Here is a 57671-nt window from a genome sequence, read left to right on the forward strand (position 1 = left end):
AATCGCGTCAAACCGGAGATGTGCTGCGTGCAGGGTTCGAAACCGATCTTGCCGGGACGGTCGCCATCGTCATGCCCAGTGACGTGACCTCTGCAGACGCGGTGGGTCGATATGCCAGCCAATTGTCTGAAGTCCCTGACGTGGTGTCGGTGGCAGGCCCGGATGGCACCTATGTGCGGGGAGCGAGGATCGCGCCGTTGTCGGTCGACTCGCAGATCAAAGAAGGTGCGGCCTACCTGACGGTCTCGACTATTCACGATCCGTATTCCCATGAGGGGAAAACGCAATTGGCGGCACTGCGGGCTATACCGGCACCAGCGCCCACGCTGTTCGGGGGTATCGCCCAGCGTGACCACGACAACGTCGCCGGCATTGTGAACAAGGTGCCGTTGGTCGTTGGACTAGTGGCTGTGATCACGCTGGTGTTGATGTTCATGATGACCGGCAGCGTGGTCCTGCCAGTCAAGGCCCTGATCACCAACGCGCTGTCGCTGACCGTCGCCTTCGGTGTCATGGTGTGGGTGTTTCAGGATGGGCATCTCGGCGGACTTGGGAGCACCGCGACAGGCAACATCACGGCATTCATTCCGCCGTCGCTAGCCGTGATCGCCTACGCACTGTCCATGGATTACGAAGTGTTCGTCCTTTCACGAATCAGAGAGGAGTGGCTGCGGTCCGACAAGACATCAGCAGGCAACGTGCGCTCAGTTGGTTTGGGGTTGGCCCGCACCGGACGAATCGTCACTGCGGCCGCCGTCATCATGGCTGTCGTCTTCGTCGCCATCGCTGCCGGCCAGGTGTCTTTTATGCGCGGTCTCGGGGTCGGACTTGCGGTCAGCGTGCTCGTCGACGCCTTCGTCGTCCGCACCATCTTGGTGCCGGCCGCGATGGGAGTCATGGGTCGATGGAACTGGTGGGCGCCAACTGGGCTCGCTCTCTGGCACAGCAAGCGAGGGTTCGTGGAAAGTGAGCCTGATTCGCTTTCCACTGCACCGGCCAGCCAGGAACAACCCACCTAGAGTCCGACTCGGCGACGCTCTGCGGGCGCAGGGACCTGCGCCCGCATCGTGTTGCACGGAGGACAGTGTGCGCCGGCCCGCCGTTGGGAACTGGCCGATTGCATTGCGGGACGTCACTTCTTGAGAAACCCGACGGTTTGGTCAGGGCTGCCAGCGTGGGCGTGCTGGCCCGCGTAGTCGGTATCCCACGGTGGCCCTAGTTCTTTTTTGGAGACAGTGCCAGCGTCACTTGCGTACCTGAATCGGAAGTAAACTGTTTGCTATTGAAAGACGTCCCGCTGCTCTCGGCAACGCTTTTAAACAGCTTTCGTAGTAGCGTGTAAAACGGATGCGCGAGAGGTAAATATCTCGCGCAAGTGCGCGATGAACCATCGTATTGATGCGTTGCGTGGCATTAAGTATCCGGCGTTGGAATGATGCTCCAATTCGGCCACGTCAAGGTGGCGGAGCGTCATCGTCTGCGCGCGTGAAGGACGTCCCCGAAAGAAACGTCAATTGGAACGGAGAGGCACGAAACGTGGATAGCCTGAACCGCTTTGAGACGAGAACCACGCATCTGATCTCGCGTGCTGAATGGCTGGTTGGCCTAGGCGGATCAGTGACTCTGGCCCTACTTCACTGGGGTGAGATCAATTGGTTGGCTTTCGCTGGGTTTTTCGCTGTAATTGACGTATTGGGGTACCTTCCGGGTGCGATCGCGTTTCGTCGAAGCCAAACAGGGAAGATTGGCCGAGGTTATTACGTCGCCTACAATGTGATGCACAGCCTTTTAACTGCCGCATTGATCGCCGGCGTATGGTCGATCGTGTTTCAACCCGAGTGGGCGCTGCTTGCACTACCTATCCACCTTTTCGGTGATCGTGCCCTGTTTGGCAATACGACAAAGCCATTCGGTGTGCCGTTCGAGCCCGCCATCCTGCAGGAATTCGTGCAGTTCGAGCGTGAATACAAGGAAATTGAGGTCTAAACAATGCCTTCGGAACCCGATCGCGCGGTGAGATTCCTTGAGCGGGAACGTGCGGCACTGAATCGCTTGCTACCCGGACTCGATGAGGCGCTGACAGCCCAGGGTCTGGCAGTTCTTGAACGGGCTGACGCACCTGGGGCCGGGTTGTTCCGAGCTGCTGGCGGGCCGGGGTTACTGATACCAACGGAATACCAGGGCAAGGGCGCTACAGCGCTGGAAGCGGTGCGTGTGCAACGTGCGATCGGCTCACGCTCGCCATCGCTCGCTGTGGCGACCACCATGCATCACTTCTCTGTGGCCAGCCTTGTGGTCCTGGCGGAACTGGGAGGAAACGAATGGCTCCTCCTGGAGGCGGTCGCCACTCAGAACATGCTGTTGGCATCTGGTTTCGCCGAGGGCAGGTCTGACGGTCGCATCCTGACGCCCACCATGAAATCGGTATTGGTTCCTGAGGGTGTCCGCGTCAGCGGCTCCAAGAAGCCGTGCAGTCTGGCTCGGTCGATGGATCTCCTTACTGCCAGCCTGCTGCTGCCAGCTCCCGACGGCAACGGCGAGCGACTGGCGATCGCGCTGATCCCCGCGTCGGATCCGGGCGTCACGGTCACTCCGTTCTGGTCCAGTTTCGCCCTTGCCGGCGCTGAAAGTGACCAGATCGACATCGACGACGTCTTAGTTCCGCAGAATCTGGTTGTCCTAACCGACATAACCGACACCGGAGTGCTCGATGAGATCCAAACGGCGGGCTTCGTGTGGTTCGAGCTCCTGATGATGGCGTCCTACCTCGGTGCCGCCAGCGCGGTCGTCGAAGGGGCGATGACCTGCCCGACTGCATCTGATACAGACCAGCTGGCGTTAACGTCGCGGGTCGAGACCGCGATGGCTGCCATCGAGAACATTGCCCGGCAGGTGCCCGAATCCGCACGCACACAGGAACTTCTCGTCGCCACATTGCTAGCGAGGTACGCCGTTCAAGACGTTATCGCGGCGGTGGTGCCCTATGCCACTGAACTGCTGGGCGGTCTGAAATTCATGGGTTCGGACGACATCGGGTACCTCGCAGCAGCGGTCAACGGCCTGGGATTCCATCCGCCGTCACGAGCGCGTATGACCGGTCCGCTAGCCCGGTACTTCGCCGGGGCCCCCCTTCAGATCAGTTAAGGAGTTCACGAATGACTTGGCGGAAAAAGACGATCCTGGTCACCGGCGCCTCCGGCGTGGTGGGAAGAGCTTTGATCGACGAGCTGGCAGGCGATTTCGACATCGTCTGCATGCGCAACCGGACACCGGTCGCCGACGTGCGGGTCAGCGAATTCGTAGGGTCCTTCGAACAGCCCATGCTGGGCATGTCCTCAAGCGACTATGCATTACTGGCCAGGCGTGCCGACGCCATTGTCCACGTAGCAGCCGCGACCAGTTGGAAGGAAGACCCGGCGCGGATCCGCGAAGTGAACCTCGGCGGGCCGCGTGCATTGCTTCAGTTGGCCACGGTAGCCGATGCTCCGCTGTACTTCTTGAGCACCGCGTTCGTGGCCAACCCGCCGGCACCCAATGGACATTCACCGGGCGCGGCGGCCTACGTACGGTCGAAAATCGATGCCGAGCAGCTCGTTCGGGAGCACCCTGCCCGCACCGTGATTGTGCGACCGTCCATCGTATCCGGGGACTCGCAGAGCGGCCGAATGGCCGGATTTCAGGGGCTTCATGCTGTGCTGGGCGCCATCGTGCGGGGCAGCGCACCCATGCTGCCGATGCCCGAAGATGCGCTGATCGACTTCGTGCCACAAGATCTGCTGGCTGGAGCCCTGGGCCAGATGCTGCGAGAGGGAACCGATCAAGGCGAATACTGGCTGACTGCCGGCCACCATGCGTTACATGCTCTCGAGATCCGGGAGATGTGCATGGGGATCGCCTCCGACATCGGACTCTCCCCGCCCACACCGCGATTCATCCCGGGGGAAGCCGTGGACAGACTGATTCTACCGCTGCTCGAGGACTCGCTGCCGCCGTCGCTGCAAAGCAAGTTCCGCGACCTACTCGAATTCGCCTGGCTGTTTCAGACCAGCGAGCCGCTTCCCAACTCGCACGCAGCACTGGGGTTACAGGAGCGCATCACCGGCAGCGCCCTGCGGCGCTCGTTGACGAAATCGATGATGTACTGGGCAGCTGCAAAAGGCCTCATCGCTGGTGGGCGCGACGAGCAGGTCGCATGACCGCCACAACCATCGTCACCACCCACACCGAGGATCTGTGCCGCGCGCATCAAGGTTCGGGGAAGGCCACGTTGGGACGCCTGCTCGGCGGCATGCAAGAGGTGGCCTCCGAGGGTGCCTGGTTGACGATGTCCAACGGTGGCCGCTACCTGAACTTCGGCGGCCACGGCGTCTACCTGCTCGGCCACCGACATCCCAAAGTTGTTGCCGCAGTGAAACACCAGCTCGACAATCACCCCATGGCCACCCGTGTGTTCTTCGATCCGGTAGCCATCGGCGCCGCTGCGGCGTTGTCATCGGTCACGCCCCACGGGCTTGACCTCGTGCACTTCGTCAACTCAGGTGCTGAGGCAGCCGAAGCGGCGATCAAGCTGGCGCGCGCACACGGAAAGACCGCATTGGTCACCACCGACCGGGGCTTCCACGGCAAGACGCTGGGTGCGCTGAGCGTCACCGCGAACCCTAAGTACCAGCTACCCTTCGAACCTCTGCTGCCGGGCGTACGTAGCGTCCCGTTCGGCGACATCGAGAGCCTGGACGCCGCGCTGGCACAAACACGGGGGCGCGGATGCTTCATCGTCGAACCGGTCCAGGGCGAGGGCGGGGTCAACATTCCTCCCCGTGGCTACCTGCAGGCCGCCGCCGAACTCTGTGCACGCCACCAGGCGCTGCTGATCCTCGACGAAATCCAAACAGGCCTCGGGCGTCTGGGTACTTGGTGGGGGGCGGACCCTGAAGCCGTCATCCCCGACATCCTGTTAGTCGGAAAAGTGTTGTCCGGCGGCGTGGTTCCGGTAGCCGCCATGGTCGCCACCGCACGAGTCTATGAACCTTTTGGTGAGGATCCCTACCTGCACTCTTCTACCTTCGCCGCCTCACCGGTGGCATGCGCTGCCGCCGCAGCAACGGTGCAGGTGCTGCGCGAGGACGGTCTCATTGAGCAGGCAGCCACCCTGGGAACCAGACTCATGCACGATCTCGGGGACCTGCTGCGCAACCACGGCCTCGATGGCCGGGTACACCTGCGCGGGCGCGGGCTGCTGATCGGCATGGAGTTCAACGACCCCATGGTCGTCGGTGAGCTCTATCTGGGGCTCGTCGAGCGCGGTGTTTTGGTCAACCACTCGCTCAACTCCTCAACCGTCCTGCGTCTGACACCACCGGCCATCGCCTCCGACACTGACCTCGACCACTTCATGTCCGCGTTCGAACACACGATCACTGACGTTCTGTGAACGACTCTGTGAAGGAGAACAATTCATGCCCACCATCGAACTAGCATTCCACTGCGAGGCGATCACCCCGGCCGCCGCCTTCGACCGGATCCAAGACTTCGAAAGCTATCCCCGATACACCGAAGCGGTCGTATCGGTGGACATCGAAGACAATGACCCGCACGCGGTGATCTCCGTATGGACGGTGCGGTTCCGCAAGGGCCTGCTCCGGTGGACCGAACGCGACGACATCCGCCGCGACGTTGCCACGATCGACTTCTGCCAAGTCAGCGGCGACTTCAAAACTTTTCAGGGCTCGTGGCGGGTCCGCGAAGAAGAACAGGGCGCCACGATCGTGTATTTCACCGCCGAGTTCGACCTCGGAATGCCTTCTCTTGCAGAGCTACTCGATCCCATCGCCGCTGCCGCGCTGGCCGAGAACATCGAGCTGATCCTGGGCGGACTATTCGGCGCGGTCCGTCAAGTCGACCCGACCATCGCAGCATGACTCAGACGACGCACGACGCACTGGCCATCCTGGAAAACCAAGGACAAAGCGCATCGGCGTTCCTGTCGCTCAACGCGGGGAACAAGTACTTCACCGTCGATGAGGCGGCAGGCATGATCACCTACCGTCCAGTCGGGCGGCAGTGCTGGATCCAGTTCACCGGACCTTGTGCAGCGACCGACGCTGACCGCGCCGTTCTGACAGAGGCGTTCGCACAGTCGGCTGCGTCACAACGCAAGCGCATCATCGCCGTGCAACTGTCCCGACACGACGCCGAACGCGCCGCCAACGACGGTTGGGTCGTCAACCAGTTCGGGTGCACCTACAGCATCGACCTATCCCAGTTCAGCCTGCGCGGTCAGAAGTTCGTCAAGACCCGCAACATGGTGGCGCGTTCGCGCCGGGAGGGCGTGCATGTCGTCGAGGCGACCGCGGACATGCAGCAAGACCTGCGATTCGCCGAACAACTCGACCGCATCGACCAGCAATGGCTACGCAATAAAGGCCGCCATGTCAAGGAACTACGTCTGATGGTTGGCGAACGCAACGACGCCGTACAGGATCATCGTCGGCTCTTCGTCGCGATGCTCGGCACCCACGTCGTCGCCTACATCTCGTTCTCGCCCGCCTATGGCCCGCAGCCAGGCTGGCTCTACGACCTCACTCGCCGCTTGCCCGATGCTCCGCCGGGTGTCATCGAGCACATCTTCGTCGAAGCAGCCGACGTGCTTCGTGCTGGCGGGGCCGAATGGATCCATCTCGGCCTCACGCCATTCGTGGGAATCGACCCCGAACACGAACTGCCAGGCGCCTCCAGCCCGATTCTGAGCAAGGCAATCTCGCTGATACGTGAGCGCGGCGCCTTCCTCTACCCAGCACAAAGCCAGCTGGCCTTCAAGCTGAAATGGCGTCCCCACCAGATCGAACCCGAATACATCGCCTTCCCGGGCCGAATACGCCTGCGGGACATGTGGTGGCTGGCACGAGCAACCAATTCACTCTGAGGACAGGACACAATGGTAGACGCGACGAGGTGCCTCGACACCGCACCGATCTGGTTCCAGATATCAGAGTTCGTCACCCCCAAGCCGCAGCTCAACGGCACTGTTGAGACCGACCTGGCCATCATCGGCGCCGGCCTGGCAGGACTGGCGACAGCGTATTACGTGTCCAAATATGCACCAGGACTGTCGATCACAGTCTTGGAAGCTGGGCGGATAGGCGCGGGGGCGACCGGCGGATGCACCGGCATCGTCAGCCCCGGCTTGAAGATGGCGTTGCCCCAGTTACGGCGCAAGTACGGAGACGAAGGGGCGCGCGCGGCATTTGACGCATCCCAGCACGGGGTCGACCTGCTCCGTCAGATCGTCAACGCAGAACACATCGACTGTGACCAACGCGATGAACCGCACACACTCGCCGCGACGACCGTCGGCCAAAAACACCGCATGCAAACACATTTGAAAGCACTGGCTGAGCTGGACCGCGGCGTCGACTGCCTCAGCGACACCGAACTCACTGAACGGGCCGGGCCAGGATTTTTGGCTGGATTGTCCTACGACAACACGATGTTGGTCGATCCCTACCAATTGCTAGTGGGCTTGACCGACACCGTCATCACTCTTGGCGTCACCGTGTTCGAACAAAGCCGCGCCTTAACGATGGAGCCACTGGCCACCGGACGCGGTACGCGCGTCAGCACGGCGACAGGCTCGGTCGTCGCGGACAAGGTGCTGCTCGCCATGGACGGCTATGCCCACGATCTCAACCCGTTCCCACACAGCGTGGTGCCCATCCGCGCGCACGTTCTTGCCACCGAGCCTTTGACCGCCGATCAGCAAGAACAACTGCAATGGAACGGCCGGGGCGGAGTGATCGACCAGCGCAACTTCTTCAATTACTACCGGATGTCGGCTGACGGCCGCCTGGTATTCGGCGGTGGTCCGGTGATCGTGCCCACCGGGGATCCAGTACCGGATTCACGAAGTGCCGACGCGGTCCAGCAACGGCTTTATCGCGAGCTGACAGAGCGATTCCCAGCCCTCGCGGGTGTCAGGGTCAGTGCCCGATGGTCGGCATTGGGCGCCAGCACCCAAGACCGCTTACCGATGGTTAGTACCGTTCCCGGATACACCGGCGTCTACCACGCGGGTGCGTGGTGCGGACATGGGCTTGCCCTCGCTGTCGACGCGGCGTGGAGGTTCGCCCGACAGCTCGGCGGGCACCCTGCTGAGACGCTGCCATGGTCGCGGCGGCGCGCGCTGTCGATGCCGCGTCCAGCATTGTATTTCGGAACCAAGGCGTATCTGAAGCTGCTCGATTTCGCCGATCGACGTGAGGGCCGAGACATCGCCGTCGCCGTACCGCAACCATCGCCGAACAAACCCGCCGCGACGAGAAAGGTCGCCCTGTCATGACCGAACAAGCGATCAGCCGCGAACCCGACGTCGACGCGAGCAAGGACCGCGCGGAATCGCCACCCAAAAAGACACCGGCGCCTGTGACATCGAGCAGCGCCACGGCTGCTGTCACACACGAGCGCGCAGACATCATCATCGTCGGAGCCCGCATCGCTGGCTGCGCACTGGCCATCCGCATGGCTGACGCCGGTAAATCGGTGATTCTCTTAGACCGCGGCGAACGCGAAACCGATGTGCTGTCAACCCATTACCTGCAAGATCTACGGCTGTGGGACGAGCTCGACATCCTTAACGAGCTTCACGCTCTCGGAGCGCCGCCGCTGCACGCCACCCGAACCGTCATGGACGGCGTGGACATGTCCGTCCGCCATCCGCAGTGGCCTCGCATGTGCGTCCGACGGATTCTGCTCGATGAGATGCTGCGCAAGCGCGTGGAACGCGCGCAGGTCAACGTGCGCACAGGCATGTCGGTCACCCGGCTGCTCACCGAGAACAACGGCAGAGTGCGCGGCGTGGTCGCCGTGGATCCTGACGGCAACCAGCATCACATAAGTGCGCCCCTGGTGGTCGGCGCCGACGGTCGAAACTCCACAATTGCCCGGCTGGTCGGTGCCGCCAAGTACGCAGTGACGACCAACGACCGTGATGCGATCTGGCGGTACTACGCCAACTTGCCTGTCCCGCATGAGTTTCAGCTCGTCCGTGACGGCCGCCAGATCTACTTCATGGTGCCCTGCGATAGCGGCATGACCCTCGTCGTGGCGCAACCTCCCCGTGATGATCCGCGCGACTACCGGGACAAAAAGGTGTTCGAAGAGAACGCCCAGCGCATCATCCCAACGCTGCAAGGGCTGTTTGACCGCGCGCAACAGGTGGGCGAAGTCTGCGCGGTGCGCAGGATGGACGGCTTCTTCCGCGAGGCCGCCGGCGAGGGCTGGGTACTCGTCGGCGACTCCGGGCACTTCAAGGACGTCATCACCGGACAGGGGATCTCCGACGCGTTACGTCAGGTGCGGTCGCTGTCGGCGCATCTGACACCGGCTTACGGAAGCCCACGCACTATCGATGCGGCTACCGCCCGGTGGTGGGGACACCGCGACGCGGACGCACGACCGATGTACTTCTTCTCCCGTTCCATCGGTTTGGGGCTGCCGACAAATTCGATCGACGTCGAACTCTTCCGCTATATCAGCCGGTCTGAACGGCGCCGCCGGAATCTCACCTTGATGCTTCGGCACGAGTACAACCCACGGCGCCTGATGGGGCTTCCGGCAGCTGTCTCCTTTGCCCGCGCAGTCTGTCGCCCAGGCAACTCCTTCTCAACGGTCTTGGCAGACGCGCAAGCTTCGATGTACCGCCAGTTCGGCCGAAAGCAGGCGAGGTGACCACGATGACACCCAAAGGATGGCAACGCACCTGGTGGCGCGACAGTGCTCTAGGCGCCGAAGGATCGAGGCGACTTGCGAAGGGGGCGGTCCGTTTCTTCGAATCCGGGCAGGGCGAACCCGTGGTGTTCGTACACGGTGCGCTGGTCAATGCGAACCTCTGGCGAAAAGTCGTGCCCCTCCTCGCCAAGAAATACCGGTGCATCACCTTCGACTTACCGTTCGGCTCTCATGACCACGGCCTGCCCGCAGCCGATGTGTCGCTGCCCGGGCTGGCGAGCCTCGTCGCTGATGCCATTGATGAGCTTGGGTTGATCGGCACGACGATCGTCGCCAACGATACCGGGGGCGCAGTGGCGCAATTGGTTGTGGCCCAACGTCCTGAGCTCATAGGCCGCCTGGTGTTGACATCGAGTGATGCCTACACCGATTGCCCGCCACGCGAATACATTCCCATGAAGTGGATCGCCCGCGTCCCAGGCGGACTCCTGGCCTTGCTGACACCGCTGCGCCTCCGTGCTCTTCGGCGGCTGCCCGTGGCGCATGGCTTGCTAACCCGCCGGCCTATCGACCATCGTGCGGCCGACACCTACGTATTGCCGGCTGTGCTGGATAAGGCTGTCCGCAACGACCTACGCCGGGTCTTGGACGGGTTGCAGTCGCGCTACACCGAGGCCGCTGCCCGTCATTTCGGACGGTTCACCCGCCCGGTTCTGATCGCGTGGTCGAGCGAGGACCGATTCTGTCCGATAGCCAACGCCCACAGGCTGAAGAGGGACTTCCCCAACGCGAACCTCGAGTGGATCTCGGATGCCTACACGTTCGCTCCAGAAGACCAGCCAGCCAAAATCGCCGAACTCGTCACACATTTCATTGAATCGAACGCCCTGGAGGTCACCTCGTGATTGATGAAGATGCCCGCCCGTGGTGGCGCCACCGCAGCCTCGGAGAACGACACCGCCTGACGTTGTCCTCTGGTGAGATCGCCTACTTCGACGTAGGAGCTGGTGAGCCGCTGATTTTCCTGCACGGCCCGCTGATGAACAGCAACGTCTGGCGCAAGGTCGTCGCCACGCTAGCCGGGCGGTATCGCTGCATCTGCATCGACCTACCGTATGGGGCTCATCAGACGCCCATGCCGGAGGCGGATCTGTCCTTCCCTGGGCTGGCCGGCCTGGTGGCGGAGACGTTGGAAGCTCTGGGGATAAGTGCCGCCACCGTCATCGGAAACGACGGGGGCACGCCGGTAGCTCAGCTTCTGGCCGTCACCCGCCCCGACTTGGTGGCACGACTGGTGCTGGCGTCCGGCGGGGCTTACGACAACGCCCCACCTAAGCGCTACCGCCCCGTACTGAAGGTCATCGCGCATTCTCCCGGCGCGCAACTGTTGATGTTGGGGCCGTTGCGCATCCGGGCGTTGCGCGCGCTGCCGTTCTCCTATGGATGGCTGACCCGGCGCCCGATTGAACCGGCGACCTCGGACTCATGGGCCTTACCCGCCATCGTCGACGGTGAGATCTTTACCGACCTTCAACGTATGCTGCGAAGCCTCGACAGTCAGGACGTTCTTTCCGCAGCAACGCGTTTCAAGGAATTTCACGGACAGGTTCTGGTGGTCTGGTCACCTCAGGACCGGACGTTTCCCGCAGCCCATGCCGAGCGGCTGGCGGCAGACTTTCCGAACTCTCAACTTCGCTGGATACCGAACTCGTGCTCACTGCTGCCTGAGGACAAGCCGTTCGAGCTCGCCGAGCTCATCACACAATTTTTGAAAGAAGAGGTGAACACCCATGCTTAAGGCATCGAGGCTCGACGTAGAGGGCAGCCGGGAGTTCGACGTCGTCATCGTCGGCGGTGGCATCGGGGGCAGCACTTTGGCGACCATTCTGGCTCGCCACGGTGTGCGGGTGGCCATCATCGAGGCCGGGGGGCATCCGCGATTTGCGATCGGGGAATCGACGGTACCCGAGACGATCGTGGGGCTGCGCGTCCTAGCTCGCCGATACGACGTGCCGGAGCTCGGATTTCTCGCCGGTCATCACACCCTGCGACGCAAGGTGAGTGCTAGTTCAGGTGTCAAACGCAACTTCGGATTTGCTTACCATCGTGAAGGGGAGCCGTTCCGGCCCGAGGAATGCAATCAGCACCCCACCTGGGCTCCGCCGATCGGGCCCGACTCACATTTCTTCCGCCAGGACGTTGATGCGTACCTCTATCAAGTCGCATTGTCCTACGGCGCCACCGGATTGACCCACACCCCAGTGGTCGCCGTCGACTTCGACGATGACGGCGCCACCATTCGTACAGCCACCGCAGGGGAATACCGCGCACTCTATGTCGTCGATGCTGGCGGCATGCGCAGCCTGCTCGGTGAGCAACTCGGTCTTCGGATCGACCCGGCGCCCTACCAAACCCGCTCTCGCACCATTTTCAACCATTTCGTCGGGGTCGAACCTTTCGACCGGGTGATCGCCCCGCGGCGCGAGCATCGCATGCCCAGCCCCTTCTCCCAGGGAACACTGCACCATCTGTTCGAGGGCGGCTGGGCCTGGGTGATTCCTTTCGACAACCATGTCGGAACCACCAGCCAACTGTGCAGCGTCGGTATCAACCTCGATATCGACATGTACCCGCAACGTGACGGTGAGTCGGCCGAACAGGAATTCTGGGCTCACATCAACAGATTTCCCACGTTCCAGAAGCAGATGCGCAAAGCCTCAGCGGTGCGGGCCTACATGTCGTCCAACCGCAGCCAATTCGCCTCAAAGCAGATCATCGGTGACCGATGGTGCTTGCTGCCCCACGCCTCCGACTTCATCGACCCGCTGTTCTCCAGCGGGCTCGCGGTGACCGTCATGATCCTCAATGCGCTCGGGCACCGCTTGATTGATGCTGTCCGCGAAGATGACTTCTCCACCGATCGATTCGAGTATCTGCAGACCTGGACCAAGAAGTCGTTCGACTACTACGACAGCCTGGTGGCCAATTCCTACACCGCATTCCAGGACTTCGACCTGTGGAACGCATGGTTTCGGGTGTGGTGCCTGGGCACCATGTACGGCGCCAATGCGCAACTGCAGAGAATCATCGAATTCGAGAAGTCCAAGGACACGCAGGTCTTCAACAGACTCGAACAGGCGCCTTACCGTGGCCTGCAGGCGATCGACAACCCGCGTTTCGAGGCGCTGTTCACCCGAGCGTGCGCCGCAGTTCAGGCCGTCAAAGACAAGGAGATCGACTCCCCGGAAGCTGTCCACCGCATCCACGCAGCATTGCGGGAAAGCGGGCTGGTGCCCTCGTCGACCTGGACAGGGTGGCGCGCTCTGGACCCCGATAGTCGGCTTCCCACAGGCACGTTCACCCTGCTGAGCATGACACGCGTTCTGCTTTGGGGGCGCTATGGAAGCCCCAGCCATGTTCGGGGTACCTACTTCACCGGCGGATTCGCCGATGTCAGTAAGGAGGCCGCACGGTTGACCCTGGCCGAAGTGCAGGCAGGCGCGTCTGTGGCCGCCCAACCTGTTCGCGATATGCTGACCTACCGCAATAAGGACTGGCGACACGTCGGCGGAATCCTGTAGGCGCGCAGATGACTTCCTCGGTGAACCTCATCGCCCCCCTGACCGCGCACGCGTTGCTTGTCTTCCTCATCCAGCTTGCGGTGGTTCTCACGGCTGCGCGATTGTTGGGTGGATTAGCGCTGCGATGGGGATTTCCCGCGTTGACCGGCGAGCTTCTGGCCGGCATAGTCGTTGGCCCGACAGTTCTGGCCCACGCCCTCCCGGGGCTGTGGAACTGGCTGTTTCGGGCCGACGGCATACAAACGCACCTGCTTGACGCCGTTGGGCAACTCGGCGTCCTGTTGCTGGTCGGCCTCGCCGGCATCCAGCTCGAGACCCGCGGCTTTGGTCGCAAGGCGCGCAGCGCAGGCATGGTCAGTTTCTTCGGGGTAGTCATCCCGTTTGCAGCAGGATTGGCGATCGGGTTCGCGCTGCCGGAACCCATTCGTCCCGAGCACATCAGCCCTAGCGTGTTTGCCCTGTTTCTGGGGGTCGCGGTCTGCGTGACCGCGATCCCCGTAATCGCCAAGACGCTCATGGAACTGAAGATGACTCACCGCAACGTCGGGCAGCTCATCATGACCGCAGCGATGATCGACGACCTCTTGGCGTGGTTCCTGCTTGCACTGGTGTCCGCCGTGGCCACCGCTGGAGTCCTTCACGCCACAGCGATCCTGCTACCTCTGGCCGCGCTGGCCGCGGTCGTCCTGTTCGCGATGACGATCGGGCGATTCCTTGCGCAGCGCATCGTGGACTGGGTAAGTCGCTCCGGAGATTCCGGGACGATCGGAGCCACTGTCGTCGTCCTGATCATCGCGAGCTCGGCGGTGACCCAGGCGATGAAGCTGGAAGCTCTGCTCGGCGCTTTTGTGATCGGCATCGTCCTGGGACGTACTCGGCTCGAACCCAAGGCGATCGCTCCGCTGAACACGGTCGTCCTATCCGTCCTCGCACCAGTGTTCTTCGCCACTGCCGGCCTGCGAATGGACCTATCGGCACTGGTCAAATGGCCTGTGCTGCTCGCCGCGATCGGTGTTATCGGTACAGCGATCATCGGCAAGTTCCTCGGCGCGTTCCTCGGAGGCAAACTCAGTGGACTGAGCCGCCACGATTCCTTTGCGTTGGGCGCGGGCATGAACGCGCGCGGCGTCGTCGAAGTGATCGTCGCAACAGTAGGGTTGCAGCTCGGTGTACTCGGGCCGGAGGCGTACACAATCCTGGTGCTGATGGCAGTGGTGACTTCCATCATGGCGCCACCCATTCTTCGCCGCGCAATGCGCAAGTCGCAGGAGTCCGAGGAAGAAACGCTGCGGGCCAACCGCATCTACGAAGCCGCCGGCCTGGGCTGCACTATCGAGCGAGGCCGCCGATGACCGTCACCGACCTCTCCGCAAGCCGGGGGCAAGAGTTAAGGCTGCCGCCGGGCCCACGTCTGCCAGCCTGGTTGCAGACGCTGCTGTTCACGCTGGCGCGGCATCGACTCTACCCTGCGATGAGGCGCAAGTACGGCGATACGTTCCTGCTGAAACCGACTGCGCCGTACCGCCACATGGTGGTGTTGGGAAGACCGGAGGACATCAAGACGGTCTTCGCGGGGGCTCCCGATGTTTATCATGCGGGTGAGGGAAACTCGATCATGAGGCCCGCGATGGGCGATCACTCGGTACTGCTCACCGACGAAGACGAGCACAAACGCACCCGCCGTCTACTCGCCCCGGCCTTCACTGGTCGCGCATTGGACGGATATCGCGAGATGGTCACCGAGCGGACCCGCCATGCGGTTTCTAGATGGCCTGTCGGACAGCCACTTAGCGCCCTCGACCGCATGCAAGAGTTGATGCTCGAAGTCATCGTGTCCGTCGTGCTGGGTGTGACGTCCAGGGAGCGGCTTACGCAGCTGAGGCCAGCAATTCACCACATCACCGGCATCGACCCTGTCACGCTGATGGGACTGCATTACCCGCGCCTCCACCGGCTACCGCCCTGGCGTACACACTTGCGGCATCAGCGAAAGTTCGACGAGATCACCTACGCCGAGATCGCGGAGCGCCGCGCCAGCGGCAGCTACCGCACTCGCCACGACGTGCTGTCCCGGCTGATGCAGGTCTCCGATGGCGACAGTGGCCGCGGCCTCGATGATGTCGAATTGCGGGACAACATCATCTCGGTGTTGCTCGCCGGACATGACACCACCGCAGCCGGACTGGCCTGGGCTCTACACGAACTGGTTCGTAACCCAGAGCAACTCGCCGCCGCCCAGCAGGCCGCACTCGATAATGACGACGACTACCTGGCTGCGGTTGCCAAAGAGACCTTGAGGATCAAGCCAGTAATCAACGATGTGGCAAGGCAATTGACGGAACCGGTCCGTATCGGCGAGTACCACTTGCCCGCAGGGATCACTGTCTTGCCAGCCATTGCTCTGGTGCATGCCGATCCGGCACGACACACCGCACCCACCGAGTTTGAGCCGTCCAGATTCCTGGGCCAACAACCCGAAGCCAACACCTGGATACCGTTTGGCGGCGGAGCTCGCCGTTGTATCGGGGCACTCTTTGCCGTGATGGAGATGACGATCGTCTTGAAGACGGTCCTGCAGACCTACGATCTCAGGCCCCATCGCCGTGCACCGGAAACGAGAAAAGCCAAGAACATCATCACCGTGCCAGCACGCGGAGGCCGAATCATCGCAACGCGCCGCTCCGACAGCAAGAAGGACCACACATGACAACATCGACATTCGACGGCAAGGTCTGCGTCGTCACGGGTGCAGGCTCGGGCCTGGGCCGTGCTCTAGCAGAAGGGCTCGCGCGACAAGGAGCTTCACTCGCGCTATCTGACATCGACACAGCGGGCCTTGCTGAGACGACGAGTACATGCCTGGCGTACGGCGTCGGCGTGCGCGAAGACAAAGTCGACGTCACCGACTATGCGGCTATGTTGGCACACGCGGAAGAGGTGGCCGAAGAATTCGGCGGCGTGAACCAGATCTACAACAATGCAGGCGTAGCCTACTTCGGCACCGTGCTTCAAAGCGAGATCGCCGACGTCGCACGCGTCATGGACGTCAATTACTGGGGCGTGGTACATGGTACGAAAGCATTCTTACCGCACCTGATCACCTCTGGCGACGGACACGTCATCAACATCTCCAGCCTCTTCGGGCTCCTGTCTGTAAGCGGCCAAAGTGCCTACAACGCCGCTAAATTCGCAGTGCGAGGCTTCACCGAAGCCCTAGCTCAGGAAATGTACGCTGCGCGAATACCGGTGCGCGTCACTTGCGTTCATCCAGGTGGGATCAAGACCGCAGTCGCGCGCAACGCCGTTACCGCCCGCGACGTCGACTCTGCAGCCATTGCACAAATATTCGATACCAAACTGGCTCGACACACCGCAGACAATGCAGCCGAAACAATCCTCAACGGAGTGTCCAAGCGCCGTACCCGAGTCCTCGTCGGCTCGGAGGCACACGCGTTGGATGCACTCGTTCGGTTGATGGGGCCGAGCTATCAGCGGCTGCTGGTACGTGCTAATCCATTTGGCGCATAACGACCCATCTACAGCCAACGACATCCAGGAAGAGGGAGATATGAAGACCAAAGGCGCTCTGATCTGGGAGTTCAATCAACCGTGGTCGATCGAGGAGATCGAGATCGGTGACCCCGTCAAGGATGAGGTCAAGATTCAGATGGAAGCCTCGGGCATGTGCCATTCCGATCACCACCTGGTGACCGGCGACATCCCAGCGGCGGGCTTCCCGGTCCTCGGTGGCCACGAAGGCGCCGGCGTCGTGACCGAGGTCGGCCCCGGTGTCGAGCACCTCGCCCCCGGCGATCACGTAGTGCTGTCGTTCATCCCGTCGTGTGGTGAGTGTCCGGCTTGCCAGGAAGGTCTGCGCAACCTGTGCGACCTCGGCGCCCTATTACTATCCGGAACGTCGGTGTCTGACGGCACCCATCGCATCCATGCGGTCAAGAACGGTCAGCCCGTCATCCCGATGACCCTGCTGGGCACGTTCAGCCCGTACATGGTGGTGCACAAGAGCTCGGTCGTGAAGATCGATCCGTCCATCCCGTTCGAGGTGGCCTGCCTCGTTGGCTGCGGCGTCACAAGCGGTTATGGTTCGGCGGTGCGTAGCGCCGATGTGCGCCCCGGTGAGGATGTCGTCATCGTCGGTGTCGGCGGCTTGGGCACCGGTGCGCTGCAGGGCGCGCTGGCCGCAGGCGCACGCAACGTATTCGCGGTGGATCCGGTCGAGTTCAAGCGCGACAACGCGCTGAAATTCGGTGCCACGCACGCCTACCCGGACATCTTCTCCGCGATGGCCGGCGTCGTCGAGGTCACCCAGGGTCGGATGGCGCACAAGACGATCGTCACCGTCGGCGAGCTCAAGGGCGAGGACATCGACCACTACATGAACATCACCGCCAAGGGCGGCACCGTGGTGGCCACCGCCGTCGCCAACATGGCCAGCAACGACGTCAAGCTCAACCTGTCGATGCTGACGCTGCTGCAGAAGCGCCTGCAGGGCACCATCTTCGGCGGCGGCAACCCGCACCACGACATCCCGCAGCTGCTGAGCATGTACAAAGTCGGCCGGTTGAACCTCGATGACATGGTCACCCGGCAGTACAAGCTCGAGCAGATCAACGACGGTTACGCCGACATGCTCGAGGGCCGCAACATCCGCGGCGTCATCCGCTACACCGACGCCGACCGCTAATTTTCCGCGTTGACTTAAGCCCTGGGCGTAAGGCCACCCAGCCGCTTCGACGCGGGTGAGATTCGGCTCTGCTATGCGACCTGTGCGTCCAGCTCGAACGCGTCAGCAAGTGCCGTGATCACCTCCGCGTCGCCGTCGACGACCAGCGTCTGGGCGCTGATCGCCTCAGCCAGTGTTAACGAGCCATTGTTGATGGCGATCAGCGTGGCCATGTCGGTGGTGATGGTCGCCTGGGCGCGCTCCGCAGGTCCTGGATGAATCTGGATGGCGCCGTTCTCGATGATGATCTGGAACATCGAACCCTCGACATGCAATTCGTGCTCGCCGTCGGCGGCTGGTGAGCTGGCAGGGTTGAAGCGAGCCGCCATCGCGAAAGCGAGCAGGTTAGCGTTGGGCGTTTGGCTTTCGGTCGGCGTTCCCAGCCGCCGCAATCCCCATCGGGTCAGTCCGAGAAGAGTTGGTCGCAGCATCTCGCCATCGGCGGTGAGTTGATAGACCGCCGAGGCGGCCGGCGGCGGGAGGACGGCTTTCTCGATGACATGTGCTTCTTCGAGCTGCCGCAGTCGCTGAGTAAGCAAACCGGTGCCGATGCCGGACAGTCCGCCCAGCAGGTCGGTGAAGCGTTTCGGGCCCATCAGCAGCTCGCGGATGACCAGCATCGTCCAGCGCTCGCCCAGCAGGTCGAGCGCAACCGCGAGTCCGCAGTACTCGTCGTACGACCTCTTCGCCATGGTGATCTGAATATAACATCTGAATCATCGACTTCAAAAAGAGTATGGACTTCAAAAATAAGAAGTAGTAGCGTCCGATTTATGAACGCACGGATTGCCTCCGCTACCGTGGCCTCCGCCGAGCGTGACACGGTGACTGCGCCGGCGCGTGAGACTGCCCCCACGGTCAACACCCCGACCGCGAAAATTACTGGGCCGGTGGAACATCGACTCGAAGCGCTGCCGCCACATGCGCCATCGTCCCGCAGTCAGGCGGCCCTCGGTCCAGACGCCACCCACCTGAACGCCCCGGAGTGCACGCAACGCACCTCCATATGGGCACGAATCGCCGACATGTTCCACCGAACAGATCACCGCACGATCGAACACGCACCCAAACGTGACAATCGCAAGCAACCGGAACAGCCGGGATGTCCGCAGCGTCCTGATTTCATCGCCGATGCTGCGATGGCTCGCGAAATGTTTCGACTCTGACAAGGTGTTCCGGAGCGTGTGCGCCAAGCGCCAGTGCGCAATTCGTCGTCACCGCGTGGCAAGAGGCAGAAATAGGTCCGCCGCCACCGCATACCGCGCCGCAGTCGAAAACCTCACCACGGCGCCATAATCACGAAACGAAACACCAACCTCCACAAGACCATTCGACTAAACCTGACCCACGCACCACAAAACTTGACTCAATAATCCGGCTTCGCCGGATCTAGCAAGCTAGATAAGTCTGCCGTGCCACTTAACCTCGTTACAGGTACGCGCCCAGTGCTGATCGAGCACGTCGGTGCTGATGTGGCCGAGAAGCCGGTCCCCGTCGTAGTGCCTGCATGGGCGGCCTGTCCACGAGTGGATCTGCTGGTAGACGCTGATGCCGTTGCACTCTTCGCAAACGAACTACAGACCGGTGTCCCAAGACCACCTCGAGTTGGCGCCGAACTTCTCGCCGTCATTCCAACCTGTCCCGGAATCGTGCCAGAATTCGCCGAGAACGCCTGCGGGAGGATGGAACTGACTATCTGCGGCGGAAGACGGGTCGGAGTTGGCTTGGCAGTGGATTCGCGTGGTTCGCCACCCGATCTCGGTGAAGAACGCTGCCCAACGAGCTTCGAGCCGGGAACGATACTCCACGCCCCGGTAGAGAGTGGGATACGACCGCATCGCCTGAGCCTACGGTCCTGGCAACCTCCGCGGGCCGCCTGAAAGGAAGCGGTGCACACCGTCGTCTAATCTCGCGGTGTCTCGCCCCTCTGTGCCCGAGTCTTGGCGGTCTCTAATACGATCTCAATCACATGGGAAAATCACGTTGTCGCATCAGATCGGTTGGCAAACCTCAAATACCGTGGCACCGGACATCGCCGACCGGCTTCTCGCGACCGGCATCGGGTGCCTCGATCGGTGCCATGGGCAACCCTATGACAATGCTCTGACCGAGACGATTCATCGTCACAGTGACGAAATATCAAGATGCCACGCATCTTCGGAGGCGTATCGCCACTAGGTAAGGCTGAGCTCACTCAAACCTGCGCGTAGGAAATGCAGTGTTTCGTGAGACAAACTTCGGTGCAGACGGCGTGAGACAAATCTGACAACCGCAGGTCACAGCCACGGCCATATGCAGCGAAACTTGAGAACCTACATGATGATGTAGAGTCTCACGCCGGATGTCATATTCTCCGCGCCGGTGTCATGTGATTGTCATCCGTCTCAAAGTCCCTGTCATCTGCCAAAGTTCAGGCTGACTACCACGTCGTAGCATCCAGGGGTTTGAGGCGTGAGCGTTATGACGACTGTGGGCGGACGCTATCGCGATCAGAGGTAGCAGCTACTGCATCAAATGCGCCGCGGTCGACACACTGTCCTCCGTCGGATCGATGCCGACAGTGAGGCAGACTCAATCACCGAAACCTGCTCACATTCCAACCGGAGCAGGCTCCCACTCGTTCATTAGCACCTCTGCAAAATTCCACCGAATGGCCTGCCCTGGTTTCCAGTTCTCTTTGTTGTCAACGGCACTCTTGGTATTCGATAAACACACCGTTGTACGGAGCTGTGCCGACTGGCCAGATTGCAGTGACCCTGGTCGCACATCTTCCCGCACCTCCGTCAGCGTCGCTTGGTGATGAGCTGGCGCAGCTCCAAAGATTACGGTGGTGAGCCAGCTAGGGGTTATCTGGCCGCTTGTTCTTCGGCCCCTGATGAGGCGTAGCCGAGTTAGTCACTGAGCGTAAGGTTTCCGATCCGACCTACCGAGGCGATGGCGTCGGCGCGGGTGACTGCTCCCGCGTTGTGTCAGTGACGTTGGCAGGACGAGGCACACCCGCTCTCACTCATCCGAGTCACAGGTTGGCGTTAGGGCGCGTGGTGACCGCCGTCGGGGCGCAGAGTCGGCCGGGGAACTGTTCTACGAAAGCCGCATGACCGGACAGATCTGGACTGCTCGACCACCGGTGAGGGCTCTCGTACTCGAAGGTCACAGTGCCCGTGCAGGATTCGTTGAACCGGCTGCCCGCTGAGGGGTGGACGAGCTCGCTTCGTGTCGTCGCCGGCACTTCGGAGCAGCAGCGTGACGAAAGCTGAGTGCAGCCGATATGAGTCGGCACTCCTGCGAGAGCAATCCCCTGCATCACCGACGGATTGGGATTCTGGAACCTTCGGCGGCCCAGCGACAGCATAGTAACTGCAGGCTGCACTGCTTCCATGAGCCTTCGCGCGAAGTCCTGGGCGTTGCCGTCGCCTGCGGCTCCGCCGTGGTGGGGAAACACGGCGATCGCCGCGTTGAGATCGTCACCTCGCTCAAGCAGGGCGTTCAAGGCGGCCGAGTCGACATCGGCAGGCAGGAGGATCTCTGGCTCGTCGTCGACGTGAATCCGGACAACACCGGACATATTGTTGTCGTTAGTATTGGCCAGAGTTTTCACATAAGGCGGCGACAGGACCTCCAGTTCGCAGCGCCCGCTGTCGCCGACCGTCCACCTGTCTCCCGCCTTCAGCGGAAGAATATCTGTTCCGTGCCGGAGCTGCCGTTTCTCGAGATGAACGACAAGGCGCGCCCAGACCTGGCTCGTCTTCGCCTGCGCCGGGTTGACGAACACGGTGCCGATCGGGATATCCCGCAACAGGCGCGACCGTAGGGCCAATCGGAGCCCGCTGATGTGGTCCTGATCCGCGTGTGAGATCACGATGGTATCGATCTCGTCTGGCGGATCGTCATACAGGAACTCCAGCAGCGTCTTCCCGACACCCCCGTCGACGATGCTAGGTGCACCGTCTCCGTGCAGCACCGCGCAACTGCCGTGCCCGACGTCGAGCACACTAATCTTTATCAACCCGCCCCCAATGAAACGTCTGCGCCCCAGCAGACCAAGCTCCTCAGTCACACGCGCTGAACAGCCATTCGACCCTGGTGTAATCGCGCTCCGGGTTGACCTGCTCATCGGACAACTCGAACTCCCGCAATTGGAGTTCATCCGCCGTATCAGCCGCGATGTCACCGATAGCCCACAGCGCCAACGGTTTCCGCGAGGCCCTGATGCGCTTCTGAAGCTCGGGCGGAAAGGCTCCCAACTTCAGCTTGACGTGGTCGTACTCCAGATCTGGGACGGACACCGTCACGGACTTCGTATCAACATCGGTGACGATGACCTGAACGCGTTCACGCTGGATGGACCGCGCCCAGTCATCGAGGTCGGCCCGCGGCTCGACGATCCCGAGGTCGGCTAGCTTCCGCATGATGTTTTCATGGGAACGCACCTTGCTCACATAACCCAGGAAGTTCGCGTACCTGTTGAGCTCGCTGTCGCTCGTCACACCGATCTTTTGCGCCGTGATGACGAATACTGGGGTCTCCCGGTTTGTGTCTCCGAAGGCGCCTTCGCACAAGTCGATAATCAGTTGGTGGCCCACGTCGGCGTCGGGTTGCCCGCCCTCGCCTGCGGGGATGTTGAGGTCCACAAGAATGGCGGCTGCCTTGACCGATTTCAGAGTTGGCTCAGCGAACTCGCGCGACGTGGCGAGGCCAACGCTCACCGCGCGGAGCTGCAGGTTCTGTTGCAGTGCCTTCACGGTGTGGGGTTGGTCCTCGATCATGAACACGTCGAGTTCCCGCGTCCTGGGTGCGTCAATCACCGACATGGTGACGCCCTCCCTTTCCGCGACTGGCGGACCTTGTTGAGGACCTTATCTCAACTGTTTGCGGACCGGCCGTCAAATCGCGTCGGAAGCGCAGTTCGAAAGTGGTGAGGAAGCCCTCGAGCAATTCCGTACGCTTCGGGTCGTCCAACGTAGGTGCCGACCGATATAGGACCTGGCCCTTGTGCGCCGACATGATGGTAGCAACCAACCACAATCCGATACCCATCCCGGGAAGGGATTTCAACCGGTCCTCAATCTGACCGCGCACGAACGGGAGAAAAATGCTGGACTGAATCTCCTCGGGAATACCAAAGCCCCAATTCTCGACGGTGACGGCACAGTGTTTCTCGTCAATAATGCGGCCTGAAACCGTGATCACCATCGGGTCGGGCGCGTGCCGAGGCAGAGAGTATTTGATGGCGTTCCTCAGCACATTGGTCGCAGCCTGAAGAATCAGTCCGTCATCACAGACGACGATGGGCAGTCGCGCCATCGAATCGGAAATTCTTATGACGAACGGCGCGGGCTTACGGCCTTTGGCTGTCGATCCGGATGGCTGGCGGCCCCGCGTTTCAGTCATTAAACGTTCGCGGGCCTCATTAAACACCGCTCCGACGTCGGTCTCTTCCAGGTACATGCTCAGCTCGCCCGAGCCCATGTTGGCCAGCAGCGGCGCCACCGACATGACCCGGTCGATCTCATCGCGTTGCCGACCGATCAACTTGTAGTTCATCCGTGCCTTGCGGCTCAGGTCGGCCGCCAGGCGCGGCGCCATCTGGCGGATCGCGTCGGCGACTTCCAGATTTTCCAAAGCGATCAACGTCGCCGACTCGCCCATGATGATGAAAGGAGTGCCAATCTCATGGCCGATGTAGCCGAGAGCCCGATGCGCACCGTCGCGCGATATGTATGTCGTCATAGCCTCGATCGATGACGTCAGCAGATCACAGTACGTCTGTAACAGCCGTAACTCACTCGGGGCGCGCTCGGCGATCGGCGGGGTACTCACGCACGTAGTTAGCAGTATCCCCGTTGTGTCGCCCGCCTGCGCATCGACCCACAGGCACTCGTCGAATCTCCGATCGTCGATGATCGTAAGCTCCGAAAGGGCTACCGAACGGACTTCGAACTGGCCCGCAGTGTCGGGATGCTTCTCGAGATGTGGTGCTTTGCGTCGCCGAATAGACTCCACCAATTGCTCGGCCTTGCCTTGAACGTCGACGAAGGCGCCGGTCGAGTGCACGAACGTTGGCTCATTGACACCGGTACGGAACGCGACGTAAATGAAGTCATCGACGCCCTCCGCTTGGATCGCGTTCGCCACGTGCTCAGCGGTCACCTTGGGGATGTGAATGCTGTCGACGGCGTGGCGGGCGATCGTTCGAAGTGCGTCGATGCGACCGTCCGATACTGTTATGTCGACAAGGGCCGCCAGATCGGTAGCCAACTTTTCGACGAGCTCGCGGCGCCTTCGCAGGAAGGGCAGATCTGGCGCATCGCTCCGGTTGATGAAGCGCAGCAGGTAGCGACGCTCCTTCTTCCCGACGACCTTATATAGCACTGTCTTTGTTGTGACGGCGCCACTCAACCCCTCACGCTGGCGTTTCGACACCCGTTCGATCCACTCGGTCTTTTTTTGGGCCAGATTGTCCAGGCTCGCCACGTAGCGGTACTGCTCATCCGACCACGCACGCCCCGTCAGGTACTCGACGCCTGCGGCGTAATTCGGCTCGTCGACGACCACGGGGACCGGATGGGCGTTGCGTCCCTTTACGTGGTACTCGCGGATCTTGACGAGAGTGTTCGTTCGCCAGTCGTACCGAAAGATAGCTGCGAACATTGCATCGATACGTGTCATTATCTCGCGACAACCGATGTCCACGACAGCGTCAACATCGGTGTCCCGAATGTCCAATGGAAAGATGGCGTTAGGGGCTTCGGTGCCGCTGCCGAGGCAGTGCCCGTGCACCTTCAAAAGGTTTCGGCGAGAATCGTCAAGCTCGTCCGGAGGCCCGTCCCAGTCTGCCGCCACGAGCCCGACGGTCTGGCCATCCCGGATGATAGGTAGGTCGAACCAGCTCCGGCCGTGGAGGTTCAGTGCGTCAACCCACTCGCCACATTCGGGATGGCGTGCCAGGAAGTCTTCTGATTCGGTGACAACGAGTTCAGCTTCTCTCCCGTCCAATGCCAGCGCCGTATTGGTCCACGGGATCGAGAATCCAGTGCGCAGGTTCTTGCTGTCGTCGTCTTGCTCGCCGGATTTCCGTACCAGCACCGCCAGCTCTTCGAAACCGGCATCCTCTCCGACCAACAGCGGCGTCTGGGTGTCGACTTCGTAATACCGCGCGCGGCGGAATCCGCACTCCACCAGGACGTCAAGGAATACGCGAACGGCGCCTTCTCTTGACAACTCTCCATCTGGCGCGAGTTTCTTGAGTTTCTCGAAGTTGAGGACTATGGACCAATCATATATCCCAATCCGCCACCGAGCCGGACTTCGCGTCGTCCGTGCCCACCACCCGTGGGTTGATGGCCGCGTCCCGGGACACGTCCCCGATTGCCCGCCCCGCTGAGCTTGGCCTGTTAGGTGCTCGGTGCCGTCGTAGTGACTGCCCGTCGCACGCTTCAGGCCCAAGGCGGGCTGTGCCTGCCGGTCCAGATCGCCGCCGGCCGACGTGCGAATCCTTGAAGACTCGAACGCTGAAGTCTTGCGGCGCTTCCTGCCACGAAGTTCGGCTGGCCAAGATGAAACGGACGGCACATGTGCATGTCGCTCGGTGTCCGGCCGCTGCCCATCCGAGGGCTGCCGTCGAGCGCTCGATTGGACGCCGCGGCGTACGTCTCTGACGTTCACGGAGTATCAATCCGCGACGGCATGCAGGTAATGCCCGTGCGCGATCGCGCCGCTGCTGGGTCGAGCGACTACGCCCGAAGGGGCAAATTCCTGGGAGCGTAACCGTTGCCTGTCCGAGCGATGCGCTCGTAGACGCTGGGGTCGACGTCGTCGCTCGGCGGGATGGGACGAACGCGCCAACCTCTTGCCAGTCGCCAGATCCCCTTGTTGGGGGTGATGACGCCGAGTGCCCGATCGGGCGGCAGCGCGGCGCCGAGGACGACGCCGACCAGCGCGTGATACCGCGCATCGTTGACCAGAAGGCCCGCGGCGACTGCTTCCTGCACCATCCAGGCGAAGGCGATGTCGGGAAGTCTGTTGTCCGGAGTGCCCTCGCCGCCGATGTCGCTGTGCACGCCAGCGAACCATCGCTCTTGGAACCGCCCGCTGGACCCCTCGACCGCCGCTGCGTCGAATCGGTACTCGGTGAAGGGCCGGCGCTTCTCATCGATCGCGAGCGCGTGGCGCGCGTTAGCAACGTTTCGCAGATTCCGAGTGAAGGGCCAGCGCGCCATCTCGACGCGGGCCTTGACGTTGAGCCATCCGACCGACTTGACAGTGTCCCACACGCCGAGGAAGTGCACCTGGTCGCGTTCGTCCTCAAACGGGTTTGGGAAGGCAATGTTGCTGAAGCGCTCACGGAAGTCGTTGCGCTTTCTCCAGAACGTCGCTCTCGCTGCTTCCTCCTGCGGTGTGGGTGGCCTAGAGGGATCGGGCATCGGACCGCTGCTGGCGTACAGCTTTAGGGCGTAAGGCACCATGTTGTCTGCGTCGGCGTGCAGCAGGCCAACCGTGCGAAGCATCCCCGTCAATGCGCGGGCCGCATAGGCGCCGCGGGAAAACCCGAACACGAAGATGCGGTCACCCTCCCGGTAATTGCGCATCAGCCATGTGTACGCCTCGGCTAGGTCGTCCTTGATGCCGTATCCGATCGCCATACCAGCGACTCGGGTAAAAAGCTGACCCCAAGGGGTGATCGCGCCGCGCGCCGCTAGGGTGCCCACGCCCGGGTCGTAATACACCTGCTGACGCCCGTCCTTTGTTGCCACGTCGAACATACGGGCAACATTTGTGGTTCCGGCCTCGGGTTCATTGGTCGTGCCGTCCAGACAGACGACGAGGTTTCGCGCCCCGCTCGCTACGACTCCGTCCGTCGAACTCGAGGTCATGTCTCTCCTGCAGTTAGTTCGGTTGCCGACGATCATGGCAGCCAGGCGCGCGGAGTAAGGGGAATGTCGAGAGACGCGGGCAATATCGGGTAACGAATCGCCGGCGGCATGAACAGGTGATGTCCAAGTTCGCTTCTCCGGGATCGTGCACAGATGGTGACCTTGTGCCCAGGCCGTGACTGAGTGTTCTGGATGACCGTGAAGACGGCTTCTGTTGCCCTGCCCGACAACTCACTAGGTAATCAAGCGGCTTTCGTGTCGGCGACATGCCCATTTTATGTGATGCACATCACAAAATATGGATCGGCCTGTTCGCGTACTGCCTCACCTGCCCAATTCGCGTAATGGCGGGACGCTGCCACCGGGGGAGTTGTGGATGGTGTGCACGCAGTGCTGAAGGGTCGAGGTGTTCACGTCGAGTGCGTATTCATCGCCCCACGCGCACCGGTCGCCGATTACACCGAATGAACTGGCTCCCAGGGTGTTTGATTGTCGGTAATACGCCGGTGAAATGCCGGGATTATGCCGTCGCGTAGGCGTCAGTTGTCGAGGAGGAAGTGGTGACGGAACGACCGCACCTGGTTCCGCGGGACCGCGTCCGTGTCGAATTCCGCCTCCCGCCGGCCATCGCAGAGACGGCCTACCGTTGCGCGCGGGAATGGAACGTGTCGCTGTCTGAAGCCGGCGCCAGACTCATCGAGTCGGGCTACGAGAAACACGCGTCGGCCACGAAAAGCTCCGAAATCCGGCGTGATTCAGATGAACCGATTCCGGCTGGGCCACAGGCACAGGTGACCGGGTTGACAGGAAGGCGGTGAGCAGCCTCGGGATGAAGTGAACCTCGCCGCGACAACGCGGACACCGATATAGCGAAGGGCCGGGCTGCCACCCGGCCCTCGCTAGCGGCACCAGATGCCGCGTACCTACAAATCCCCTAACGGAGGGACTTCATGATTTCAGCCTATTCTCGTGCCCTTGTCAACGCCGCAGCGCGCACCTTGATGTCATTCGGGACAGGCGGTGCACGTGCCTGAGGTGCTTAGCGGTCCAGAGCCCGACCAGGCCACAATCTCCTTCAGATCTAGCCAAGGCGCCGACGCGGATACCACCGATTGGGAGAACGCGCCCGCTGTCATCGCAGGCCCGCTTGCACCGTGGCGCGCGTTTCGGTGGTGGTACGGGCAGCGCCATTACTCGGGGACCTACTGGTCTGCTACACAGCGAGACCACGTGATCTACGAGTCGAGATTGGAGTTAGCACGACTGCTCTATGCAGACTTCTGCCCAGACGTGAATTCCATCGTGGCACAGCCATTTCTGATGGAAGCCGAGGTCGAGGGAAAGCGGCGGAAGCATGTGCCGGACTACCTGTTTGGGACACCTGCGGGACCGGTTGTCGTTGATGTCAAGCCGCTGCACCGTACGACGGCCCCAAAAGTGTCCTACGCCTTGGCGTGGACAAGACGGCTGGTCAGCAGTTTGGGATGGCACTACGAAGTATGGAGCGAGCCACCTCCGATTGAACTGGCGAACCTGCGATTTCTCGCGGGGTATCGCAATGAAGAGCGGATGAATCGGAAGGTCGTTGAACACCTCGAAGGGGCCCAGTTACACGGGCTCTCCATCAGACAGGTGATCAGCGCAACTACCGCGTGGTCGGAGCCATTAGTTCGTGCCAGCGTCCTCCATCTGTTGTGGCGCGGCGTAGTGGAAACCGATCTGCACGTCCCTCTTCAATCCACTGCCATTCTCCGAGAAGGAGTAAGCAAATGAACCATCGCCTACGTATCGGACCGGGCGTACGACTCACGTTCCAGGGTGAGTTGCTTGAGATTATCGAAATCCGCACCACCTCCTTTGGCAACGTAGTAACGGTCAAACCCGTTGGCACTACGCAGATTCGCGCCATCGCGTTGCGTGAAATCCTGATGTATCACAGTGAACATGCTCATGACGAACTACATGAGGTGGGCACTAGCGATGGGCCCGAGGACGTCGCGGCAACCGTTCTGGCCATGCTGAATCAAGCGGAGCGCAGGAAGCTCCGTGAGCGTGCCGACCACATTCGGGAAGTTCTTACCGGCTGTCCAGCCGCGGCGGCCAGTTCGGACGATATCGGCGCAGCTAAACCGGAGTATGACCCGTCGCTTCCACTAACTGCGCGCTATGAAGCGAAGGCCGCTGAACTTGGTGTTGACGTACGCACTGTCCAGCGGATGGTGGCTGCTTTCCGCGAGCATGGCGAGGCCGGTTTGGTCCGCGGCAAGGGGGTGCGGGTTAAGACGTTGCCGAGCGTCGATGAGCGATGGCGAGAGATCGCTATCGAGGTCATGGTGGAGCACACGGATCAATCACGGCCGTCGCGAACGGCGGTGATCAGGCGTACGAACGCACGTGTCAGCGCCCGTTTTGGGGCGGACGTCGTACCGATTCCAAGCCGGGCCACGGCATTTCGAGTGTTAGCCGAGCTTGAGTCGAAGCACCCGACCTTTCGGCTGAGCACCAAGCGCAATCGCGATATCGCAGAGCGAAACCCGGGTGTATACGGAAAGCTTCGGCCTACCCGGCCGGGCGAATACATGCTCATGGACACCACCAGGCTCGACGTCTTCGCCATGGACCCTGTCACGTTGAGGTGGAGTCAGGTCGAGCTGAGCAATGATCAGAACCTGTGGATCCCGGGCGGGCGTGCCTTCCCGGAAGATGATCTGCAAGGAATCCGAATTCTGATCAAGACCAGCGTTGGCGCGCTGGCGGGAAGGCACGCCCGTGCTCACGGTAGTAGACAACAACGACGACTCCAACGAGACCCGCAATGCGGCCGGTGCGGGCCGGTCGTTGCTCGACCAGATCGTCCGCGACGGTGCCCGGCAGATGCTGGCCGCGGCGTTGCAGGCCGAGGTCGCCGACTATGTAGCCCGGTATGCCGGTGAGGTCGACGAACACGGCCACCGACTGGTGGTCCGCAACGGATACCACGCCGAACGTGAGGTCGTGACCTCGGCGGGTGCGGTGGCGGTGAAGGCGCCCCGCGTGAACGACAAGCGGATCGACCCCGATACCGGCGAGCGCAAGCGGTTCTCCTCGGCGATCCTGCCCGCCTGGGCTCGCAAGTCCGAGCAGGTATCGGAGGTGCTGCCGCTGCTGTACCTGCACGGCCTGTCAACCAGTGACTTCGGGCCGGCGCTCGAACAGTTCCTCGGCACCGGCGCCGGACTGTCCGCATCCTCGATCACCCGGCTCACGGCCCAGTGGCAGGACGAGGCGAAGGCCTTCGGCACCAGGGACCTCTCGCAGGTCGACTACGTGTACCTGTGGGTCGACGGCATCCACCTGAAAGTCCGGCTCGAGCAGGAAAAGCTCTGCCTGTTGGTGATGCTCGGGGTGCGGGCGGACGGCCGCAAGGAACTCGTCGCCCTGGCCGACGGCTACCGAGAGTCCACCGAGTCCTGGGCGGACCTGCTGCGGGATTGCCGCCGCCGCGGGATGCGCGCGCCGGCGCTCGCGGTCGGGGACGGAGCTTTGGGATTCTGGCGGGCACTGCGGGAGGTGTTCCCCGCCACCCGCGAACAACGCTGCTGGTTCCACAAACAAGCCAACGTTCTTGCTGCACTCCCGAAATCGGCGCATCCGGGTGCGTTGGCGGCGATGAAGGAGATCATCGGGGCCGAGGACATCGACAAGGCGCAGTTGGCGATCGCAGCGTTCGAACGTGACTACAGCGCGAAGTACCCGAAAGCGGTGAAGAAAATCGTCGATGACGCCGACGTGCTGCTCGAGTACTTCCGGTATCCCGCCGAGCACTGGGTGCATCTACGCACCACGAACCCGATCGAATCGACCTTCGCGACGGTTCGGCTTCGGACCAGGGTGACCAAGGGCCCGGGATCACGGGCGGCGGGCATGGCGATGGCCTACAAGCTGATCGAAGCAGCGCAGTCGCGGTGGCGGGCGGTCAACGCACCACACCTGGTGGCGTTGGTGCGGGCCGGCGCAGTGTTCCACCAGGGCAAGCTCCTCGAACGTCCGGTCGACATCACCCCGGAACCATCGCCCGACACCCCAGTGTCCGAGGTCGCCTGACGACCCTCGATCCACAGGATTTGACTATTTCTCGCCGAGCTCACCGTGTCGATGGACTGGTACACACGGTGCATCACTGGATTGCGCCTGACGCCAGTGTCCACTAAATCTTCAGACGTCGCTGCCGTGCTGTTCCAGGCCTATCGACCGCTGTCTGCCCCGGCGACATGGCCAAAAGAGGCTACGTGGCCAGAGCACGGAATCCCGCGATCAGTATTGGTCGATACCAACGCCATCGACCGTGAGACTGCTCGGGTTGCCGGGCCGACGATTGTCCCTGAAACACTGATTGTGGACCACGGCAAGGTCTACGGCGCGGACCATACAACCAGCGTCTGCCAACGCATGGGGATATCGATTCAGCCGGCGCGGCTGCGGACGGGTCGAGACAAGGGTCCAGTCGAGCGCTTCTTTCGGACACTTCGGGAAGACCTTCTGCAGTACCTGCCGGGATACAAAGGTCCCGACATCCATTCCCGCGGCGCTAATCCCGAAGCAGACGCGCACTTCTACCTCAACGAACTTGAGGAAATCATCCGTGAGTGGATTGCAGTGGTGTATCACCGGCGGCCTCATGCGGGATTGGTAGATCCTGCACTACCGGGACTTGACCTGTCGCCGGTCACCATGTTCGAGCATGGGCTTGCCCGTGCTGGTTACATCGAGGCTCCTCGCCACGGTAATCTCGCCTACGAGTTCCTAGGCGTCGAGAAGCGCACCATTCAGCACTACGGCGTCGAAATCGGTGGCCGCAGATACAACGGCGCCGGCCTCGACCCATACCGAAACGAGAAAAGTCCCTATCGCGGTGGGCTGTGGCCGGTGCACCACCACCCCGACGATGTCTCCCGCGTCTACTTCCGTGACCCTGCTGACCGCAATTGGCACACGCTGATGTGGGAACACGCAGGTGCACTCGATGCACCTTTCAGTGAGGACGCCCTCGGCTACGCCCGAAAACTGGCCAGACAGAAATACACATACCCCAACGACGAGTTGGCGATGGAACTTCTGCTCGAACGGTGGAACCTCGGCCTAGGCACATCCTCCGCCGAGCGCCGGATGGCTCTTCGACTGTCGCGTCAAGACGAGCTGCTCTGTGCAACCGGAACTACTGACAGTCAAACCATCTCAACGCTGCCTTCTGTGCAGCGCGCACTTTCAGCCGAAGCCAGCGATGAAGACGATGAGGCCGATCGGTCGGCCCCTACCAGTGAATGCGGCGATGACGACGACGCCGACGGTCCCGAAGATTTTTACGCAAGCGCTTGGGAGGACGCATGACAACTCGTAACCAACCACACCAGCCCACGCTGGACAATCTCACCTTGTCGCGCAAAGAAGGGTGGTTCGCATATGCCGAGAGTCCCGCGCCCACCGCGCCGGAACCGCTGACGCGCACAGAAATCAAGAAACTCGGCACCGATGCCGCGTCGGACTACAACTCACAGCGGCGTCGATGGCATGCCAACCTCGGTCCCATCAAGACCCCGCAGCTGGCGAACCTCCATGAAGACCTGTGGGACATCGTGGACAGCAACCACCACACCGGTGACAAACCGAAGAGTGCGGTCGCCATCGACGGCTTTCCCGGTTTGGGTAAGACAACAGCCGGCTTGTCCTTCTGTCGGGACTACCACCACCGCGAGATCGTCGAGCTAGGGCGAACCACCCCGGAAGGCCACCAAAGGATTCCGGTATGTCGAGTGGGGTTGGCCGGCAACACCGGCATGTTGGATTTCAACCGAGCGATGCTTGCCTTCTTCGGCCACCCCGGCATCACACGAGGAACGGCGGCTCAGCTCGCCCACCGAGTGCTCGACTGTGTACTGACATGCGAGACCCGACTGCTCATGATCGATGATCTGCACTTCCTGCGTTGGGGCAACAGCCAGAGCGTCGAGATCAGCAATCACTTCAAGTACATCGCAAACGAGTTTCCGGTGACAATCATCTACATCGGTGTCGGCCTGGCCGCCCGGGGGCTTTTCTCAGAAGGGGCCTCCTATCACGACGCGGTGATCGCACAAACTGGCCGCCGCACGACAAGACTCAGCATGGAGCCCTTCAGTTCGAAGACGAAGACAGGCCGACGGCAGTGGCGCCAACTACTGCTTTCCCTTGAGCAGCGAGTTGTCCTGGCGGACAAGCATCCTGGGATGCTCGCCGATGAGCTCTCCGATTACCTTTATGCTCGCTCAACCGGACATATCGGTTCGTTGATGACACTGATCAATCGCGGATGTCAACGGGCGGTTCGCACTGGAACTGAACGCCTCAGCAGGGATCTCCTTGACCAAGTCAAGAACGACGCTGCTGCCGAAAAGGCCCGTAAAGAACTGGAATCCGCGATGAAGAGTGGGAAAGTCACCACCCAGGCCGACGTCGCGTGAGCGCTCTCCCGCGCCGCCTCCCCTTCAACGTTCTTCCCGTTGAAGGGGAGGCGCTGGACTCGTGGCTGGAGGCACTCGCTCACCGCACCCAGACCAGTTGGGCCGATCTGCTCACCGCCGTCGGTCTTGCCGAATCTGCCAGCAACCGCTGGCTCCCACCGTGGATGGTGGAGCTCGCCGATTGGCAGCGTGCAGCACTCCACGAAGCCACGGGTGTCTCGCCAACCACCATCGCCAGAATGACCCTGTCGCACTACGACTGCCGTGCACTCGCAATCACTGACACCCGAATCGACTTGGACAACACATTCCCCTGGGGCCCGCGTGCCGGGACAAGATACTGCCCACTGTGCCTCTCAGAGTCCGGCGGTCGGTGGCAGTTGGCCTGGCGTTTGAGCTGGACATTCGCCTGTCTCAAGCACGGCTGTCTTCTCATCGACAGTTGTCCCGCCTGTCAAACCCGGTCTAGGGCACGGCACCTACCAGCGCACCTGATCCCTGCCCCAGGCCGATGCGATGCCCCCGCAACGCAAAGTCCAACGCGGCACGCGCGATGTGCAGCCGATCTGACCAGTGCGCCATTCGACATTCTCCACAAAGAACACCATCCCGCCCTGGCTGCGCAGAGGTGGATCGATGGTGTGCTGACTGGCAATCGAGTCGAGACCGGCATTTTCGGCAGCAGCTGCGCGGACGGCTCCGAGGTGCTACAGGCCATCCGAGCAATTGCTGTCAGAGTTCTCGCTTACGCGACCCCGGCCGAGCTTGAAACCATCATTCCAGCCGATCTGCTGCAGTTCTATGAGCGAGATCATCCACAGCTACCGACGGCCCAAACTCGAAGCACAACAAAGCAGCTCACTATTCGGTCGCCTAGACCGGCAAGCTTGACGGCCGTCGGGGTAGTCGCCGCGTTGCATTGCCTTCAACGTGATGACGTGCAATCAGCCGGACACGCGATGCGATGGCTGATTACTGCGATGCGGAAACGGAAAGCACAGCCCTGCACCACAAATCTGCTGTGGAGCGGAGGCGTGACGAAGGCCGTACAACTCGCCGCACTTGGCCCTACCCTGAAGCCAAGCGACCAGCTGCGGTACCGCACCGCCACATCTTCGCCGGCTGTTCCAACGCGGAAATCGGCCGATATCAGGCGGTTAGCCAGACGGATGCCGGCCTCCTTGTGGCAGGCATGGTCGTTGCCGTTGTCGATTCCGGGCTGTCATCACCGTCAACTCCGCTCGGCGCTAGCTGTGGTAGTGCTGCTCGTGGGCACCCGCGCGACTCTCGACTTCTGCGTTCGGACCATTCGCAGCTCGATCGATGGCCATGGTGTTTCCCGAATCCTTCAGCTACTGGAAAGGCATGCAGATTGGCATGACATCAACTGCGCCATCAACGCTGTTGCCGACCACCTGAGCGACGTTGAGGTTCCGATTGACTACCACCGACGGCGCGAGCTGGACTATGGGTCCTTGTTGCCTGACAAGTCATGGCGGCGCATCTGCCGAGACACTGACACCGCGTCCCAAGGCCCCGCCCGCGCGACGGTCGCCCGTCACTACTTGTATCAGCGCGTATCCGGGTCAACAGTTGAAAGCCAAGCCATCAGCGCAGCTTTGCGTACCAAGATTGCAAACTTCCCCTATCACCTGACCCCAGAACTAGCTGACGAACTCGATGAACACGCTGTGGAATTCCTGGCTAGTCAAGGGGTGCGGGGCGAGCCCATCCACTATGAGCCATCGACCGAGTGCTTTCGGGGCCTACAGTTGCCGGGTGACAACCCCGACGACGCCGACATCGACAGTCTGCATCACCACGTCAGGAAGGGGCTGACTCTTGGTGATGCCGCGACACAGATTGGCGTCGAACTCGAAGTCGCACGTTATCTCTTGACCCGTTTTCCCGCACCAGTGGAACCGAACGGGGAGCACGGAGCCTACTACCGCGCGAAGCACGCTTACCCACGGTCGCAATTCATCGACCGGTACCAAACGCAAGGAAAGAGCTTGCGCGACATGGCGAATGAGTTGGGTGTAAGCAGACAGACCATGGTCCGCCTCGCAGACGAGTACGACCTCGATCTCCGCAAACCTGGACGCTCACCCAAAAAGACCATCGAGCGTGAATGGTTGTACACCGAGTACGTCACTCACGGTCGACCGCTTCCCGATCTGGCACGCGAACAGGGGGTGAGTACCTCAACAATGGCGCGATGGGCCCAAACGCACGGGATCCCATTGAGACCTCGCGGCGGTGCCAGGGGTCGCGTAGGTCCATCAACCTAACGAGTTGTGAGCTCAGTCAGTCCGGGGCGCTGAGAAGCTCACTGACCGGTACCCCCAGCGCTTCTGCTAAATCGAAGAGGCGTTCGTAGAGCAGACCGCGCCGGCCATGTTCGACGTCGATGAGAACGTTGCGGGTGACCCCGGAGGCGAGGGCAAGGCCCTCCTGGGTCATTCCGCGTTGCACCCGTAGGTCTCGGATGCGGCCTCCGACGAGGAGCCTGACGGTCGCCCAGTGGGCAGAGCGGTGTGGGTCTGTTTGCTCTGGACGCGTCGGCACGTCGTCTAGTCAGGGCGAGTCGACGCAGTAAGTCTGCCCTACTAGTAGTACATTGCGGGAATGGGTGTGCTGGAATCCAACTTTGGCGGTGAAGAGCACGTCACGGCCTACGCTCTGGATTTGCTTGATGAACTGCGGCTCAACGTATCGCAATGTCTTCTGGTACTAGGTATCCTCTCCAAGCAGGCAGACCTGAGCTTCGGTGAACTCCAGCACGCCCTGGTGTGTGCTCGTGAAGAAGCCAAGCAAGCCTTCGAGGCGTCCAGTGTCGTACATCAAGGTGCGAAACTGGATGAGAGTTGGGGCACGGCTTTGTCACGCCCGAAGGCGATCTTCGCTCGCCACAGTGCAGCAGTGCGCGGCGGCGCCCCGCGAGTAAATCCGCTCCGCGGGCTTAGTGACAGTTTCGAGCGCCAGGTATGGCAACTGCCAGCTATCGATCGTTCTCAAGATTTTGTTGCGAGCCGTCCTGTTTGTCAGGCTGCGATCCGAGCGACCGGTTCACGATGCTCCAGCGCCGTGATCTACATAGGAGCCGGTACATTCGCCGCTCATTGCTACTCGCACGCCACCGCGGTCGAACGCGAAAAGTACCGGGCTCATGCTCAGGCTGTCGATGCGCGCCAGTCCACGTCGCACCAGGAGTTGCTTGACATCCAGCAGCGCGTCGGGGAGGTGATTGCCGACCTTTGGACTCAACGCCGAAAACGTCGGCAGGAGCACCTCGAAGATCTTGCTCGACTTCCGGCCAAGACTGGGCAATCATCTAACCTCGCACGGTCATCAACTCGCTGATGCGGTTGCGGCGCGGCCACTTCGAGGTGCTTTGTGAACGCCCTTTCGGCCAGGGCTGTCAGCTATGCCACGGTGAATTTGCTTGGGGATCGGTGCAATCGGCCCAAAGTTGTCTTCAACCACGCACGACGTTATTGCGAATCAACTGACGTTCGAGCGCTAACGCAAAGCTCTGCGTACTCGCTGTAGGCCAGTCTGCCTGATGCTAGGTCGGCCAAGCGCAGCAGTTGTTCCTCATTTGGTGTCCAGCCTTCCAACATCGCGTCTGCGACGGCCGTTCGGACAGCCCGTTGAGCGCGCTTTGGCAATTGCGCTACAACTCGCTGCAGCAGCTCCATGTGCCTGCTGGACATATCACCGTCGGTCATTGGCATGTCCCCGCTGCGAGTCATCGCGCCCCCTCAGTGTGCTGGCCTTGACCGTGTCGTCTAGTCGGCAGGTTCCCACAGTCGCGCTATGCATTTCAGCAGAATCTAATCAACCATCCGCCGAGGCGGCAGCAGGGCTTCAGCACAACCAACTGCGGAACTGTCCGCGGGACCGAGCGGCGAGATGAACCGCTCGGGCGAGCCCGGAAGGGCACAGTGGGGCGACTAATAGCGGTTTACCCGTTTCGTGCGCGGTCAACTTGGCACCCGACGTCGACTCTTCCGGCGAAGCCACTTCCGGACCCGCGCCTCCAATGTACTACTAGTAGGGCATTAGTGCGATGCCTTTGGCAACGAGCACCATGCCAAACTGTTGGCCGTGCGGCGGCTTCCTGGAGCGAACGCACCCACCGCCGCCGGCGTGCGCCGGGCCGGCTCGCACTGCTGGCCCGATCCCATGCGCATCCATCGTGTGCCAGATCGGCCGGTCGGGCCGCGTGATCGCTACGGTCACCTGAACATGCAGCAGATCCGGCCCGCTTGTAGAGGCTTGACGGGTCAGGTCGCGGTCGGGCGGAATCGTCAAGGGCTGCGGCTCTGTCGCGCAATTCACAGGCACCCCGCTGGCTTCGTGACTTAGATTGCCCTGCCAACCCAACACCAACTGGGCGGCGCTCCTGCCAGAATGCGTGGATGATTCCCCGCTGTGGTACTGCGGTCGTCAACCGCTGGTTAAGGTGTGGAGCCAGTTGCCGATGAAGACGCCGGCTGGCTGGTATCCCAACCCAGACGGCTCGCCGAGCGAGCGTTACTGGGACGGCGGGCGGTGGACCAATGATCAACGAATGTCTCAGACCTTTAGTCCCAGGGGCTCCCACGGGATACTGCGGCCTGCGCCACGTACGGGTGAATCATCACCTCCGGACACAGGCCATCGACATACAGTGGAACCACACGACCGACGCCGGACCACCGGCTACGGACCTCCAGGACAATGGCCGTCGCGGCCTGGACCCATTGAGCAGGGAAGTGATCGGTGGGTTGTCGGAGTGGCGATTTTCGCTGTTGCCCTAGGCCTGGCGCTGACGTCGTTTGCCGAGTGGGGGCGGTTGAGCTACGCAGCCTCTGACGGCGGGTACGGGTCGCTCAAGGTGTCGGCTACCTTGTCAGGCTTCGGTGCGGTATCGGTAGAGGTTCCGGGCATCAAGGATTCGAGCGAACGCGGCTTTGTGGAACGTCAAGAGGCGTCTGCGCTGGAGGCTGAGGGACCTAATGCGCCAGGAGTCGCCGCGCTGGTGATGGGTTTGCTGATGGCGGGATCGTCGTGGCTGTTTCTGCAGAACCGACATCGGTTGCGGGCCCTGATCGCGATCGTTGTTGCGGCTGCAGCAAGCGTGATCAACGGCCTGTGGAGAATGGCAGATGTGCGAGGCATGTTCAACGATCCAGCGGGCTGGAGTACTGCCCATTACTCGGCAGGGTTCGGGCTGGTGGCGGCGACAGTCGCAGCATTCGCGCTTATGGGACTTGGTGTCACAGCGTTTGTCTTAGAACGGCGCAGAGACTCGTCTCCGGGCGCTGGGTAAGCAGCCGAACCGACAGCCAACGTGACATCAAACCTGTGGCCACCGTTCCGGAATTGCACCCCTGCGTTCCATCGCCAAAGCGCGCATCACAGCCGGTCATCGATATACGGATTTTCAACACGCCCCGCCGTGCACTCCAGCGGCCGGCTCGACGTTGCAGGCTGTCGACTCGGGGATGTGGATCAGCTGTTTGTACAGGAGCCGGCGCCCGGCAGCTCGGCAGTGTTCTGCGTGATCCAGTTGGCGAGGTTGTTGAGGATGCTGGTGGCGGTGGTGAAGGTGCCGTCGTCGGGTGCGGTGGCGATCGCGACGCCGAGGGTGCCGGTTTCAGTGTGGTAGAGGCCGATCTGGCGGGCGAGGTAGTTGCCGTCGGGGCCGGGGCCCCAGCCGCCTTTGCTAGCGGTGTTGTCGAGGGCGGCTAGTCCCCATTGTTGGTCTGGGGTTATGTTGCGCATCTGAGTGAGGACGGGTCCGGCGTCGGGGATACAGGGCAGGGTCCAGGCGAATCGTGCGGCGTCGGTTTGGGGCCAGATGGTCTGTCCGTAGGGGCTATACGGGGGTCGGATCTGTTCGGCTTGTACTTGGATGTCGGGGTTGGCGCCGTCGACGAGGATCTGATGCACGGCGGCGACTGCTGCCGTGGGATCCCCGAGGGAGGCCCAGAGTTGGTCAGCGGCGGCATTGTCGGATGCGGTGATGGCGCGTTCGATCAACGGTGCGCTCGTGGTCGGGTCGTGGCGAACCGCGGCGATCGCCAACGGCACCTTGATGGTGGACCAGGCGGGTCCGGTGTCCCAAGTGCCGAACGACGAGGTGCGTTGGCCGTCGGTGATGCTGACGCCGACTTCGCCGGGGATCTGTTCGGCCAGCGCAGTGAAGCTCGCGGTGAGGTTGTCGATGGCCGGATCTGCTGCTGGCGGTAATGGGGCCGAGGTCGGTGGCGCTGCTGCTGCTGGGGCCGGCACGGTTTCGGGAGCTGGTTTGACGGTGGCTGGCGCGAAGGTGCACCCCGCTGTCAATCCTGTGATGGCTAGTGCTGCAAGGGGTTTAGTAAATATAGACACGCGCGTCCACTCCGCCTTCGCAGGTGATCCAGCCTTGGCCGTGATCGCGACATTCCATGACGAATTGTTGGCCTAGGCATTGAGATTTGCTGGGGTTGCACGGGACGGCGCCGTAGGCGTTGACGATGCGCAGGTGTCTGTTGGGCGGGCCCATGCGCCAGTATTCGGTGAGCACGTTGTACGTGAACAGGCAGCTCGTAGCAGTGCTGCCGCGGCCGGCGCGGCTGCCGGGGCCGGTGTGGTTGGGGTGGTCGACGCCGGCGTCGCAGCGGTGATGGCTGGCGTCGGCGCCGGTGACGATAGGCGGGGGGCTGGGGGCCCAGCTTGTAGTGGGATCAGCCGCCACGGTGGCCGTCGGCAGAGGCGACGGGGTATGGAGGGTCAGTGGTGGTTGTGCAGACGGCGTACTCGGGCCGGATCGGTTGGCCGAGGTCACCCCGATCACTAGGCCGATCGCCAACATCAGTGCGGCGACTCCGGCCGCGCCGAGGCCGATCATCGGCCAATTGGGACCCGTCGCGGCCGGGACGGGCGGCTGGGCCGCGGTGTCGGCTGCCGGGGGTGACGGTAATACCGCGCGCGTGTGAACGTCGGTAGCTGCCAGCACGACTGGACCGGCCATGGTTTCCAACTGATCCGCAGATACCGGTGCGGCCGGGGCGACGGAGAGGGCGCGCCCTGCGGCGCGCACCAAGGCGCCAGCGGTGCCATAGCGTTCGTCAGGTTCCTTGGCCATACCCCGGGTAATGACCGGATCGAACGCGGCCAGGGCTGAGCTGGCCCGGGATGGCAGGGGTGGTGCGCTGCTCAGGTGTGCATTGAGCAGGTGTTGCATGCTGACTGTGCCAAACGGGCGGTCGCCGGTGAGGGTTTCATACAGCACGCAGCCCAGGGCGTAGATGTCGGAGGCGGCGGTGGTGGGTTCGCCGTTGAGTCGTTCAGGTGCCATATAGGCCATGGATCCGACGGTCATGCCGGCTTTGGTGATGTGGTCTTCTCCAACGCGTTCAGCGATGCCGAAGTCGAGCAGGTAGGCGAAGTCGGTGTCCCCGGTAACGATGATGTTCTCGGGCTTGACGTCTCGGTGAAACAGTCCAGTTTTGTGGGCGTCATCGAGTGCGGCGGCGACCTGGCCGACGATGTGCACCGCGCGCTGGGGACCCAGCGGCCCGGCAGCGATCAGTTCGCGGAGGGTGGCGCCGCGGACCAGACGCATATCGATGTAGAGCGAGCCGTCGATTTCGCCCCAGTCGTGGATCGGGATGATGTGGGGTTCTTGCAATTCGGCCGCAGCGTGGGCTTCGCGTGTGAAGCGGGTGCGGTACTCGGGGTCCTGGGAGTATTCGTCGGCGAGGATCTTCAGCGCGACGAGGCGCTTCTTTTTGGTGTCGCGAGCCTGGTAGACCGATCCCATCCCGCCTTTGCCCAGCAGGCTGATGATCTCGTAGACGCCGAATTGTGTGCCGACCCGTTTATCCAGCGCACTCATCATTTCCCCCGAAAGTTCTACCGATCGCTCCGCGGGATTGTACGACTTTGCGGGCCAAGCGCGGGGGCATGTGGTTGATGTTCGACCGCCCGCCATATACGGGCTCGCGCCACGGCCACGACATCCGAATGCCGTGTAGAGCCATTGCCTTTCGCAGGCAGGCGCGAGGCGCTCGTTCGATTCGAGGCCAGCGGAAATGAGCCGGCGACGTCACTGCCCCTGGGCAAATCTGCGCTCCCACAGACATGCTTGGAGTTGGCTAAGCGGTTGGTTTTATTCGGAGACTAGAAATTGGTGGCTCGGTAGCTGTTGCAGGGGTTGTATCGTGAAAAGGCGCATTCACCGGATTGCTGTTGGGTGCGCGATCGTTATGCGGGAGGGGGCAGACGGTGGGAGATCATCTGGGAGTCGATCCGGTCGACCTGCACATGTCGTCGGATCACATGGACATGCACCATGCTGACTTGTCGGCTGCTCACGCGGCCGCAGATGCTGATATCGAGGCCGCACAGTCAGGGTGGGTGGGGGCATCCGCTGCGGCATTACGTGCGAAGTTTGCCGAGTGGCAGGCCGCCTCGCAGGAGATGCAGGCCGACGTCGCTGCCCACGGCACAGCTTTTCGTGCGGCAGCCGATGGCTACACAACCGTGGATACCGAAAGCTCAGAAGCCATCCAAAAGAGCTCAGAAGCTATCGAAAAACAGCTCTGATGGGCCTGACCCTTGCTGACATCGAGCGTTGGGACGCCTCGACACTTCGAGAAGTGGCTACTGCGCTCGGCAAACGTGGTGCTAGCGCCAACGACGTCCGTTCCGGCCTGACGAAACTCCCGCTCATCGAAAGTTGGCAGGGCGGTGGTGGAGACGCGGCCCGTGCCTCGTTGGACAAATTGAGTGCGTACCTCGCCTCCCATGGCGAGGAAATGGCCAGAGTGTCGTCGGCGACCAGGTCCAGCGCTGACGAGATCGAAGGCGTCAAGTCGACACTGCACCGCATCTACGAGGACGCCCGCAACGAAGGATTCAGTATTGACCCCGTGACGGGGGAAGTGACTGCCACCGACCAATCGAAAGTCGGCGATCCTCTGTATGCGTTGCAACAGGCAGACCTTGAAGTACGGATAAAGGACCTGCTCGTCGCGGCAGATGAAGCCGACGATGGTTTGGCGAAGGCGATCACGGATGCGGGTGCGCATTCCGCGGGTACCGATCCGCCCAATGTGCGCGACGCCCTCTCAAAGCCCATCCCGGATGACCCAAACCAGTTCCGTGACTTCTGGGAGGGGCTGACGCCTGAAGAACGTGAGGCGCTTTACCAGCGGGACCCCACGATCGCCAACCACAACGGCATGCCTGGCGTCGACCAGGACTACTACAACCGCCAGACGTTGGACCGTGAACTGCCCCGGGCACAGGCTGCCCAGGACCGCGTCGAGGCACTCAAGGCGCAGCACCCCGACTGGGCCGACGGTAAGAACATCCCGCCCCCAAACGAGCCCGGCGCGATCTTCGCTGACCGGCCCAAGTACGAGGCGTGGCAGAAGGAACTCAGCGACGCCCAGAACGGCGCTAGGTACCTGCCGGACTTGCAGGCCATCGACAGGGCCGTCCGCGACAACCCCGAACGCAAGCTCATGCTGCTGGATACCAAATCCGGCGAGCAGGTTCATGCCGCAATCGCTGTGGGAGACCCTGACACCGCCGATCACGTCTCGGTGACGGCTCCGGGTCTGAACACCACCGTGCACGGTTCCATTGAGGGTATGGCCAATGAGGCCATGAATGTTCGCAAGGAAGCGCTTGACCAACTCGATCTGGCCAAGCGTGGCGACGAGACCGTTGCAGCCATTGCATGGATCGGTTATGACATCCCCCAGGTTCCCGGCTGGGATCAGTTTGGTACGTCGGCGGATGGAGTGTGGGACGTCATGCATGACGACATGGCCCGTGCCGGCGCGCACGACCTGGCCGGGTTCTATGACGGCATCAACGCCGCACACCAGGGCCCATTGGACCTCACAGCGATCGGACACTCCTACGGTTCGCTTACCACTGGTCTGGCTCTGCAGGAGCCAGGTAACCACGGTGTCGACAACGTCCTGTTCTACGGTTCGCCCGGTATCGAAGCGTCCACACCGCAAGACCTACAGATGCAACCAGGCCACGTTTACGCGATGGAAGCCCCTGACGATCCCATTCAGGGGGTGTACGACGCCAGGTCTGTGATTCAAGGAATCCCGATTATCGGTTCGTATCTCAACGACGAATTCGGCGACTTCGGCCCGAACCCAGCCACCAATCCCAACTTCACCCAACTTGCGACGGTCCCCACCACGGTGCCCGATGGTCGCACGCTAGAAGGAGTCAGCGGTCCGCACGCGCATAGCCAGTACCCTCAACTGGGCGATAACAATCAGCCTCGCATCAGCGGCTACAACATCGCTGCCGTCGTGGCAGGCACAGCCCCGATCCCGGACAAGTGAGCACAGCGCCTATGACCTTGAACCGCACCGTCCGCCACCAACTCAGCGCGATTACGTGCCTCGCCTCGATTGCGCTATTAGGGACAGGATGCCACGTGAACAATCCATACAAGCCCACCGACGCCAGCCAAGCCAGCCAAGCAGCAGACGCGCTGAAAACTCTGCCGTCGCTTGAAGACACACAAACGCAAGTGGAGTCTGCGATCGTAAATCTCGGCCAGCAGATCACCGCCATCGCTCCGTCTGTGACATGGGAATGGCGACGCACAGACAGTAAAGGCGGCTGCAATCCACCGTACGAGCAGTCCGACGGCCAACTGATACTGCTACGAAACTACGTATCCGACACTCCAATTCCCGAACAGAACTGGAAGCAGGCTCTCGATCTGGCGCAACAAGCTGCCTCTTCGTTGGGTGCAACCGAGCTCACGGTATTCAAGGACCATCCCAACGATCACGACCTACAATTCACCAGCGACACCGGGACAACGCTGCGCTTTGGATCCCAAGCTGCAGCGCTGATCACCGGCAGCACCGGGTGCCGACTGCCAAGCAAATATAAGTAGCGGCCTCAATATCGTCTGCAGCGCGCGTGACGCTTACCAAATTGGCGCTGGCGCCCCATCCCGCTCTGTCACTGGCCTGCCTCGATAGCAGAGACCTTGGTAGCGGCCTCTTCTCCGCAGAGGCGCTGCAGGTCGACAGGTCCTGCGGCGAGCAGGGCATCGATACGTGTATGCAGATCCCCTGAGGTGAGGTGGGAGTAGAGGTTAGTGCCGGGGCAGGCGGTGTCAGCGAAGTCACGATGCCCGCCGAGGGTGCCGCTGGCCAGGTGGAACTGTTGGGCAGCCCAGGCGAACGCCGTTGCAGCACCGTTGAGTTGAGCATCGGAGACGGTCTCCTGGTCGAAGTCACCCTCGCAGAGGACCAGAAAGTGTCCCGCTGGGTCATAGTTGGTTGCGGTATCGCCAGCGAGTTCCGGGCTGCGCAATTCGTAAATGTTGCCGTTGCGGTCGACGCCGACGTGGTAGGCGATGTCGATCCATCCCCGGTCGTTCTGGTGGTACTGCTGATGCTGACGTAATCGGCTGGGGGCATTGCGGTTGTCACCGAGGACAACGGCGGTGTGGTGCAGCGTCATTCGGGTAATGGTGTGCGGGCGTCCACCGGTCCTGGCCGGTGCCGCGCCCCAGGCTTGACGGCAGATCTCCACCATCGGCTGGCCGCCGGCCATCGTGGTGGGTGGGCCAGGTTCCAGCGGCAGCGGACTGACCGCAATCGGTTCTGGCGGCAACACCGGTGCGGTGCTAGTGGGTTGCGCGGTGGGCGTCGAAGTCGATTCGGTACTGCCAGCGCAAGCGCCGAGTGTTGCGGCCAATCCGAGGCTGCCACTCAGCTGGAGCAGCCGCCGCCGACTCAGAGCGTCAAGCCGCGGCCCGGACCCGCGACAGGGCTGCATCTCCATCGTCGTCACGATACGCAGCAACTCAGGACGCCAGGGGCTCGTTGGCAAAACTGACCGGCATCCGGTACGGAGGGACTCACGCCCGATGATGGGCCGTAAAAGACCTGATCAACTCGGTGGAGCTGGGTAATATGCGCCCATGTCGATTGCCGAAGGGCAAGTGTTCGCCGGCTACCGCATCCTGCGATTGCTGGGAACCGGGGGAATGGGCGAGGTCTATCTCGTGCAACACCCACGGCTGCCCCGGCAGGAGGCGCTGAAGATTTTGCCACCGGCAGTCAGCGCGGACCCGCAGTTTCGTGCTCGGTTCGCTCGCGAGGCCGACATCGCCGCGACGTTATGGCACCCGCACATCGTGGCCGTCCACGACCGCGGTGAGGACGACGGCCAACTATGGATCACGATGGACTACGTCGACGGTAAAGACGCCGCCCAGCTTCTGCGGAATCGATACCCACACGGCATGCCACCCATCGAGGTGTTCGAAATCGTTTCGGCGATCGCCGAGGCACTCGACTACGCCCACGAACGGTACCTGCTGCATCGCGACGTCAAACCCGCCAACATTCTGCTCACCGACAAGCGTCAAGAAGATCGACGAATCCTGTTGGCCGACTTCGGCATTGCCCGTGACACCTTCGACAGTGGCGGATTGACCGCCACCAATGTGACGGTGGGCTCGGTCGCCTACGCCGCCCCCGAACAACTCACCGGAAAGCCGCTGGACGGCCACGCAGACCAATACGCCTTGGCTGCGACAGCTTTTCACCTTCTGACCGGCACCCCGCCGTTCTCCAACTCCAACCCCGCGGTGGTGATCGGCAATCATCTGTCCTCACCACCTCCGCGGTTGGCCTCCATTCGTGCCGACCTCGGTGATATCGACGACGTGCTGGGCAAAGCGATGGCTAAAGAACCACACCAACGGTTCGATACCTGCCGGGCTTTCGCCACTGCACTCACCCAGCGAGGGGCCCGGGTCGCCGGCCCTGGCGATGCAACCCAGCTCGGTGTCCCAGCATCGGCCGCTCCCACTATGTATGCGTTCCCGGCGTCTGCGGCTCCCGAACCAGTTGTGCGTCAGGAGCGTTCATCGCGGCGATGGCCGCTGATAGCGGCAGCCGTCGCTGCCGGATTGCTGGCCGTCGGGTTGGTTGCCTACGTTGGGGCCCGATTAGGCCAGCCGTCCCCTCCCACCGCACAACCACAGCCGACAGCGTCACCGTGGCCGGAAATCCCCGACCCCCCAAAAACGCCGGTCAGCGCCTCTTCCAGCCCGCCGTCAATTCCCCCGAACCCATCGCCCAGCGCGCCTGTACAGCGGCCACCGTCCGCACCACCTCGACCACCGACGGTGTCCTCGGGTGATCTGGGATTGCGCCAATCGATGAGCCGTCCAGCCTGCAACGGCCAATACATCGTCATTCTGGGCTCCGTCACCACCCCAGGCCTGTATGAGGCAGGGGTACAACGTCTTTTGGACGCCCACCCGGGCGCTTTCTACCTGCGCACCGACCAAACCTGTCCTTCATTGCGTGCCGAGACGGACGACGGAAACCCGATATACGCGGTGTTCGTGCCAGGCGGAATTACTCAAGGCCAGATGTGCGCCAAGGTGCGAGCCTACGGTGGTGACGCGTATGGAAAGGTGCTGGATTACGTCACCGACCCCGGAGTTCCATTCCGCTGCTGAATCGCAATTGGCTCAGGACGATCGGGCGCCGCGGATTGCTTCCAGCAGCGCTGGGCGTAGCTTGTCCCACACTTGAAGAGGGTCAGCGCCCCGGAGTACTTCGATGGTCACGACGGCGATACCGCGGTCGTGACCCACATACGAGCCCAGCGACCCAGGTGTTGGGGCGAACGCACTGGACTCTTCGACCGTCATCCCGGCGGTCCTCGCAAACCGCTCGGCGATGGCGCGGGCAGGGCCGTCGAAGTTCACGAACTCGCGGCCCAACCAGGAATGGGCTACTAGTACAAGTTCTGGGGCAGTGCGGTCGATCGTCTCGACTAGGGCTCGGGATTCAGGCTGGCTCAGTGGTGTTCCCCCATTGGAAGGGGCAGCCGCATCGAAATTGGCGGCCGGAAAGTTGCGGTTGATGTCGACGCCGTGAGCGTTGCCGCGCGTACCTGCTGCGCGGCCATCCGGGTTGGCGTCCTCGAGAATCGTCAGGGTAGCGAGGCCAGCAAGTCCGTCCGCGGTGAAGGCACTTGGAAGTTGTCCGGTGGTGTAAGCACCCTCAGGTTCGTCGCCGTGAATCCCGCCTACGAACAACACGCGGCGTGGGCCGTTACCGATCGTGCGCGCCCGAATCGACCGCGACTGCACCGACAGTCCGATCGGCTGCCAGCCGGTGTCGTCTACGGTTTGGCCCGTTTCAGTGGTCACTGGGTGGGGCTCAACTTGCATCGACGTGGACGGTGATCCGCTGAGCGTCTTGCCTGAGGTATGCAATGGCACTGCCGGGCTGGGTTCGTCAGCGTGACGGCTGCAGGAGGTTGCCATCACAGTGACCAAGACGCTGGCGATACCTGCTGCCAGCAGGAGGTTCCTCACCGAAGGTTCATCAACATGATGGGGTTACTCCTTCTTGCAGGCTCACATACACCGCGTTGATGTAGGCGCCGTTGTACAGCCGGTACCAGACATAGCTAGACCCTTGGCCCGCGTTGGAACGCAGATCCCCGGTGGTCTGGCACACCACCGTCACCGCAGTACCGTCCTTGAGGTCGTTGGGGTAAAGCCGCTCCGAATCCGTATACGGAGCTATCCGCTGCTTAACCCCGCACGAACCACCTTCGTCGCACGTTCCGACCACGAGCCCGTTGCGGAAACCTGGTGCGGGTAGCGCTGACTGGGTGGCAGTGGGGGCGGGTGTGACGATGATCGTCGTTGTTGAGTTCGTGGGGGACGCGGCTGGCGTTGTGGTTGTCGCGGGCTCGGCTGCAACCGGCTCTGTCGGCACCCGACTGGTGACCGTGACTGGGGCTGGAGCCGTCTGCGCTGTCTCGCCTCGCTGATTGGTCACAGTGCTGACCAAAGCGAACGCCCCACCTACTACCACGATGGCAAGCAATCCCAGAACTGCCACAACCGGGGTGCTCCACCGAGATGACTGCGCCGAAGTGCTTGCTGCTGGAACACTTTCCGGAATCGCGGCGGTTCGCCACTGTTGTCCGTCCCAATACAGCGTGCCTTGTCTTCCGGTGGGGTCGGGATACCAACCGGGCGCCAACAGAGACGGCTGTGTCGTCGCCACCTTGGTGTCCACACGTTTGGCAGGCTTCTTTGGTGTGGGCGCCAGCATTGTCGGTGCCAGACGCGTCTTTTCCGATCCGACGGTGGGTTTTGCCGCTGCCAACGCTCGGGCGAAAGTACTGCAGCTCGAGTACCGCTTGTCCGGGTCCTTGGCCAATCCCGTAGCGAGCACTTCATCGAGTCCTGCGAGGTCGGGGTGCATTCCGGATAACGCGGGAGCTGGATTGTTGAGGTGGCGACTGATCACGACTGTCGGATTGGGATCGCGAAAAGGTGGAGCCCCGGTAAGTAAATGGAAAGCGGTTGCCGCCAACGCGTATTGGTCGGTGCGGCCGTCGAGATCATTGCCCATCAACTGTTCGGGCGCGGTGTAGTCGACCGTGCCGACGGTCATGTTTGTTTCGGTCAATCCACCCGGATCATCGATAGTGCGCGCGATCCCGAAGTCGGTGAGCAAGATTCGCTGCTGCCCGTCATCGTCGTCATCGGCAGTGAGCAGGATGTTGGCCGGTTTCACATCGCGATGCAAAAGCCCACGCTTGTGGGCATGATCGAGCGCCGACGCGACTGCGGTTACGATCGCGCTCACCAAACCAGCCGGCATACCGGCGGGGTAGCGCCGGGCCAGCAGACTGGCAGCGTCCTCGCCGTCGACAAAATCCATCGCGATCCAGAGCTTGCCGTCATGCTCACCGCGATCAAGTACGCCGACAACATGGGGATGCCACAGAGTCGAAGCGAGGTTTGCCTCGCGAAGAAAACGCTCCCGGAATGTCGGATCCGCCGATATGTCAGCATTCAACAGCTTCAATGCATCGTGGCGTGGCAAACGGGGATGTTGGGCGAGGTACACCTCGCCCATTCCTCCGGCTCCTAGCCGTCTGACCACGGTATAACCCGCGAATTCCTGTCCCACGCCCAGCGGCATTGCAGGATCGTATACGCAGACAGTCAGCCACCCTGGCGAATCTCGGGACTTCGGGAGGGGCCGTGATTCTCGGCAGTGAGCCGACGCCTATCGCGCAGACAGATTCCGTGATTCATAATGAATCAGGAGGTGCAAAATGTCGCCCGAACCCCCGACCGAAACCACCGCCCAGAAACGACTCGCAGCCAAAGCTGCACGTCAACGAGTCTGCGAACGCGAGCTGGAACGAGAGATCTATGACGCTGCGGTGGTCCACGGCTTCACCCAGCGGCAGATCAGCGAATTGGTCGGAAGTCAGTCCCAGGCGACCATCCAACGAATTTTGCGTCGCATCGCCGATGACCCAACCATGCTCGACGTGAAACCTGCCGAGATGATCGACCAGCGCACCGCTGGCATCATCACCACTCAGCAGATGATGGAAAGACTCTTAGGCTGGAGTTACAGCGTCGGCCAGGTCGTCCGCATCAACGGGGTCGCCACCGACTCGTACATAGCCGGCGACTGGGATTCCATCGAAACTGCCTTCTACCGAGGCCAACTCACCGATGACGAATTCCAACGGCTGGCTGACCGCCAATTCCATGCCGACGTCCCGTGATCTACGTGCTCAAGCTGCCGACCAACTGGCTACATTCTCTGCGTCTCTGGACCGATGTAATGCGACTCGACGCGTGCGACCAACACTAGTGCCGATCATCGATACCGACGGAAATTCGGAGTCAGACAGGTGGATTCACGCGGAACGGGGCCGGTAAAGCCGGAGGAGGTGGGCAGCAGCTGGCAGCTTGGATGACGTTCCAGCGCCGGAGCAGGTTCGTTTGTCCCTCCCCCTCATCATCGATGTACTCAGGTGTGACGGCTCAAGGAAGGGCGTTTGAGGAGTCCCCAGGCTTGTGCTGCTTCTGCTTGCTTGCGCCACATCTGCAGTGTGCTGAGAGTGCGGTGATGTCCGGGACGCAACCTGTGGCCGAGGTCGGCATTGCGTGGGCTGAAGCTGAGGAGTCGATGATCCTGGCCGCCTGGCACAAAGCCGTTACCCATTTGAGTTGACCGTCGGCCCGGCCTCCTGCGGAAGCCTGCGGCCCGCTGAAAGAATGTCACGCGGCTCCGAAATTGAAGGAGTTCAACTGACCGAAGGAAGCGCGCACCCGGTGACAATCACCCAGCAAGAACTTGAGACACGGCTGTGGGACGCGGCCAACGCGCTGCGCGGGCCGGTCGACCCCGCCGACTTCAAGACCTACGTCTTTCCGATGCTGTTCTGGAAGTGGATCTCCGACACGTGGGCTTACGAGCACAAAGAGGCCCTCGACGAGTACGGCGACGACCTCGACGACGAGATTGAGGCCGACTTCCACAGGTTCGAGATGCCCGCGGGCACGCTGTGGTCCGACGTCACGACCAAGGTCAAGAACCTCGGGGCGGAGATCGCGCGGGCGTTCCAGCAGATCGAGAAGGCAAACCCGCGCTCGCTGGCCCGCGTCTTCGGCGATGCGTCGTGGGGCAACCAGGAGCGCTTACCCGAATCGGCGCTGCTGGGCCTTATCAAGGCCTTCAACCAGATCAAACTCGACCCGTCCACCGTCTCCCATGACCTGCTCGGTGCCGGCTACGAGTACCTGCTGAAGAACTTCGCCGACGAATCCGGCAAGAAGGCCGGCGAGTTCTTCACGCCGCGCGAGGTCGTGCACCTGCTCGTCGGGATCCTGGAGCCTCAGCCAGGCGAGACTGTCTACGACCTCGCCTTTATGCGAAATTTCAATGTCTCACGAGACCCTCGGACACACCACCGGCCAGCTCGTCAGGAAGCAGCCGCTACATGCTTCAGTGCTTCCGGCGGTTGGGCTTAACCTTCCACTCGCTCGGCTTTCGCGACCGGAACGTCTCACCAGCCAGAATCGCAGATGCATCCGGGATTGCAGGCCCGTCAGCAGCAGGCCGGTACGCTCGTTTTTGGGGGGCCTCGATGTTCTTGCCGGATGGCTTTGATCCCAGAGCATTCTTCTCGTGCGCCCGCGACTTCTGAGTCTCGGACTTCGGAGTTTTCGCACCTCTACTCACGGGAACCAGCGTATCTCTGGAGCATTGCCCGTTCGTAGTACCCGAGTGCGATGAAGGCATCAGTCGGACTCTGGGGGCTTCACCAGGATGGTCGTTGCCGGGTCGACGTGCTCTGACCACGCGAGTGTTGGGAGGTCTGCTCCGTCAAGCCCGGCCAGCTCCAGCGCTGCCTGGCCCGACAGATGCGAGGATTTGATCGATTGGCCATTGGCAATGGCGGCGTAGAACTGGGCGGCGTAGTTGATCGCGTCGCCGTCGTCGATGCTGCCAGCCATCCCGATCGCGAACGGAACGACTTCTGCAACAAGGCCATCGATCTGAGCTGCAGACTTGCAGGCGTTTAGCAGCACCAGCATCGGCGGGGCATCGGTCGCTGCGATCGCCTTTGCAAAAGCACGAGCAGTCACGATCACCCCGTCATGTGGGTCGTCGTGCTCGTCCTCGAAGACGACAAGGTCCTCGTTGCTGTGCCCAGAGAAGTGCACCACGTGGGGGCGAAACTTCGTGATCCCGTCGAGTAAATCGTTGGTCGTTGCAGCCGGGCGCACGTCGAGCTCGATGAGATCGCGATGCAGTGCGGATTCCACAGCTGCGCGGATGCGCTTCTGTTCGCGCCCTACCCGCAACTCGCCGGCAGAGGAAGCCCCAAGGATCAACACGCGGAGTTTCTCCGACTTGGGTGACCGCAACTGACGAACCGCATGCGCGACAGCCGATTCGGCGCTGACGATCCTCGAGTCCAGTGCTGCGCGCTCCGCCGTGGCCCGCCGGTCAGCCTGCTGCTGATCCCGCTTCTGCCGCCGCTCGGCAGCATCTGCCTCAGACTGTTCGGCGCGGGCGAGCCTGGCTATCAACGCTGACTCGTCTTTCGCGTAACCCGATGCCTTCGTCTGCCACCGGCGAGCTTCCTTGCCAGCAGCCGCTGCCTCGCCGTCGCGGCGCTCGGCCTCGCGGAGTTTGCTCTTGGCCGTCGACTCGCTCTTGGTCTTCGCCGCAGCCTGCCGAGCCTTATCGGCCTCGGCCCGTTTCTTCGACTCCTTGCTCCGATACTCGCCAGCCTTCTTCTCGGCCTCGACCCGCTGACTTCGCTTCCGTTCGAGCTGCCGGCGATACTGGCTCGCGCTCATCATGCCTCCCAGGACCCTGTTCCACCTGACTCACGGTATCGCTGGGCACGGACACTTTCGTTTGCGCGTGCGGGCCAAATCCGTCGCCGCCAGGACGTACGCTGCGCTGGTGATGATCGAGGAGAACGACGGCTTCGACGACGACGAGGCACTACTCGCGCCAAACGGGAATGATTGGAAGATCGGGCGTCTGGACCGCGTCCCGATGCGCGATGTTTGGTCGCACGAGGCCCTCGACTTCACCCCCTGGTTGCTCAGGAACGCTGATGTGCTCGCCGAGGCGTTGGGGATGACTCTGAGCATCACCGCCGCCGAGCACCCCGTTGGCCGATACCGGCTCGACCTACTCGGATCCGACGGCGACGGACATGTCGTGATCATCGAGAACCAGTTTGGGGAGTCGGATCACTACCACCTCGGCCAATTGCTCACCTATGCGAGCGGCACCGACGCCGCCAATGTCGTGTGGCTGACCGAGAAATTCAACGACGAGCATCGCGCCGCCCTGGAATGGCTCAACGAACGAACGAGCACCGCGACGCGGTTCTTCGGTGTCGAGGTGTCCGCTGTGCGGATCGGTGACTCGTTACCTGCGCCGCACTTCCGTGTCGTCGTCATGCCGAATGATTGGGAGAAGGCGGCGCGTACGACTGTCCAGGCGCAATCCACGAAGCAAGTGCTGTACAAAGAGTTCTGGGGCCAGTTCCGCGCAGCGCTGAGCGATGCCGGGCTTGACACGTGGACGAGCGCAAAGTCAAACGCCGGCAATTGGTTTGGACTTCCCGCTGGCTCGGATGGCACGGTCTACGGTGTCGGGTTCGGATTTTCAGCCCGAATACGATCCGAGCTGGCGTTCGACAGCGACAAGCCCGACATCAACGACCGCCGATTCAACCTGCTCCATGGATTGCGAGACACCATCAATGGGGTTTACGGATCGGAGCTTGCGTTCGAATCCCAGCAGGGCCGAAACATCAAGAAGATCGTCGATTACGCCGACGGCTCGATCGAGAACCGTGACGACTGGCCGCGCTACATCGCATGGTTCATCGACGCCCAGCGCAGACTGCGCAAGGCTGTCGAAACTGCAGGAGGCATCCCAGCATGAGCCGCCTTGTTTCGTTGCTACACAAGCTCATACAAGGTTCCTCTGTTGATGACAAATGCCTACCACCCGGCACCGACATCGCCGGTACGCCTTACGCGGCATGCTCGTGTGATGCTGATGACCCGGCGCCGTGCTCGGAAGCGCTCGCTGCTCGGCGTGGCGGACGCTCGCTCACCGCCGCGATCGCCTGGCGATTGAACTCGGGGATGCCCTCGCGGCCGCGGGTCTGCCGTCGAAGCAGCTGCGGATAGACAACGGGTGGCGCTGTTCTGGCCAGAACATCGAATGGTGGAGAACGGCCGGCTTGCAGCGACATCGGCGGACGGCGTTCCTTTCCTAATCATTGCACTCAGAACCGGCGGTCTCGATCCAGGGCCATCTGCCACCAACTCTCGTAGCGTTGGCCACCGGACAACGCGATCACGACTGTGCCTGGTGGCCGCGGAACACCCTTGAGTGCGATGCCTTCGACGAATGCGATGTGCGGCAATGTCGTGGCGCCACTGCCGGCGCCATCCTCGGACATCGCATACGGGTGTCGAAGTTCGCGGGGGAAGTGACAATGTTCGACAAGGGCAGGCACGACGAGCTGGCGGAAGATGTTGTCGAGGTCCTTGCCCGAGGAGCTAGGAACGAAGAACGCCGTTACTCCGACTGGCATGTCCGGCGGATATAGGTAGGGATATCGCGCCATCCGGTCAGCCACCAAAGTGTGCACCGACTCTTTGAACGCCTCGGTCTCCCCTGGCCGCGATGGCAGCTGGCCTAGGTTGAACCCATACGGCATGAACGCCAACCTGTCCAACGCTTCGGCGGTCAGTTCCAGGAACTGGTGCGGGCATCGCGGCGGCACGGCGGCGTAGCTGTGGACGAGGGAACGCGCCAGGTAATCGGTCGTCTTCAGAACGCTATCTTGGAGATCGAAGCGCTTGCTGCGTTTCGCCATGGCGTAGAGCTTCTGGCCCAATTCTGAGGTGTCGTTGCGCCAGTCGGCGATCGCTTCATCGGCGGACTCCATCCGGAAGTCGAGGTCGAGCTGCTGATCCCGATGCACCTCGTCAAAGTCATCGTCGTCTGGCATGCGGCGCATCTCGTCGCGGATTACCGCCGAGCGCTGCGCCGCGAAATAGATCTGTGGTTCGACGTCGGGGAACTCGTCGACCCGGACATAGAGCATGCTGACTTGCCGATCATCCTGGTAGACAATCGGTTTACCTTTCGCGTGGGATCCGAGTTGATCAAGTAACCGTTTGGCGAAATTTTGCGGCTGCGGCGCGTTCCTGCTGGCGACCGCCCACACATCGAGAGCAACGTCGGCCCTCGGTCGCGGCCAACCACCACCGCGATAGGCACGCTCCCATTCATCTGCGGCGGCCACGATCAACGCTCGCTCCTGGGCAACCCCACCTGACCCCTTGGCTTTCGGTTTGATTGCAACACCGCCTCGGGCGGTTGTTAGCTCGCGCCACATAGCGCGGCACTCAGCGCCTTCTGTGGAGTCCCAGAAGTGCTCTCGGCTCATCGATTCACAACCTCCCATCGTCATCTAAGAGGTGCCGCCAATATGTGATGTTGCAGGAAGCCGAATCGCGGACGACGAGTCTACGTGGGTAGAGAGGACCCGGATTCCTGGACAACGCTCTGGATTACAGCTTCTCGTCCGTCTTACGCTCACGCCGTTACGAGCTGCATCAGCTCGGTGTAGTCCGTGACGACCTCGTACTTGACGTTCTCGCCGTTCTTCTCGTTGAGCGATGCGAAGAACTTCCGGGCGCATTCGATCTTCGCGTCCTCGACTCCTTTGAGCTGAAGAGACGAGAGGGAGCCTTTGGTCTCGGCGACGAAGTAGATGTGTTTGACGGTTCCCTCGGTGAACGCGATGGCCCAGTCTGGGTTGTAGTCACCTACGGGGGTCGGGATGAAGAACCCGCGTGGAAGCTTCGCGTAGACGGCAACCTCCTGACTGGTGTCGAGCTCGGTGACAAAGTCGCGCTCCACTTTCGAGTCCGTGACGACGTAGTCGTAGATGTGCTTCGTCAGCTTGTTGCCGGCGTGGGTGAGGTCCTGCTTGGTCTGGTTCTCTGTGAAAATCGCTGTGTCGAACCGGTCTTCGAGCGCGTCGTAGGTCAGGTGCTCGACGATCGCTGTTGCCTTCTGCTCGTTGATGAGTCGGACGGCCTCGGTGATGAACTGCTCCGGATTGAGCCGGAACTTGGCGAACGTCTCCGGTGTGACTCCGCTGAGGATTGCCGCCGCGGTACGACGGGTGAGCTGAGTTTTTTCGGTGATTTCACCGAGTAGGTCGTATTTGACCTGGGACGCGGCCGACACCGTCGCGGTGTGGGTTGTGGTGCTGGATACGTCGAACCCGGCACCGCTGGTGAGGTCGTCGGCTTCGAGGGCGTCGCGCTGCGTGCCAGCTTGGACAACGTATTGCATCGCGGCGACCTTGAGATGCTTGTCGAGTGCATGAATGCACTTGGTGACGAGCTCGGATGAGTCGAACTCGACCTGATAGACGGCCTTGTGGTTGATCCGGCGCCATAGGGCCTGGAACTCTTTCTTGGCGAAGTTGGCCTCATTGAGCGGGATCTTCTTGGGCTTGCGGTCGTCCGTCGGGGCCGGGACGTCGATATTGAGCGAGTCGACCAAGGGCAAGAGAAACTTGAGCATCGGTTTCAGGATCTCTGATGCCGGCTCTGCCAGCGTGCCAGCCTCTGTCGCTGCCTTGTACTCGTCGGAGAGCGTGTCATCGTCGTTCAGGTAGTCATTCTTGATCAAGTACTTATAGAGAGCCTGCGCAAGGGCTTCCTCGACTAGCGACTCGCCGTCTTCAGTCTGAATGGTCTTGCCGGTGAAGAACTTCACGCTTGCCTTGCGTGGCCGCGCAGCCAGCGAGTCGGAGATTTCCTTTTGCAACCCGGCGACGAAGTCGGTGTAGGACTCATCGGTCACGACCGTCAGCTCGTTGATGTCGTGAACCGTAACGGGGTTGTCCATGCGTTCGCCATGTTGGTCGACGGCCAAGCGCAGGCCGCGGCCGATCTCTTGCCGCCGAGATACGGTGTTATCGCTTTTCTTGAGCATGCCCATCACGAAGACGTTGGGGTTGTCCCAGCCTTCCCGAAGGGCGGAGTGGGAAAAGATGAAGCGAACGGGCTCGGCCAGCGATAGCAGCCGCTCCTTGTCCTTGAGGATCAGGTCGTAGGCGTCGACGTCCTTGGATTGGCCCTTCTCGTCACCTGTCGTGTGCACTGGCCCGTCGACCGCATGCCTGGTCTTCTTGTCGATCGAGAAGTAGCCCTCGTGCACGGCATGCACGTCGTCGCGGCGAAGATACGCCCGGTATGCCGCGGCTGCGATGTCGAGTTCGAGCTCGCCGAGAATCTCATCGACGATCGCGGCGTACTCCTCCTCGAAGATCCGGGCATAGTCGCCGAGCGTGTCCTCGCGGTCGTAATCGCGGTACTTCGCAACCTCATCAATGAAGAACAGCGACAACACCTTAACGCCTTGGGCGAACAGCTCCCGTTCCTTATCGAGGTGAGCCCTAATCACCTCCCGGATCTGAATGCGGCGCTTGGCTTCTTCGGTGACGTCACGGTCGGAGAGCTGTCCAGCGATGACCACATCACCGTTGCTGAGTTCGATGAAGTCGCGGTTGGCGTCGATGTCGGTAATGAAGAGGTCCTTGTACGCCTCGATGCCATTGGAGATGTCGTGGAGGTGGGCGCCCACGTCGAGGCGCTTGACCTGGCGACTGATCGGCCCACCTTTGGTCTGTACCTCGATCTCCACGCGAGCCCGCGGTTTTGCGCCCTTAGCGATCTCGATTGCATCGAGGTACAGGTAAGCCGTCGTGCCGGCCAGTCCCTTCACGGTGATGCCTCGCACCGCGATCTTCTTGACCAACTTCTGGTTGTACGCATCGAGCGCGTCGAGGCGGTGAACTTTGGTGTGCTCGATCTTGT

Annotated in this window: 46 protein-coding genes and 2 pseudogenes (1 of these 48 running past the window's edge); 34 read left to right on the top strand and 14 right to left on the bottom strand. The window is 61.8% G+C overall.

Translation table 11 applies throughout. From position 1 onward, the window contains the following. From ACNQVK_RS02570 to ACNQVK_RS02645, 16 genes are all read left to right on the top strand, one after another. The coding region (locus ACNQVK_RS02570; protein WP_418028471.1) for an MMPL family transporter at positions 1-1019 on the top strand (1019 nt) is incomplete at its 5' end. 466 nt (positions 1020-1485) lie between these two features. After that, positions 1486-1986, top strand: a complete 501-nt coding sequence (locus tag ACNQVK_RS02575; protein WP_231965844.1) for a hypothetical protein — start codon at positions 1486-1488, stop codon at positions 1984-1986. A 3-nt stretch (positions 1987-1989) separates the two neighbouring features. After that, positions 1990-3144, top strand: coding sequence for an acyl-CoA dehydrogenase (locus ACNQVK_RS02580; RefSeq protein WP_418028466.1), 1155 nt, complete (start codon positions 1990-1992; stop codon positions 3142-3144). Between the two features lie 11 nt (positions 3145-3155). Beyond that, the gene (locus ACNQVK_RS02585; protein WP_067771796.1) at positions 3156-4196 is read left to right on the top strand and encodes an SDR family oxidoreductase; all 1041 of its coding nucleotides are present in this window, start codon (positions 3156-3158) and stop codon (positions 4194-4196) included. Beyond that, positions 4193-5431 (top strand): aspartate aminotransferase family protein, encoded by a 1239-nt coding sequence (locus ACNQVK_RS02590; protein ID WP_418028467.1) that lies wholly within the window; start codon positions 4193-4195, stop codon positions 5429-5431. Before ACNQVK_RS02585 ends, ACNQVK_RS02590 begins: the two co-directional genes overlap by 4 nt. Positions 5432-5456: 25 nt before the next feature. Then, on the top strand, positions 5457-5918 hold the full coding sequence (locus tag ACNQVK_RS02595) for a type II toxin-antitoxin system RatA family toxin (protein ID WP_067771802.1): 462 nt from the start codon (positions 5457-5459) through the stop codon (positions 5916-5918). Continuing rightward, positions 5915-6922: a DUF2156 domain-containing protein gene (locus ACNQVK_RS02600; protein ID WP_067771805.1), complete on the top strand. Its 1008-nt coding sequence runs from the start codon at positions 5915-5917 to the stop codon at positions 6920-6922. The genes ACNQVK_RS02595 and ACNQVK_RS02600 overlap by 4 nt, the downstream gene beginning before the upstream one ends. Before the next feature lie 12 nt (positions 6923-6934). Further along, positions 6935-8335, top strand: a complete 1401-nt coding sequence (locus ACNQVK_RS02605; protein WP_082957773.1) for an NAD(P)/FAD-dependent oxidoreductase — start codon at positions 6935-6937, stop codon at positions 8333-8335. After that, the gene (locus ACNQVK_RS02610) at positions 8332-9723 is read left to right on the top strand and encodes an NAD(P)/FAD-dependent oxidoreductase (RefSeq protein ID WP_082957774.1); all 1392 of its coding nucleotides are present in this window, start codon (positions 8332-8334) and stop codon (positions 9721-9723) included. The genes ACNQVK_RS02605 and ACNQVK_RS02610 overlap by 4 nt, the downstream gene beginning before the upstream one ends. A 5-nt stretch (positions 9724-9728) precedes the next feature. Continuing rightward, a complete protein-coding gene (locus ACNQVK_RS02615; protein WP_067771974.1) occupies positions 9729-10628 on the top strand; it encodes an alpha/beta fold hydrolase in 900 nt (299 codons plus the stop codon). Continuing rightward, entirely contained in the window at positions 10625-11521 is an 897-nt protein-coding gene (locus ACNQVK_RS02620) for an alpha/beta fold hydrolase (RefSeq protein WP_231965756.1), read from the top strand. Before ACNQVK_RS02615 ends, ACNQVK_RS02620 begins: the two co-directional genes overlap by 4 nt. Next, positions 11514-13304: an NAD(P)/FAD-dependent oxidoreductase gene (locus ACNQVK_RS02625; RefSeq protein ID WP_418028468.1), complete on the top strand. Its 1791-nt coding sequence runs from the start codon at positions 11514-11516 to the stop codon at positions 13302-13304. The genes ACNQVK_RS02620 and ACNQVK_RS02625 overlap by 8 nt, the downstream gene beginning before the upstream one ends. An 8-nt stretch (positions 13305-13312) precedes the next feature. Continuing rightward, positions 13313-14656 carry a cation:proton antiporter gene (locus ACNQVK_RS02630; protein WP_067771810.1) on the top strand — a complete coding sequence of 448 codons (1344 nt, stop codon included), beginning with the start codon at positions 13313-13315 and terminating at the stop codon, positions 14654-14656. Continuing rightward, positions 14653-16011: a cytochrome P450 gene (locus ACNQVK_RS02635; RefSeq protein ID WP_067771814.1), complete on the top strand. Its 1359-nt coding sequence runs from the start codon at positions 14653-14655 to the stop codon at positions 16009-16011. The genes ACNQVK_RS02630 and ACNQVK_RS02635 overlap by 4 nt, the downstream gene beginning before the upstream one ends. Beyond that, the gene (locus ACNQVK_RS02640; protein WP_067771817.1) at positions 16008-16832 is read left to right on the top strand and encodes an SDR family NAD(P)-dependent oxidoreductase; all 825 of its coding nucleotides are present in this window, start codon (positions 16008-16010) and stop codon (positions 16830-16832) included. Before ACNQVK_RS02635 ends, ACNQVK_RS02640 begins: the two co-directional genes overlap by 4 nt. A gap of 40 nt (positions 16833-16872) precedes the next feature. Further along, positions 16873-18006 carry an NDMA-dependent alcohol dehydrogenase gene (locus ACNQVK_RS02645; RefSeq protein ID WP_067771820.1) on the top strand — a complete coding sequence of 378 codons (1134 nt, stop codon included), beginning with the start codon at positions 16873-16875 and terminating at the stop codon, positions 18004-18006. Positions 18007-18077: 71 nt separating this feature from the next. Here the strand turns inward: ACNQVK_RS02645 and ACNQVK_RS02650 are convergent, their stop codons facing one another. Beyond that, complete coding sequence (locus tag ACNQVK_RS02650; protein WP_067771823.1) at positions 18078-18737, bottom strand: winged helix-turn-helix transcriptional regulator; 660 nt, start codon at positions 18735-18737, stop codon at positions 18078-18080. An 81-nt stretch (positions 18738-18818) separates the two neighbouring features. Here ACNQVK_RS02650 and ACNQVK_RS02655 point away from each other — a divergent pair, with 81 nt between their 5' ends. Then, the gene (locus tag ACNQVK_RS02655; protein WP_067771825.1) at positions 18819-19211 is read left to right on the top strand and encodes a hypothetical protein; all 393 of its coding nucleotides are present in this window, start codon (positions 18819-18821) and stop codon (positions 19209-19211) included. Positions 19212-21061: 1850 nt separating this feature from the next. Here ACNQVK_RS02655 and ACNQVK_RS02660 read toward each other — a convergent pair. From ACNQVK_RS02660 to ACNQVK_RS02675, 4 genes are all read right to left on the bottom strand, one after another. After that, the gene (locus ACNQVK_RS02660) at positions 21062-22036 is read right to left on the bottom strand and encodes a ComEC/Rec2 family competence protein (protein WP_186446939.1); all 975 of its coding nucleotides are present in this window, start codon (positions 22034-22036) and stop codon (positions 21062-21064) included. A gap of 58 nt (positions 22037-22094) precedes the next feature. After that, entirely contained in the window at positions 22095-22856 is a 762-nt protein-coding gene (locus tag ACNQVK_RS02665) for a hypothetical protein (RefSeq protein WP_144980794.1), read from the bottom strand. Continuing rightward, complete coding sequence (locus tag ACNQVK_RS02670; RefSeq protein WP_418028472.1) at positions 22843-25266, bottom strand: sensor histidine kinase; 2424 nt, start codon at positions 25264-25266, stop codon at positions 22843-22845. Before ACNQVK_RS02670 ends, ACNQVK_RS02665 begins: the two co-directional genes overlap by 14 nt. Before the next feature lie 512 nt (positions 25267-25778). Next, complete coding sequence (locus tag ACNQVK_RS02675; protein ID WP_418028473.1) at positions 25779-26918, bottom strand: DUF2235 domain-containing protein; 1140 nt, start codon at positions 26916-26918, stop codon at positions 25779-25781. Between the two features lie 1068 nt (positions 26919-27986). On the opposite strand from ACNQVK_RS02675, the gene ACNQVK_RS02680 reads away from it, so the two are divergent. The 7 genes and pseudogenes from ACNQVK_RS02680 to ACNQVK_RS02710 all read left to right on the top strand — a co-directional run bounded on the left by ACNQVK_RS02680 (position 27987) and on the right by ACNQVK_RS02710 (position 35685). Beyond that, positions 27987-28691 (top strand): TnsA-like heteromeric transposase endonuclease subunit, encoded by a 705-nt coding sequence (locus ACNQVK_RS02680; protein WP_418028577.1) that lies wholly within the window; start codon positions 27987-27989, stop codon positions 28689-28691. Further along, positions 28688-29851, top strand: coding sequence for a hypothetical protein (locus ACNQVK_RS02685; protein ID WP_418028474.1), 1164 nt, complete (start codon positions 28688-28690; stop codon positions 29849-29851). Before ACNQVK_RS02680 ends, ACNQVK_RS02685 begins: the two co-directional genes overlap by 4 nt. Then, complete coding sequence (locus ACNQVK_RS02690) at positions 29757-31001, top strand: IS256 family transposase (protein ID WP_418028578.1); 1245 nt, start codon at positions 29757-29759, stop codon at positions 30999-31001. The genes ACNQVK_RS02685 and ACNQVK_RS02690 overlap by 95 nt, the downstream gene beginning before the upstream one ends. A 216-nt stretch (positions 31002-31217) precedes the next feature. Continuing rightward, on the top strand, positions 31218-32285 hold the full coding sequence (locus ACNQVK_RS02695) for a Mu transposase C-terminal domain-containing protein (RefSeq protein WP_418028475.1): 1068 nt from the start codon (positions 31218-31220) through the stop codon (positions 32283-32285). Then, positions 32282-33394 carry a TniB family NTP-binding protein gene (locus ACNQVK_RS02700; protein ID WP_418028476.1) on the top strand — a complete coding sequence of 371 codons (1113 nt, stop codon included), beginning with the start codon at positions 32282-32284 and terminating at the stop codon, positions 33392-33394. The genes ACNQVK_RS02695 and ACNQVK_RS02700 overlap by 4 nt, the downstream gene beginning before the upstream one ends. Beyond that, a pseudogene (locus ACNQVK_RS02705) lies at positions 33391-33816 on the top strand (TniQ family protein); the annotation flags it as partial. The gene ACNQVK_RS02700 and the pseudogene ACNQVK_RS02705, both read left to right, overlap by 4 nt. Before the next feature lie 219 nt (positions 33817-34035). Further along, a complete protein-coding gene (locus ACNQVK_RS02710; RefSeq protein ID WP_418028585.1) occupies positions 34036-35685 on the top strand; it encodes a hypothetical protein in 1650 nt (549 codons plus the stop codon). A 16-nt stretch (positions 35686-35701) separates the two neighbouring features. On the opposite strand, the gene ACNQVK_RS02715 is transcribed toward ACNQVK_RS02710, so the two are convergent. Next, a complete protein-coding gene (locus ACNQVK_RS02715) occupies positions 35702-35962 on the bottom strand; it encodes a helix-turn-helix domain-containing protein (RefSeq protein ID WP_418028477.1) in 261 nt (86 codons plus the stop codon). 60 nt (positions 35963-36022) lie between these two features. Between ACNQVK_RS02715 and ACNQVK_RS02720 the strand changes: the two genes are divergently transcribed. The 3 genes and pseudogenes from ACNQVK_RS02720 to ACNQVK_RS02730 all read left to right on the top strand — a co-directional run bounded on the left by ACNQVK_RS02720 (position 36023) and on the right by ACNQVK_RS02730 (position 38711). Then, entirely contained in the window at positions 36023-36757 is a 735-nt protein-coding gene (locus ACNQVK_RS02720; protein ID WP_418028478.1) for a hypothetical protein, read from the top strand. Between the two features lie 1123 nt (positions 36758-37880). Beyond that, positions 37881-37958 (top strand): annotated as a pseudogene (locus tag ACNQVK_RS02725) (DUF2510 domain-containing protein); the annotation flags it as partial. Positions 37959-38174: 216 nt separating this feature from the next. Next, positions 38175-38711, top strand: coding sequence for a hypothetical protein (locus ACNQVK_RS02730; protein WP_418028586.1), 537 nt, complete (start codon positions 38175-38177; stop codon positions 38709-38711). Between the two features lie 182 nt (positions 38712-38893). Here the strand turns inward: ACNQVK_RS02730 and ACNQVK_RS02735 are convergent, their stop codons facing one another. Beyond that, positions 38894-39676 (bottom strand): hypothetical protein, encoded by a 783-nt coding sequence (locus ACNQVK_RS02735; RefSeq protein WP_418028479.1) that lies wholly within the window; start codon positions 39674-39676, stop codon positions 38894-38896. An 82-nt stretch (positions 39677-39758) separates the two neighbouring features. Continuing rightward, the gene (locus ACNQVK_RS02740) at positions 39759-41360 is read right to left on the bottom strand and encodes a protein kinase domain-containing protein (RefSeq protein ID WP_418028480.1); all 1602 of its coding nucleotides are present in this window, start codon (positions 41358-41360) and stop codon (positions 39759-39761) included. A gap of 293 nt (positions 41361-41653) precedes the next feature. On the opposite strand from ACNQVK_RS02740, the gene ACNQVK_RS02745 reads away from it, so the two are divergent. The 3 genes from ACNQVK_RS02745 to ACNQVK_RS02755 all read left to right on the top strand — a co-directional run bounded on the left by ACNQVK_RS02745 (position 41654) and on the right by ACNQVK_RS02755 (position 44312). Next, positions 41654-41974: a WXG100 family type VII secretion target gene (locus ACNQVK_RS02745; RefSeq protein ID WP_418028481.1), complete on the top strand. Its 321-nt coding sequence runs from the start codon at positions 41654-41656 to the stop codon at positions 41972-41974. Then, the gene (locus tag ACNQVK_RS02750; RefSeq protein WP_418028482.1) at positions 41974-43746 is read left to right on the top strand and encodes an alpha/beta hydrolase; all 1773 of its coding nucleotides are present in this window, start codon (positions 41974-41976) and stop codon (positions 43744-43746) included. The genes ACNQVK_RS02745 and ACNQVK_RS02750 overlap by 1 nt, the downstream gene beginning before the upstream one ends. A gap of 95 nt (positions 43747-43841) precedes the next feature. After that, a complete protein-coding gene (locus ACNQVK_RS02755) occupies positions 43842-44312 on the top strand; it encodes an LppA family lipoprotein (RefSeq protein WP_418028483.1) in 471 nt (156 codons plus the stop codon). Between the two features lie 68 nt (positions 44313-44380). Here ACNQVK_RS02755 and ACNQVK_RS02760 read toward each other — a convergent pair whose 3' ends face one another. Next, positions 44381-45043, bottom strand: a complete 663-nt coding sequence (locus tag ACNQVK_RS02760; RefSeq protein ID WP_418028484.1) for a peptidoglycan recognition family protein — start codon at positions 45041-45043, stop codon at positions 44381-44383. A 307-nt stretch (positions 45044-45350) separates the two neighbouring features. Between ACNQVK_RS02760 and ACNQVK_RS02765 the strand changes: the two genes are divergently transcribed. After that, positions 45351-46904 carry a serine/threonine-protein kinase gene (locus tag ACNQVK_RS02765; RefSeq protein ID WP_418028485.1) on the top strand — a complete coding sequence of 518 codons (1554 nt, stop codon included), beginning with the start codon at positions 45351-45353 and terminating at the stop codon, positions 46902-46904. A gap of 12 nt (positions 46905-46916) precedes the next feature. On the opposite strand, the gene ACNQVK_RS02770 is transcribed toward ACNQVK_RS02765, so the two are convergent. Together ACNQVK_RS02770 and ACNQVK_RS02775 are read right to left on the bottom strand one after the other, a co-directional pair. After that, positions 46917-47603, bottom strand: a complete 687-nt coding sequence (locus ACNQVK_RS02770) for a M14 family zinc carboxypeptidase (RefSeq protein ID WP_418028486.1) — start codon at positions 47601-47603, stop codon at positions 46917-46919. Positions 47604-47781: 178 nt separating this feature from the next. Then, positions 47782-49401: a protein kinase domain-containing protein gene (locus tag ACNQVK_RS02775; protein WP_418028487.1), complete on the bottom strand. Its 1620-nt coding sequence runs from the start codon at positions 49399-49401 to the stop codon at positions 47782-47784. A 247-nt stretch (positions 49402-49648) separates the two neighbouring features. On the opposite strand from ACNQVK_RS02775, the gene ACNQVK_RS02780 reads away from it, so the two are divergent. Together ACNQVK_RS02780 and ACNQVK_RS02785 are read left to right on the top strand one after the other, a co-directional pair. Continuing rightward, the gene (locus tag ACNQVK_RS02780) at positions 49649-50002 is read left to right on the top strand and encodes a winged helix-turn-helix domain-containing protein (RefSeq protein WP_418028488.1); all 354 of its coding nucleotides are present in this window, start codon (positions 49649-49651) and stop codon (positions 50000-50002) included. 553 nt (positions 50003-50555) lie between these two features. Further along, positions 50556-51254, top strand: a complete 699-nt coding sequence (locus ACNQVK_RS02785) for a type I restriction-modification system subunit M N-terminal domain-containing protein (RefSeq protein WP_418028489.1) — start codon at positions 50556-50558, stop codon at positions 51252-51254. Positions 51255-51524: 270 nt separating this feature from the next. On the opposite strand, the gene ACNQVK_RS02790 is transcribed toward ACNQVK_RS02785, so the two are convergent. Further along, a complete protein-coding gene (locus ACNQVK_RS02790) occupies positions 51525-52592 on the bottom strand; it encodes a hypothetical protein (protein WP_079615624.1) in 1068 nt (355 codons plus the stop codon). 268 nt (positions 52593-52860) lie between these two features. Here ACNQVK_RS02790 and ACNQVK_RS02795 point away from each other — a divergent pair, with 268 nt between their 5' ends. Next, positions 52861-53700: a DUF4268 domain-containing protein gene (locus tag ACNQVK_RS02795; RefSeq protein WP_418028490.1), complete on the top strand. Its 840-nt coding sequence runs from the start codon at positions 52861-52863 to the stop codon at positions 53698-53700. Positions 53701-54049: 349 nt separating this feature from the next. Here ACNQVK_RS02795 and ACNQVK_RS02800 read toward each other — a convergent pair whose 3' ends face one another. Both ACNQVK_RS02800 and ACNQVK_RS02805 read right to left on the bottom strand, forming a co-directional pair. After that, entirely contained in the window at positions 54050-55084 is a 1035-nt protein-coding gene (locus ACNQVK_RS02800) for a hypothetical protein (protein ID WP_418028491.1), read from the bottom strand. Between the two features lie 287 nt (positions 55085-55371). Next, on the bottom strand, positions 55372-57671 hold the 3' portion of the coding sequence (locus ACNQVK_RS02805) for a type III restriction-modification system endonuclease (protein ID WP_079615608.1). It continues 781 nt past the right edge of the window; only the last 2300 of its 3081 coding nucleotides appear in the window; its start codon lies beyond the right edge, outside the window; the stop codon is at positions 55372-55374.

The sequence above is a fragment of the Mycobacterium sp. 134 genome, assembly GCF_048282715.1.
GTDB lineage: Bacteria > Actinomycetota > Actinomycetes > Mycobacteriales > Mycobacteriaceae > Mycobacterium > Mycobacterium septicum.

What these genes read in the sequence shown, in the direction of transcription:
- ACNQVK_RS02580 (WP_418028466.1), top strand. Translation starts at nt 1,990, where the DNA reads ATGCCTTCGGAACCCGATCGCGCGGTGAGATTCCTTGAGCGGGAACGT.
- ACNQVK_RS02585 (WP_067771796.1), top strand. Translation starts at nt 3,156, where the DNA reads ATGACTTGGCGGAAAAAGACGATCCTGGTCACCGGCGCCTCCGGCGTG.
- ACNQVK_RS02590 (WP_418028467.1), top strand. Translation starts at nt 4,193, where the DNA reads ATGACCGCCACAACCATCGTCACCACCCACACCGAGGATCTGTGCCGC.
- ACNQVK_RS02595 (WP_067771802.1), top strand. Translation starts at nt 5,457, where the DNA reads ATGCCCACCATCGAACTAGCATTCCACTGCGAGGCGATCACCCCGGCC.
- ACNQVK_RS02600 (WP_067771805.1), top strand. Translation starts at nt 5,915, where the DNA reads ATGACTCAGACGACGCACGACGCACTGGCCATCCTGGAAAACCAAGGA.
- ACNQVK_RS02605 (WP_082957773.1), top strand. Translation starts at nt 6,935, where the DNA reads ATGGTAGACGCGACGAGGTGCCTCGACACCGCACCGATCTGGTTCCAG.
- ACNQVK_RS02610 (WP_082957774.1), top strand. Translation starts at nt 8,332, where the DNA reads ATGACCGAACAAGCGATCAGCCGCGAACCCGACGTCGACGCGAGCAAG.
- ACNQVK_RS02615 (WP_067771974.1), top strand. Translation starts at nt 9,729, where the DNA reads ATGACACCCAAAGGATGGCAACGCACCTGGTGGCGCGACAGTGCTCTA.
- ACNQVK_RS02625 (WP_418028468.1), top strand. Translation starts at nt 11,514, where the DNA reads ATGCTTAAGGCATCGAGGCTCGACGTAGAGGGCAGCCGGGAGTTCGAC.
- ACNQVK_RS02630 (WP_067771810.1), top strand. Translation starts at nt 13,313, where the DNA reads ATGACTTCCTCGGTGAACCTCATCGCCCCCCTGACCGCGCACGCGTTG.
- ACNQVK_RS02635 (WP_067771814.1), top strand. Translation starts at nt 14,653, where the DNA reads ATGACCGTCACCGACCTCTCCGCAAGCCGGGGGCAAGAGTTAAGGCTG.
- ACNQVK_RS02640 (WP_067771817.1), top strand. Translation starts at nt 16,008, where the DNA reads ATGACAACATCGACATTCGACGGCAAGGTCTGCGTCGTCACGGGTGCA.
- ACNQVK_RS02645 (WP_067771820.1), top strand. Translation starts at nt 16,873, where the DNA reads ATGAAGACCAAAGGCGCTCTGATCTGGGAGTTCAATCAACCGTGGTCG.
- ACNQVK_RS02650 (WP_067771823.1), bottom strand. Translation starts at nt 18,737, where the DNA reads ATGGCGAAGAGGTCGTACGACGAGTACTGCGGACTCGCGGTTGCGCTC.
- ACNQVK_RS02655 (WP_067771825.1), top strand. Translation starts at nt 18,819, where the DNA reads ATGAACGCACGGATTGCCTCCGCTACCGTGGCCTCCGCCGAGCGTGAC.
- ACNQVK_RS02665 (WP_144980794.1), bottom strand. Translation starts at nt 22,856, where the DNA reads ATGTCGGTGATTGACGCACCCAGGACGCGGGAACTCGACGTGTTCATG.
- ACNQVK_RS02675 (WP_418028473.1), bottom strand. Translation starts at nt 26,918, where the DNA reads ATGACCTCGAGTTCGACGGACGGAGTCGTAGCGAGCGGGGCGCGAAAC.
- ACNQVK_RS02685 (WP_418028474.1), top strand. Translation starts at nt 28,688, where the DNA reads ATGAACCATCGCCTACGTATCGGACCGGGCGTACGACTCACGTTCCAG.
- ACNQVK_RS02700 (WP_418028476.1), top strand. Translation starts at nt 32,282, where the DNA reads ATGACAACTCGTAACCAACCACACCAGCCCACGCTGGACAATCTCACC.
- ACNQVK_RS02720 (WP_418028478.1), top strand. Translation starts at nt 36,023, where the DNA reads ATGGGTGTGCTGGAATCCAACTTTGGCGGTGAAGAGCACGTCACGGCC.
- ACNQVK_RS02740 (WP_418028480.1), bottom strand. Translation starts at nt 41,360, where the DNA reads ATGGCGGGCGGTCGAACATCAACCACATGCCCCCGCGCTTGGCCCGCA.
- ACNQVK_RS02750 (WP_418028482.1), top strand. Translation starts at nt 41,974, where the DNA reads ATGGGCCTGACCCTTGCTGACATCGAGCGTTGGGACGCCTCGACACTT.
- ACNQVK_RS02765 (WP_418028485.1), top strand. Translation starts at nt 45,351, where the DNA reads ATGTCGATTGCCGAAGGGCAAGTGTTCGCCGGCTACCGCATCCTGCGA.
- ACNQVK_RS02775 (WP_418028487.1), bottom strand. Translation starts at nt 49,401, where the DNA reads ATGCCGCTGGGCGTGGGACAGGAATTCGCGGGTTATACCGTGGTCAGA.
- ACNQVK_RS02790 (WP_079615624.1), bottom strand. Translation starts at nt 52,592, where the DNA reads ATGAGCGCGAGCCAGTATCGCCGGCAGCTCGAACGGAAGCGAAGTCAG.